The sequence below is a fragment of the Bacteroides sp. AF25-38AC genome (genome assembly GCF_003602995.1).
Taxonomy (GTDB): Bacteria; Bacteroidota; Bacteroidia; order Bacteroidales; family Bacteroidaceae; genus Bacteroides; species Bacteroides uniformis.
This window is the reverse complement of record NZ_QTMD01000024.1, coordinates 1-57,671: the sequence shown is the minus strand read 5'-3', so window position 1 is coordinate 57,671 and position 57,671 is coordinate 1. Positions and strand designations below refer to the sequence as shown.

The 57,671-nt window shown below is 48.7% G+C and carries 43 protein-coding genes and 1 CRISPR repeat array (1 of these 44 running past the window's edge); of the genes, 25 read left to right on the top strand and 18 right to left on the bottom strand.

Annotation, left to right across the window (positions count from 1 at the left end; genetic code table 11):
* The 3 genes from DWY55_RS15655 to DWY55_RS15645 form a co-directional block, all read left to right on the top strand.
* On the top strand, nucleotides 1–233 hold the end of the coding sequence (locus tag DWY55_RS15655; protein WP_243633668.1) for a M23 family metallopeptidase. It extends 1,435 nt beyond the left edge of the window; 233 of the gene's 1,668 nt are visible here — the last part of the coding sequence; its start codon lies off the left edge, out of view; it ends in the stop codon at nucleotides 231–233.
* A 36-nt stretch (nucleotides 234–269) separates the two neighbouring features.
* Complete coding sequence (locus tag DWY55_RS15650; RefSeq protein ID WP_120178143.1) at nucleotides 270–1,913, top strand: C69 family dipeptidase; 1,644 nt, start codon at nucleotides 270–272, stop codon at nucleotides 1,911–1,913.
* Between the two features lie 81 nt (nucleotides 1,914–1,994).
* The gene (locus DWY55_RS15645; RefSeq protein ID WP_008664768.1) at nucleotides 1,995–3,737 is read left to right on the top strand and encodes a phospho-sugar mutase; all 1,743 of its coding nucleotides are present in this window, start codon (nucleotides 1,995–1,997) and stop codon (nucleotides 3,735–3,737) included.
* A gap of 289 nt (nucleotides 3,738–4,026) precedes the next feature.
* On the opposite strand, the gene nudC is transcribed toward DWY55_RS15645, so the two are convergent.
* Complete coding sequence (nudC, locus tag DWY55_RS15640; protein WP_117878510.1) at nucleotides 4,027–4,833, bottom strand: NAD(+) diphosphatase; 807 nt, start codon at nucleotides 4,831–4,833, stop codon at nucleotides 4,027–4,029.
* A 116-nt stretch (nucleotides 4,834–4,949) separates the two neighbouring features.
* Nucleotides 4,950–5,588 (bottom strand): HU family DNA-binding protein, encoded by a 639-nt coding sequence (locus tag DWY55_RS15635; protein ID WP_005832241.1) that lies wholly within the window; start codon nucleotides 5,586–5,588, stop codon nucleotides 4,950–4,952.
* Between the two features lie 473 nt (nucleotides 5,589–6,061).
* Between DWY55_RS15635 and cas9 the strand changes: the two genes are divergently transcribed.
* The 6 genes from cas9 (at nucleotide 6,062) to DWY55_RS15605 (ending at nucleotide 17,577) form a co-directional block, all read left to right on the top strand.
* On the top strand, nucleotides 6,062–10,588 hold the full coding sequence (cas9, locus tag DWY55_RS15630; RefSeq protein ID WP_117878512.1) for a type II CRISPR RNA-guided endonuclease Cas9: 4,527 nt from the start codon (nucleotides 6,062–6,064) through the stop codon (nucleotides 10,586–10,588).
* Nucleotides 10,581–11,438: a BRO family protein gene (locus tag DWY55_RS15625; RefSeq protein ID WP_005832239.1), complete on the top strand. Its 858-nt coding sequence runs from the start codon at nucleotides 10,581–10,583 to the stop codon at nucleotides 11,436–11,438. Before cas9 ends, DWY55_RS15625 begins: the two co-directional genes overlap by 8 nt.
* Nucleotides 11,439–11,461: 23 nt before the next feature.
* Nucleotides 11,462–12,394: a type II CRISPR-associated endonuclease Cas1 gene (gene cas1, locus DWY55_RS15620; RefSeq protein WP_005832238.1), complete on the top strand. Its 933-nt coding sequence runs from the start codon at nucleotides 11,462–11,464 to the stop codon at nucleotides 12,392–12,394.
* Complete coding sequence (gene cas2, locus DWY55_RS15615) at nucleotides 12,394–12,726, top strand: CRISPR-associated endonuclease Cas2 (RefSeq protein ID WP_005832235.1); 333 nt, start codon at nucleotides 12,394–12,396, stop codon at nucleotides 12,724–12,726. Before cas1 ends, cas2 begins: the two co-directional genes overlap by 1 nt.
* A gap of 103 nt (nucleotides 12,727–12,829) precedes the next feature.
* Nucleotides 12,830–14,415: a CRISPR direct-repeat array (repeat unit 47 nt; unit sequence GCTGTTTCCAATGGTTCAAAGATACTAAAATGAAAGCAAATCACAAC).
* A 134-nt stretch (nucleotides 14,416–14,549) separates the two neighbouring features.
* Entirely contained in the window at nucleotides 14,550–16,103 is a 1,554-nt protein-coding gene (locus DWY55_RS15610; protein ID WP_117878514.1) for an AAA family ATPase, read from the top strand.
* A gap of 22 nt (nucleotides 16,104–16,125) precedes the next feature.
* Nucleotides 16,126–17,577, top strand: coding sequence for a hypothetical protein (locus tag DWY55_RS15605; RefSeq protein ID WP_117878539.1), 1,452 nt, complete (start codon nucleotides 16,126–16,128; stop codon nucleotides 17,575–17,577).
* On the opposite strand, the gene DWY55_RS15600 is transcribed toward DWY55_RS15605, so the two are convergent.
* The 6 genes from DWY55_RS15600 to cdd all read right to left on the bottom strand — a co-directional run bounded on the left by DWY55_RS15600 (nucleotide 17,574) and on the right by cdd (nucleotide 25,702).
* Nucleotides 17,574–19,445, bottom strand: a complete 1,872-nt coding sequence (locus DWY55_RS15600) for a TonB-dependent receptor (protein WP_376787462.1) — start codon at nucleotides 19,443–19,445, stop codon at nucleotides 17,574–17,576. The genes DWY55_RS15605 and DWY55_RS15600 overlap by 4 nt on opposite strands.
* A 152-nt stretch (nucleotides 19,446–19,597) precedes the next feature.
* Nucleotides 19,598–21,001 carry an aldo/keto reductase gene (locus DWY55_RS15595; RefSeq protein ID WP_117878518.1) on the bottom strand — a complete coding sequence of 468 codons (1,404 nt, stop codon included), beginning with the start codon at nucleotides 20,999–21,001 and terminating at the stop codon, nucleotides 19,598–19,600.
* 48 nt (nucleotides 21,002–21,049) lie between these two features.
* The gene (locus DWY55_RS15590) at nucleotides 21,050–22,546 is read right to left on the bottom strand and encodes a 4Fe-4S binding protein (protein ID WP_022400807.1); all 1,497 of its coding nucleotides are present in this window, start codon (nucleotides 22,544–22,546) and stop codon (nucleotides 21,050–21,052) included.
* Nucleotides 22,547–22,578: 32 nt separating this feature from the next.
* Nucleotides 22,579–23,118, bottom strand: coding sequence for a flavodoxin family protein (locus DWY55_RS15585; RefSeq protein ID WP_117878520.1), 540 nt, complete (start codon nucleotides 23,116–23,118; stop codon nucleotides 22,579–22,581).
* Between the two features lie 105 nt (nucleotides 23,119–23,223).
* A complete protein-coding gene (locus tag DWY55_RS15580; protein WP_008664754.1) occupies nucleotides 23,224–24,861 on the bottom strand; it encodes an ABC-F family ATP-binding cassette domain-containing protein in 1,638 nt (545 codons plus the stop codon).
* A gap of 358 nt (nucleotides 24,862–25,219) precedes the next feature.
* Nucleotides 25,220–25,702 carry a cytidine deaminase gene (gene cdd / locus DWY55_RS15575; RefSeq protein ID WP_005837423.1) on the bottom strand — a complete coding sequence of 161 codons (483 nt, stop codon included), beginning with the start codon at nucleotides 25,700–25,702 and terminating at the stop codon, nucleotides 25,220–25,222.
* Nucleotides 25,703–25,803: 101 nt separating this feature from the next.
* Here cdd and DWY55_RS15570 point away from each other — a divergent pair, with 101 nt between their 5' ends.
* The 13 genes from DWY55_RS15570 (at nucleotide 25,804) to DWY55_RS15510 (ending at nucleotide 42,681) form a co-directional block, all read left to right on the top strand.
* Nucleotides 25,804–26,727 carry a glucosaminidase domain-containing protein gene (locus DWY55_RS15570; RefSeq protein WP_008664751.1) on the top strand — a complete coding sequence of 308 codons (924 nt, stop codon included), beginning with the start codon at nucleotides 25,804–25,806 and terminating at the stop codon, nucleotides 26,725–26,727.
* A gap of 143 nt (nucleotides 26,728–26,870) precedes the next feature.
* Nucleotides 26,871–28,118, top strand: a complete 1,248-nt coding sequence (locus DWY55_RS15565) for an efflux RND transporter periplasmic adaptor subunit (RefSeq protein ID WP_016274396.1) — start codon at nucleotides 26,871–26,873, stop codon at nucleotides 28,116–28,118.
* Nucleotides 28,115–29,434: an ABC transporter permease gene (locus tag DWY55_RS15560; protein ID WP_120137769.1), complete on the top strand. Its 1,320-nt coding sequence runs from the start codon at nucleotides 28,115–28,117 to the stop codon at nucleotides 29,432–29,434. Before DWY55_RS15565 ends, DWY55_RS15560 begins: the two co-directional genes overlap by 4 nt.
* Nucleotides 29,435–29,450: 16 nt before the next feature.
* Nucleotides 29,451–30,746, top strand: coding sequence for an ABC transporter permease (locus DWY55_RS15555; protein WP_005837417.1), 1,296 nt, complete (start codon nucleotides 29,451–29,453; stop codon nucleotides 30,744–30,746).
* A gap of 159 nt (nucleotides 30,747–30,905) precedes the next feature.
* Nucleotides 30,906–31,571, top strand: a complete 666-nt coding sequence (locus DWY55_RS15550) for an ABC transporter ATP-binding protein (RefSeq protein WP_005831162.1) — start codon at nucleotides 30,906–30,908, stop codon at nucleotides 31,569–31,571.
* Nucleotides 31,572–31,625: 54 nt separating this feature from the next.
* The gene (locus tag DWY55_RS15545) at nucleotides 31,626–32,900 is read left to right on the top strand and encodes an ABC transporter permease (protein ID WP_009038276.1); all 1,275 of its coding nucleotides are present in this window, start codon (nucleotides 31,626–31,628) and stop codon (nucleotides 32,898–32,900) included.
* A gap of 15 nt (nucleotides 32,901–32,915) precedes the next feature.
* Nucleotides 32,916–34,175, top strand: a complete 1,260-nt coding sequence (locus tag DWY55_RS15540) for an FtsX-like permease family protein (protein ID WP_005831158.1) — start codon at nucleotides 32,916–32,918, stop codon at nucleotides 34,173–34,175.
* A gap of 41 nt (nucleotides 34,176–34,216) precedes the next feature.
* Nucleotides 34,217–34,840, top strand: coding sequence for a GIN domain-containing protein (locus tag DWY55_RS15535; protein WP_005831156.1), 624 nt, complete (start codon nucleotides 34,217–34,219; stop codon nucleotides 34,838–34,840).
* 52 nt (nucleotides 34,841–34,892) lie between these two features.
* Nucleotides 34,893–36,191: an ABC transporter permease gene (locus DWY55_RS15530; protein WP_120178141.1), complete on the top strand. Its 1,299-nt coding sequence runs from the start codon at nucleotides 34,893–34,895 to the stop codon at nucleotides 36,189–36,191.
* Between the two features lie 31 nt (nucleotides 36,192–36,222).
* Entirely contained in the window at nucleotides 36,223–37,461 is a 1,239-nt protein-coding gene (locus tag DWY55_RS15525) for an ABC transporter permease (RefSeq protein ID WP_008664742.1), read from the top strand.
* Nucleotides 37,462–37,467: 6 nt separating this feature from the next.
* Nucleotides 37,468–38,700, top strand: coding sequence for an ABC transporter permease (locus tag DWY55_RS15520; protein WP_055288606.1), 1,233 nt, complete (start codon nucleotides 37,468–37,470; stop codon nucleotides 38,698–38,700).
* Between the two features lie 36 nt (nucleotides 38,701–38,736).
* Nucleotides 38,737–39,984, top strand: coding sequence for an ABC transporter permease (locus DWY55_RS15515; RefSeq protein ID WP_005831148.1), 1,248 nt, complete (start codon nucleotides 38,737–38,739; stop codon nucleotides 39,982–39,984).
* 93 nt (nucleotides 39,985–40,077) lie between these two features.
* Entirely contained in the window at nucleotides 40,078–42,681 is a 2,604-nt protein-coding gene (locus DWY55_RS15510) for a PAS domain-containing sensor histidine kinase (RefSeq protein ID WP_008664738.1), read from the top strand.
* Here DWY55_RS15510 and DWY55_RS15505 read toward each other — a convergent pair whose 3' ends face one another.
* Entirely contained in the window at nucleotides 42,682–43,917 is a 1,236-nt protein-coding gene (locus DWY55_RS15505; RefSeq protein ID WP_005831144.1) for a fucose isomerase, read from the bottom strand. It abuts the gene before it with no gap.
* Nucleotides 43,918–44,179: 262 nt separating this feature from the next.
* On the opposite strand from DWY55_RS15505, the gene DWY55_RS15495 reads away from it, so the two are divergent.
* Both DWY55_RS15495 and DWY55_RS15490 read left to right on the top strand, forming a co-directional pair.
* Nucleotides 44,180–45,379: a pyridoxal phosphate-dependent aminotransferase gene (locus tag DWY55_RS15495; protein ID WP_008664735.1), complete on the top strand. Its 1,200-nt coding sequence runs from the start codon at nucleotides 44,180–44,182 to the stop codon at nucleotides 45,377–45,379.
* Nucleotides 45,380–45,487: 108 nt separating this feature from the next.
* A complete protein-coding gene (locus tag DWY55_RS15490) occupies nucleotides 45,488–46,732 on the top strand; it encodes an ABC transporter permease (RefSeq protein ID WP_008664730.1) in 1,245 nt (414 codons plus the stop codon).
* 5 nt (nucleotides 46,733–46,737) lie between these two features.
* Here DWY55_RS15490 and DWY55_RS15485 read toward each other — a convergent pair whose 3' ends face one another.
* The 9 genes from DWY55_RS15485 to DWY55_RS22595 all read right to left on the bottom strand — a co-directional run bounded on the left by DWY55_RS15485 (nucleotide 46,738) and on the right by DWY55_RS22595 (nucleotide 56,979).
* Nucleotides 46,738–47,910, bottom strand: coding sequence for a glycosyltransferase (locus DWY55_RS15485; RefSeq protein WP_120178140.1), 1,173 nt, complete (start codon nucleotides 47,908–47,910; stop codon nucleotides 46,738–46,740).
* 29 nt (nucleotides 47,911–47,939) lie between these two features.
* Nucleotides 47,940–48,587 (bottom strand): dethiobiotin synthase, encoded by a 648-nt coding sequence (gene bioD, locus DWY55_RS15480; protein WP_005831133.1) that lies wholly within the window; start codon nucleotides 48,585–48,587, stop codon nucleotides 47,940–47,942.
* Nucleotides 48,587–49,363, bottom strand: a complete 777-nt coding sequence (gene bioC, locus DWY55_RS15475; RefSeq protein WP_005831129.1) for a malonyl-ACP O-methyltransferase BioC — start codon at nucleotides 49,361–49,363, stop codon at nucleotides 48,587–48,589. The genes bioD and bioC overlap by 1 nt, the downstream gene beginning before the upstream one ends.
* The gene (locus DWY55_RS15470) at nucleotides 49,348–50,037 is read right to left on the bottom strand and encodes a pimeloyl-ACP methyl esterase BioG family protein (RefSeq protein WP_005831127.1); all 690 of its coding nucleotides are present in this window, start codon (nucleotides 50,035–50,037) and stop codon (nucleotides 49,348–49,350) included. Before DWY55_RS15470 ends, bioC begins: the two co-directional genes overlap by 16 nt.
* A gap of 6 nt (nucleotides 50,038–50,043) precedes the next feature.
* Nucleotides 50,044–51,234 (bottom strand): 8-amino-7-oxononanoate synthase, encoded by a 1,191-nt coding sequence (locus tag DWY55_RS15465; RefSeq protein ID WP_120178139.1) that lies wholly within the window; start codon nucleotides 51,232–51,234, stop codon nucleotides 50,044–50,046.
* A 107-nt stretch (nucleotides 51,235–51,341) separates the two neighbouring features.
* Entirely contained in the window at nucleotides 51,342–53,573 is a 2,232-nt protein-coding gene (bioA, locus tag DWY55_RS15460; protein WP_120178138.1) for an adenosylmethionine--8-amino-7-oxononanoate transaminase, read from the bottom strand.
* Nucleotides 53,570–54,049 (bottom strand): hypothetical protein, encoded by a 480-nt coding sequence (locus DWY55_RS15455; RefSeq protein WP_005837403.1) that lies wholly within the window; start codon nucleotides 54,047–54,049, stop codon nucleotides 53,570–53,572. Before DWY55_RS15455 ends, bioA begins: the two co-directional genes overlap by 4 nt.
* A gap of 145 nt (nucleotides 54,050–54,194) precedes the next feature.
* Nucleotides 54,195–56,216 carry an LruC domain-containing protein gene (locus DWY55_RS15445; RefSeq protein ID WP_005837402.1) on the bottom strand — a complete coding sequence of 674 codons (2,022 nt, stop codon included), beginning with the start codon at nucleotides 56,214–56,216 and terminating at the stop codon, nucleotides 54,195–54,197.
* A gap of 550 nt (nucleotides 56,217–56,766) precedes the next feature.
* The gene (locus DWY55_RS22595; RefSeq protein WP_007567577.1) at nucleotides 56,767–56,979 is read right to left on the bottom strand and encodes a hypothetical protein; all 213 of its coding nucleotides are present in this window, start codon (nucleotides 56,977–56,979) and stop codon (nucleotides 56,767–56,769) included.
* Nucleotides 56,980–57,085: 106 nt separating this feature from the next.
* Between DWY55_RS22595 and DWY55_RS22210 the strand changes: the two genes are divergently transcribed.
* Nucleotides 57,086–57,496 carry a hypothetical protein gene (locus tag DWY55_RS22210; RefSeq protein ID WP_004291538.1) on the top strand — a complete coding sequence of 137 codons (411 nt, stop codon included), beginning with the start codon at nucleotides 57,086–57,088 and terminating at the stop codon, nucleotides 57,494–57,496.
* Nucleotides 57,497–57,671 lie beyond the last annotated feature (175 nt).

Genomic DNA, 57,671 nt, shown 5'->3' with positions numbered 1-57,671 from the left:
GTACGGGAAAAATCATCTTCAAGGCCAAGGACAAGGAAACCGGCATCAATACCTATCGGGGTACGATTGACGGGAAGTATGCCTTGTTTGGAAAGCCCAATTCCATCAGTGGTAACCTGGTGTGCGAGCTCGACCCGAAATATGTGGAGAAAGGCGGCAAGCATGTGGTGGAGATGACGGTGACGGATGGCTGTGGCAACCGTACCACCGGACAGTTTGAATTTGTATGGTAAAGACTGAAATATTTAGTAACATTATAATTTAGAAGTATGAAAAGTAAAAGACTGACTCTTTCCGTCTTGTTTGTTGTGGCAGCCGTGGCGAATGCACTGGCCTGCACCAATCTTATCGTGGGCAAGAACGCTTCTGCGGACGGTTCTACCATTGTTTCCTATTCTGCCGATTCTTATGGTTTGTTCGGCGAGTTGTATCATTATCCTGCCGGTATGCACAAGAAAGGTACGCTGATTGACATACACGAGTGGGACACCGGCAAATACCTTGGGCAGATAGAGCAGGCGCGTCAGACGTACAACGTCATCGGCAATATGAATGAGTTCCAGCTCACTATCAGTGAGACGACATTCGGCGGACGTCCCGAGCTGGTGGATACCACCGGCATCATCGACTACGGCAGTTTGATTTACCTCGGTCTGCAACGCTCACGCACCGCCCGCGAGGCCATCAAGGTGATGACCGAACTGGTGCAGGAATACGGCTATTACAGCAGTGGCGAGTCCTTTACCATTGCCGACCCCAACGAGATATGGATTATGGAGATGATTGGCAAGGGACTCGGTGTGCGCGGTGCCGTATGGGTAGCTGTCCGCGTACCTGATGACTGTATCTCCGCTCATGCCAACCAGAGCCGCATTCATCAGTTCAACATGAACGACAAGGAAAACTGTATGTACTCCGCCGACGTCATCTCCTTTGCACGTGAGAAGGGCTATTTTGACGGTGTGAACAAGGATTTCAGCTTTGCCAATGCCTATGCTCCGCTCGATTTCGGTGCCCGTCGCTATTGCGAGGCACGCGTATGGAGCTATTTCAATATGTTTACCGACCGCGGCAACGAGTTCCTGCCTTATATATTGGGTGAGACGGACACTCCGATGCCTCTGTTTGTGAAGCCCAACCGCAAGGTTTCCGTGCAGGATGTGAAGAACGCCATGCGCGACCATTATGAAGGTACTCCTCTCGACATCAGCAAAGATTTCGGCGCAGGCCCGTATCATACCCCGTACCGCCTTTCTCCACTCTCTTTCAAGGTGGGTGACCAGGAATACTTTAATGAACGTCCTATCTCCACCCAGCAGAGCGGTTTCGTATTCGTGGCACAGATGCGCTCCGAGTTGCCCGATCCTATCGGTGGAGTATTGTGGTTCGGCACAGATGATGCCAACATGACGGTATTTACGCCCGTATACTGCTGTACGGACAAGGTTCCCGTATGCTACACCCGTGTGGACGGCGCCGATTACATCACTTTCTCCTGGAACTCCGCTTTCTGGATTTTCAACTGGGTGGCCAATATGGTTTATCCCCGTTATGACTTGATGATGGGCGACGTGCGTGCCACTCAGACAGAGTTGGAGACAACCTTCAACGAAGCGCAGGAAGGCGTTGAGGCTGCTGCTGCCAAACTACTGGAAAAAGACCCTGCCAAAGCAAAGGCATTCCTTACCAACTATACGAACATGACTGCCCAAAGCACTTTCGATACTTGGAAACGTCTTGGCGAGTTTCTTGTCGTAAAGTATAATGACGGCGTTGTCAAACGTATGAAAAACGGTCAATTCGAACGTAATTCCATCGGCCAGCCGGCAGGCGTAATCCGCCCGGGATACCCGAAGGAGTTCCTTGAAGAGTATGTTAAGCAGACGGGAGACAGATATAAAATGCCTGAATAAAATTAGGATATTTGAACTTATTCTTCTACATTTGTGTCTTACAAAAAAGTTTATATTAACCCTTAAAACAATAACAGTCTTATGGAAAATCAGGAACTGATTAAGCAGGTGACTGAGAAAGCCGAAAAATGGCTTACCCCGGCATATGATGCCGAAACTCAGGCAGAAGTGAAACGCATGTTGGAAAATCCAGATAAAACCGAATTGATAGACAGTTTTTACAAAGACCTGGAGTTTGGAACGGGTGGTCTGCGTGGCATCATGGGTGCCGGTACAAACCGCATGAACATCTACACCGTAGGTGCCGCAACACAGGGCTTGTCCAACTATCTGAACAAATGTTTTGCCGGAAAGAAGGATATTTCCGTTGTTGTGGGGCACGACTGCCGCAACAATAGCGACAAGTTCGCAAAGATTTCTGCCGACATCTTCTCTGCAAACGGCATCAAGGTATATCTTTTTGATGACCTTCGTCCTACGCCCGAAGTTTCATTTGCCATTCGCCACTTCGGCTGCCAGAGCGGTATCAACATTACAGCCAGCCACAACCCCAGAGAATACAACGGCTACAAAGCTTATTGGGATGACGGTGCGCAGGTGCTCGCTCCGCACGACACGGCCATCATAGACGAGGTGAACAAGGTGACGGTGGCCGACATCAAGTTCAACGGCAACAAGGACTTGATTCAGATTATCGGCAAGGAAGTGGATAAGGTTTATCTGGAAATGGTTCACTCCATCTCTATCGACCCCGAAGTCATCCGTCGCCAGAAAGACCTCAGCATTGTGTATACTCCGCTTCATGGCGCAGGCCGCGTGCTTATTCCGGACTCATTGAAGGAGTGGGGATTTGAGAATATCAACTGCGTGCCCGAACAGATGGTGAAGGACGGCAATTTCCCGACAGTGGTTTCTCCGAATCCCGAAAATGCCGAAGCCCTTTCCATGGCCATTGCGCTGGCTAAGAAGATTGACGCTGACATCGTAATGGCAAGTGACCCGGATGCCGACCGTGTCGGTATGGCCTGCAAGGACGATAAGGGCGAGTGGGTGCTTATCAATGGTAACCAGACTTGTCTCATCTTCTTGTACTACATCATCAAGAACCGTATTGCAATGGGTAAGATGCAGCCGAACGACTTCATCGTGAAGACCATCGTGACCACCGAACTCATCAAGGCTGTGGCAGACAAGAACAAGATTGAAATGCGCGACTGCTACACCGGCTTCAAGTGGATTGCCCGCGAAATCCGTCTGAGTGAAGGTAAGCAGCAGTATATCGGTGGTGGTGAAGAAAGCTATGGCTTCCTGGCCGAAGACTTTGTCCGTGATAAAGACGCGGTTTCTGCCTGCTCTTTGCTGGCCGAAATCTGTGCTTGGGCCAAAGACCAGGGCAAGACACTCTATGACGTATTGATGGAAATCTATGTAGAATATGGATTCTCTAAGGAAACCACCGTGAACGTGGTGAAACCCGGTAAGAGTGGTGCCGAGGAAATCAAGGCGATGATGGATAACTTCCGTGCCAATCCTCCGAAGGAAATCGGTGGTTCGGCTGTCAGCCTGATTAAGGATTACAAGACGCTGGAACTGACTGATGCCCAGGGCAACGTAAGCAAGCTGGATATGCCCGAGACTTCCAATGTACTTCAATATTTCACTGTAGACGGCACGAAGATTTCTGTCCGTCCTTCCGGTACGGAACCGAAGATTAAGTTCTATATCGAGGTGAAGGGCGAGATGGGTTGTCCGAAATGCTATACCAGCGCCGATGCCGAAGCTGAGAAGAAAGTGGAGGCAGTGCGCAAGTCACTCGGCATTTGATAGGAAAGAGGAAAAAATGTGTATATAGTGTTCGGAGAGGCGTAACCCGTGAGGGCTGCGCCTCTTCCTTTTGCTTCTGTGTTGAAAGAAAACTTAAATAAAGACTTAAACCCGATGGTTGATGAACAAAACGTTTGCAGGGAAGTTTAGTATATGCAGATTGCGGTTACACACCGATTGGTTGATGTGAATGAGAGTCGTTTCATTCGTAGTTGTTCGTTTGTGAGTGTGTGTTTTCCGCAATTTGCTTTTTTAAATTTCTTCCCCCCTCTTTTTAATTCTTTAATTTTTAATTGTTCTCCATCCACCAGTCTATCAGCCTTCTTGCGATACTCAGCTTTCGTGGAATTTCGGGCAGGTTGTCTTTGGAATAGAAGGCGGCAGCGGTCAGCTCATCTTCCTGCAGTTTTATCTCCCCGCTTTCGTAGTCGGCAATGAAACCCACCATCAATCCGCTGGGGTAGGGCCAGGGCTGGTTGCTGAAGTAGGTGATGTTCTTTACCTTCAGCCCCGTTTCCTCAAAAACTTCCCGTTCCACACATTCTTCCAGTGTCTCGCCGGCTTCGAGGAAGCCTGCCACCAGTCCGTAGAAGGTTCCTCGGAAGTTCCGGGCATGCACCAGCAGGATTTCGTTTCCTTTGCGTATCAGTACGATGATGGCGGTGGAAACGGGAGGGTACATCTCATTGCCGCAGTTGGGACACTTCTTCATGATGGGGGTCTGGTGCTCCATGGCGGTGCCACACACGGGGCAGAAGTGGCTGTGCTCGTCCCAATAGAGTATCTGGAAGGCCTTTCCTGCAGAACGGTACTCGTCCGGCGAGATGTAGTCGTACGATGCGCGCAGGCCTATCATGACCCATTCGTCGGTTTCGGTCACGGGCTGTTCCAAGGCAAATGCACGTACTTGCTTGCCGTTGGGGGGGAACACTTCGTGTATATTACTTCCGGCTTCCGGTGTCAGAGGAGGCTCTATACTGACGGGTACGCTGTATTTTATTTCTCCTTTGTCTGTATATCCTTTTTTCAGCAGCAGTTGGTCTTTGAAGAAGACGAACCACTGCGTGCAGGGTTGGGGTTCTGTTGATTTTTCCATTGTTTGTTGTTTTATTATTTTTGGGGGGATGAACACGAAAATACAAAGGCACAGAGATTCTTTTCAAAGAGATAAAGCATTAATTTCTATGTCTCTGTGTCTCTGTGCTTGCCCCCCTAAATTTCGTTTGCTGTGTCTTTTTCTTGTCGCACATAGACCGTTGACCTTCCCATTCCGCGGCGGCGCAGGAACCCTTGCCGGATGAAGTTGTTTAGTTCGTCTATGGCGGCATGTCTGGTTAGTCCGCTTAGCTGGATGTATTCGTTCTTGTTGATACATACATTCTGCTTGAGGAACAGTTCCAGTTCGGCTTTTCTTGTTTCTTCGGTGGTCTCTACTACTTTTTTCGATTTCTTGGTAGTGGAGTGTACACGTTCCAACGTCATTTTCTTCTTGATGTTGTTGCGGAACGTGCTGCTGATGCGCAGGTGTACGTTTTGGAATTGGACGGATTCGGAGCGGATTTTCTTTTTCTCGTCGTCGGTCTCGCGCAAGCATTTCAGTGAAGTGCTGAAGAATCCGAGTTCTCCCAGCTCCACGATGTTTCCGTTGGCCAGCAAATCGCACAACTCGTCAATGCAGGCATCCAATGCTGCCCCTATCACATTCTTGGGCAGATGTTGGAAAGTTGCGATATGTTCCACAAACTCCTTTTGGGTATAAGTCCTTTTCGGGCAGATACGTGCATGGAGTGATTTCTTGTCTTCTTTCCCGTCGGGCGAAGGCGTTTCGTAAAGGTCGTAATACGCGCTCATAAGATATTTATTTTTGTTTATAGCGATAAACAGTTCTCGTCGCTTCGGGGAATTATTTTTGTCGCTAAGCAGATTAATTTTCTTCTTCCTAAAAACTAATCGTCCGACAACTGTTGCATTATCGTCCAACAGTTGTTTAATTATCGTCCGACAGCTGTCGGACGAAACAGAAATGGGTATGGGACGATTAATTCTTAGTGAACAAAGGTATAAAATATAGTGATACGAAGAGTAGTGTTTGGGGAAGAAAGTTTTAGTTTTCGGCAAAAGAGGGATATTGGGAATGATAATTAGTTTTTGGAAATAAAAAATCCCCCGTTAAGGACGAGGGAACCTAATGTTTTCACAACGGAATAATCCTTATTGTGACTTGCTTCATTTTAGTATGACAAATGTATAAAATAAATATGGAAATACAATGCTTATATTGAAAAAAAAAATACCTTTGAAGAAAATATTCAAAATATAATACTATGAGAACGATACTTGGATTGGATTTGGGAACCAATAGTATAGGATGGGCTGTAATAAACTCTGTAATTAAAGAACAGACCGAGAGAATTTGGATAGAAATGGCTGGCAGTAGAATAATTCCGATGGATGCTGCTATCTTGGGAGACTTTGACAAAGGGAATTCTATATCACAGACAGCTGAAAGAACCCGTTTTAGAGGGGTGCGTCGATTGAGAGAGCGACAATTACTACGCCGTGAACGGTTGCATAAAGTTTTGAAGATTCTTGGCTTCCTGCCGGAACACTATTTAAAAGGAATAGATTTTGAAAAGCATACGGGTAAATTCTTGTCAGGCAGCGAACCGAAATTGCCATGGGTAAAGGATAGATGGGGAAAATACTCTTTTTTATTTCAGACAGCGTTTAATGAAATGTTGGCGGATTTTGCAAAACACCAACCTTCATTGGTTTTTGATGGTAAAAAAATCCCTTATGACTGGACAGTTTATTATCTCCGTAAGAAAGCTTTGACAGAAATGATAAGTAAAGAAGAACTGGCATGGATTCTTTTGAACTTTAATCAGAAACGTGGTTATTATCAGCTTAGAGGAGAAGAGGAGGAAGACAATGCAGGAAAATCTGTTGAATTTTATGCATTGAAAGTCTTGTCGGTGGAAGCGACTGATGAAAAGAAAGGCCGGGATATATGGTATAATGTACATCTGGAGAATGGATGGGTATATCGTAGAAGCAGTAATGTCCCATTGGACTGGGAAGGACGGGTAAAAGAGTTTATTGTCACTACTGACTTAAATCCGGACGGTACTCCAAAGCTTGATAAGTATGGTGAGGTGAAGCGTTCTTTCAGAGCGCCTAAAGAGGATGATTGGATGTTAATAAAGAAAAGGACCGAAGCTGACATTACCGGTACTCATAAAACGATTGGGAGTTATATATATGATGCTTTGTTGCAGGAGCCACAACAAAAGATAATAGGAAAATTGGTGAAAACAGTAGAACGAAAGTTTTACAAGGAGGAACTGAACTTTATTTTGCAGAAGCAATGTGCTTTTCATGCAGAATTGCAGGATAGAGATTTATACATGAGGTGTATTGAAGCGTTGTATCCGGGTAATGAAGTGCAACGGAGAAATATAGCTAACCGGGACTTTATCTATTTGTTAATAGATGATGTCTTGTTTTATCAAAGGCCGTTGAAAACCAAAAAGTCATTGATAGCTAATTGCCCTTATGAGGAAAATGAATATGTAAACCGCAAAACAGGTGAAATCAAAACAGCTCCGTTAAAGTGTATAGCCAAGTCACATCCTCTTTTTCAGGAATTCCGTTTATGGTATTTCCTTTCCAATATTCGGGTATATCAAAAGGAAAGGGAAGTAAATGGAACTTTACATTTGGATGTGGATGTGACAACGGAGTTTTTGAAAACAGAAGATGATTATGTGGCTCTATTTGATTGGCTGAACTCTCGAAAGGAAATAGATCAGAAAGCTTTTCTGAGATATCCTGCGTTTGGACTGAAAAAGGAAATAAATAATTATCGTTGGAATTATGTCGAGGATAAGTTCTACCCATGTAATGAGACGAGACATGCGATTCTTTCCCGTTTGGAAAAGGCCGGTATTGGTATTGACTTTTTATCTGATGAAAAAGAAACAGCCTTGTGGCATATCTTATATTCTGTAAGTGACAAGCAGGAAATAGAGAAAGCATTGGCGACTTTTGCGGTTAAGAACGGATTGAATGAATCCTTTGTGGAAGTGTTCAAGAAGTTTCCTCCTTTCAAGTCTGAATATGGCGCTTATTCTGCCAAGGCGATAAAGAAGTTGTTGCCTTTGATGAGGTGCGGAAAGTATTGGGATATGTCGTTGATTGATGGTACAACCAAGGAAAGAATAGAAAGGATAATAGCAGGTGAGTGTGATGAGAGTATAGGTGCCAAGGTTAGAGAAAAGGCGATGAACTTGTCGGATATATCTTGTTTTAAGAGGCTTCCGTTGTGGTTGGCTTGTTATGTAGTGTATAATCGTCATTCCGAAGATAAAGAAATAACCAAATGGGAAACCCCTGCTGATATTGATGCTTATCTGGCTGCTTTTAAGCAACATTCACTACGAAATCCTATCGTAGAACAAGTGATAACCGAGACATTGAGAGTTGTCAGGGATATTTGGAAACAGGTTGGGAAAATTGATGAAATCCATATTGAGTTAGGGCGCGAGATGAAAAATCCTGCGGACAAGCGAAAAAGAATGACTACTCAGATTCTGGAGAATGAAAATGCCAATTTACGTATAAAGGCATTGCTTGCTGAATTTGTGAATCCGGAATATGGGGTAGAGAATGTCCGTCCCTATTCACCAAGTCAACAAGAAATATTGCGGATTTATGAGGATGCAGTTTTAAAGGGGGAAGAACAGATTCCGGAAGATATAGATGTGATATTGAAAAAATTCAATACCAGTAAATTACCGACGAAATCAGAATTCTTGCGTTATAAATTATGGCTGGAACAGAAATATCGTTCACCTTATACCGGTGAGCTGATACCTTTGGCTAAATTATTTACTGCTGCGTATGAGATAGAACATGTTATACCTCAATCCCGCTATTTTGATGATTCATTCTCTAACAAAGTGATATGTGAATCTGCTGTGAACAAGTTGAAAGATAATCAACTGGGATATGAGTTTATCAAGAATCATCATGGACAGAAAGTGGAAGTGGGTTTTGGAAAGACAGTAGAAATCTTTTCTGTGGATAGTTACGAACGTTTTGTAAAAGAACAATATGCAAAATCGGGCATAAAAATGAAGAAATTGTTGATGGATGATATTCCCGAGCAATTTATTGAACGCCAATTAAACGATAGTCGGTATATCAGTAAGGTTGTCAAAGGACTTTTGTCGAATATCGTTCGTGAAAAGAATGATAGCGGTGAATATGAACCGGAGGCTGTTTCAAAAAACATATTAGTTTGTACAGGAAGCGTGACGGACAGGCTGAAAAAGGATTGGGGCATGAATGACGTCTGGAATAGTATTGTAAGTCCTCGTTTTGAACGTTTAAATGCTTTGACCGAAACCCAGTGTTTTGGACATTGGGAGAATAAAGACGGAAAAAAAGTTTTTCAAACAGCAGTGCCCCTTGAATATCAGAAAGGATTCAGTAAGAAGCGTATAGACCATCGGCATCATGCTATGGATGCAATAGTAATAGCTTGTGCTACACGGAATCATGTAAACTATCTGAATAATGAGTCTGCAAGCCGGAATGCGAAAATTTCCCGTTATGATTTGCAGAGACTGTTGTGTGATAAGAGTAGGGGGGATGGTAATGGTAATTATAGATGGATTATAAAGAAACCATGGACTACTTTTACGCAAGATGCAAGGGAAGCGTTGAGTGGGATAATAGTTAGCTTGAAACAGAATTTGCGTATAATAAATAAAACAACCAATATCTATCAACATTTTGATGCAAATGGGACTCGTGTTTATGAGAAACAGAAAATCGGTGATAGTTGGGCTATCCGTAAACCGATGCACAAAGATACGGTTTTTGGAGCGGTAAATTTAAGAAAGGTAAAGGTGGTACGCCTATCTGTCGCTTTGGATACTCCTTCTATGATTGTTGACAAAAGAGTAAAAAATAAGGTTCTTGAATTGTTATCATATAAGTATGATAAGAAGAAAATTGAAAAATATTTCAAAGAGAATGCTTTCTTGTGGAAAGAGCTGGATATAGCCAAAGTCGCTGTTTATTATTTTACGGAAAATACTACTGAACCTTTAGTTGCAGTACGTAAATCATTGGACTCAACTTTCAATGAGAAGAAGATAGCATCGGTGACGGATACTGGCATACAGAAAATACTCCTGAATCATCTGAAATCAAAAGAAGGAAAGGCGGAGTTGGCTTTTTCTGCAGAAGGTATAGAAGAAATGAACCGTAATCTTTTACAACTGAATGATGGTAAAGGACATCAGCCTATATATAAGGTGAGGGTGTATGAACCGCGTGGAAATAAATTTAAAGTCGGTGTACTTGGCAATAAAGGTGCCAAATGGGTGGAAGCTGCTAAAGGTACTAACTTGTTCTTTGCTATTTACATAACAGAAGATGGAAACAGAACGTATGAGACTATTCCTTTAAATTGGGTTATAGAGCGTGAGAAACAAGGGCTTGTTCCTGTACCGGACAGAAATGAAAAGGGAGATAAATTATTGTTTTGGCTGTCTCCTAATGATTTGGTATATCTGCCAACCGAAGAAGAGCGGGATTTTGGTAGGATAAATGAACCGATAGATAGGGGGAGGATTTATAAGATGGTTTCATCTTCTGGTAATCAATGCTTTTTTATACCTCAAAGTATATCAAATGCTATTATTTCCACTAAAGAATTAGGTTCTAATAATAAAGCAGAAAAATCATGGGATGGTGAAATGATAAAGAATATTTGTATTCCAGTAAAAGTTGATAGGTTAGGCCGTATTATAGAAGTTAAGTATAGAGTAAATGAATAATATAAAGTTGTTTCAAGAGAAAAAGATCCGTTCCGTATGGAACGAGGAAGAACAGCAATGGTATTTCTCTGTTGTAGATGTAGTTGGTGTATTGACTGATAGTGTGAATCCTACGGATTATCTGAAGAAGATGCGAAAACGGGATGAAGAACTGGCTACTTACCTGGGGACAACTTGTCCCCAGGTAGAAATGGTGACAGATACAGGAAAAAAACGAAAAACGTTGGCGGCAAATGTGCAGGCTTTATTCCGCATCATTCAATCTATTCCTTCTCCTAAAGCTGAACCTTTCAAGCTTTGGTTAGCACAAGTAGGTTATGAGCGTGTACAGGAAATAGAAAATCCGGAATTGGCTCAAGAGCGCATGAAAGAACTATATGAGCAAAAAGGTTATCCAAAAGATTGGATTGACAAACGTTTGAGAGGAATCGCCATTCGTCAGAATTTGACGGATGAATGGAAAGAAAGGGGAATCACGGAAAAAAGTGATTATGCCATTCTTACGGCAGAAATATCTAGAGCAACGTTTGGATTGACTCCTTCGGATTATAAAATATATAAGGGGCTGACGAAGAAAAATCAGAATCTTCGTGACCACATGTCTGATTTGGAGTTGATATTTACAATGCTTGGAGAACGTGTCACAACGGAAATTTCTCAGAAAGAAAAACCAGATACATTTACTAAAAGTAAGCAAGTAGCACAACGTGGAGGAAATGTAGCCGGAGTAGCACGTGAACAAGCTGAAAAAGAGTTGGGTAGAAGTGTTGTTTCTCCTGAAAATTTTCTGTTGGATTCTGATAAACAGAATGATACTTTAGAGCTTCCTTTTCTTGAAAATGATGAATGAATAACTTGTAAAGTCTATATGCTATGATTAAGAAAACACTTTATTTTGGGAATCCGGTCTATTTGTCTTTAAAAAATGCCCAGTTGGTGATTAAATTGCCGGAGGTGGTGAAGAACAGTGCTTTACCCGAAGGGTTCAAACGAATGTCCGAAGTGACTAAGCCAATAGAAGATATTGGAGTAGTGGTGTTGGACAATAAGCAGATAACCATTACTTCGGGAGTATTGGAAGCTTTGCTTGAGAATAATTGTGCAGTCATAACCTGCGATTCTAAAAGTATGCCGGTTGGTTTAATGCTTCCTTTGTATGGGAATACTACACAAAATGAAAGGTTTCGTCATCAACTTGGTGCGTCTCTACCATTGATGAAACAACTTTGGCAGCAAACAATAAAAGCCAAAATAGAGAATCAGACGGTAGTATTGCATGAATGTGCTGGAGAAGAAATAAAGTGTATGAAGGTGTGGGCTGCAGATGTAAAGAGTGGAGATTCTGATAATTTGGAGGCTCGTGCAGCTGCTTATTATTGGAAGAATTTGTTTAAAATAGAAGGCTTTACAAGGGATAGAGAAGGTATTCCTCCTAATAATTTGTTAAATTATGGGTATGCTATTTTGAGGGCAGTTGTTGCTCGTGCTTTGGTGACAAGTGGGCTTCTACCTACTTTGGGAATACATCATCATAATCGTTATAATGCTTATTGTCTGGCAGATGATATAATGGAACCTTATCGCCCTTATGTGGATAGGTTGGTATATGATATATTCAAGGAAGCAGAACCGAATTGTGTTGAATTGACGAGAGAATTGAAAGCGAGGTTACTGACAATTCCTACATTAGAGACTGTTATTTCGGGAAAACGTAGTCCGTTGATGGTAGCTGTTGGGCAGACTACGGCTTCTCTGTATAAATGTTTCAGTGGTGAGTTGCGTAAAATATCCTATCCAGAGATGTGATGGACCGGTTTAGTGAATATCGCATTATGTGGGTATTAGTGTTGTTTGATTTGCCTACCGAAACCAAGAAGGATAAAAAGGCGTATGCGGAATTTAGAAAAAATCTGCAAAAGGATGGATTTACGATGTTCCAGTTCTCTATATATGTTCGTCATTGTGCGAGTTGTGAGAATGCGGAGGTACATATAAAAAGAGTTAAATCTTTCTTACCGGACTATGGAAGTGTCGGAATTATGTGCATTACGGACAAGCAATTTGGAAATATAGCACTTTTTTATGGGAAAAAGACTGTGGATGTGAATACGCCTGGACAACAATTAGAATTATTCTAAAAAAATCCCGCGCAATGGCGGGATTTTTTTAGAAGCAGCATTCTTTTTTTATATTCTAATACTATGTGTAATCGTTTGAATATTAGATTATTACTTGTAATCAGCTGTTTCCAATGGTTCAAAGATACTAAAATGAAAGCAAATCACAACAGTTACCAGCTTTTTTAATGTCCGTAGTACGCTGTTTCCAATGGTTCAAAGATACTAAAATGAAAGCAAATCACAACAAGAGCGTAGCCGCGTCCATAGCGTTAAGAGCTGTTTCCAATGGTTCAAAGATACTAAAATGAAAGCAAATCACAACCCTATACATGCCATATTATTTTTTCCTTTCGCTGTTTCCAATGGTTCAAAGATACTAAAATGAAAGCAAATCACAACGTAGGTGCACAAGCCCCCTTGGAGTGCTCGGCTGTTTCCAATGGTTCAAAGATACTAAAATGAAAGCAAATCACAACAAGACCCGGCTATTAAGCGCTGGCGCGTTTGCTGTTTCCAATGGTTCAAAGATACTAAAATGAAAGCAAATCACAACACAAGGAAGACATGGAATTAAGCTGCTGGGGCTGTTTCCAATGGTTCAAAGATACTAAAATGAAAGCAAATCACAACTCTTGTGATGCCTCTACAGCTTCACCATTAGCTGTTTCCAATGGTTCAAAGATACTAAAATGAAAGCAAATCACAACGCCCGTGCCCTTCTTCTTATCGTCAAGGTTGCTGTTTCCAATGGTTCAAAGATACTAAAATGAAAGCAAATCACAACGAGGCAGAAGCGCAATAAATATCTGCTTTTGCTGTTTCCAATGGTTCAAAGATACTAAAATGAAAGCAAATCACAACTCAGTCATGTTCGCGCTCTTATACACAACAGCTGTTTCCAATGGTTCAAAGATACTAAAATGAAAGCAAATCACAACTTGCAAAGCTTGTGGGGTAAGATGGTAGCGGCTGTTTCCAATGGTTCAAAGATACTAAAATGAAAGCAAATCACAACGGCATATCGAATAGCGCAAAGATTGACGATGCTGTTTCCAATGGTTCAAAGATACTAAAATGAAAGCAAATCACAACGGCTTGGGCGCTCCATTGGTTTGTACCGAGGCTGTTTCCAATGGTTCAAAGATACTAAAATGAAAGCAAATCACAACGAAGCCGAACAAATCAAAGAAGCCTAAATTGCTGTTTCCAATGGTTCAAAGATACTAAAATGAAAGCAAATCACAACAAATGGATATATCGCATAACAGCGATTAACGCTGTTTCCAATGGTTCAAAGATACTAAAATGAAAGCAAATCACAACTATATAAGGACATTGAACAAACGCTTACCTGCTGTTTCCAATGGTTCAAAGATACTAAAATGAAAGCAAATCACAACTAGGTCTTCCAGCAGCCACCACAAGCTTATGCTGTTTCCAATGGTTCAAAGATACTAAAATGAAAGCAAATCACAACCCTCCGATGGGTAGGCGGCTTGTAAGGCTTGCTGTTTCCAATGGTTCAAAGATACTAAAATGAAAGCAAATCACAACAATTATGTGTTAGATAAGCTTATTGAAGAGCTGTTTCCAATGGTTCAAAGATACTAAAATGAAAGCAAATCACAACGCAATCTTTTCCAATCGCTCAATGAATCTTGCTGTTTCCAATGGTTCAAAGATACTAAAATGAAAGCAAATCACAACGTGTGTGCGTGTCTGTGTGTATTTGTTTTCCAAAGATAGTGAATCTTAATAAGACTCTCTCTGATTTCCCTACTATTTTGTATCTTTACACGCTTTTCTTTATACATGAGTACTGACTATAAATAAATCATATTGTGGAAATAACCCAACGCATTCGTCTCCTCCTTTCCGAAATGAACCGGGGAGTATACGAAAAAGAAACTGAAATAAACCTCTCCCTGCTAGCAGCTCTGGCAGGCGAGAGCATTCTGCTCCTGGGACCTCCGGGAGTAGCCAAGTCAATGGTAGCCAGGCGGTTAAAATCGGCTTTTACAGATGCCCGTGCCTTTGAATACCTGATGTCCCGCTTCTCTACGCCCGACGAGATTTTCGGTCCTGTCAGCATTAGCCGACTGAAAGAATCCGACAAGTATGAACGTGCCATCGACGGCTATCTGCCCACAGCCGATGTCGTGTTTCTGGACGAAATATGGAAAGCAGGCCCTGCCATACAGAACACTCTGCTGACCGTCATCAACGAGAAACTTTTCCGCAACGGCGACAAGGAACTGCATCTCCCCCTCAAACTGCTCGTAGCTGCCAGTAACGAACTGCCCGCTCAAGGCGAGGGACTGGAAGCCCTATGGGACCGCTTCCTTATCCGCATTCTCTGCACCTGCGTCAAGCAGGAAGAATCTTTCTACAAAATGCTGCTGGACGATTCTGCCGACCATCCGGAAACGACTGCTTGCGAATGGCAAATCTCCGACCGCGAGTATGCCGAATGGCAAGCTGAGATACGCCGCGTAACCTTGCCTCTCGATGTTCTTTCCTGCATCACAGCCATTCGCCACGGACTGACAAGCGTAGAGATGCAAGACTCCGACCTGCGCCGCAATGTCTACGTCAGCGACCGCCGCTGGAAGAACATCGTGAAGCTGCTCAAGACCTCCGCCTTCGTCCACGGCCGCACGGAAGTCTCCATGACCGACCTGCTTCCCGTCTACTACTGCCTATGGAGTGAGCCTGATGAGAGCGTTGCCATCCGTGACATCGTTATCCGTGCCTTATTCGTGTCCCACACAAAACAGATTGCCGGTATCGCCTCCTCGCTGAAATCCGATTTGAAAGTCAGCCGTGTGCGCGAAGCCCTCGACAAAGCCCGCCTTGCCGGCGACCGTAGGGACGATGACCTGCTGATAACGGAACACTTCTACTACCAGGTGGAGAAACATGGTACGGGCAACACCTACATCTTTATCGTGGACTACAAAAATCTGAAGGAGTACAGCGCCAAAGATGCCCCCACCTTGGGCGTAATGTATGCCGACCCCATCAATCCCAAGCGTACCATCATCCGCGCCTTTGCCGACACCAGTGCCGTGAAAGAGGAAGGCACCGAACGCGTCACCCTCTACCGTGACGATAAGCATCTCTACATCAACGGTGTGCGCTTCCCCATGCGGCGTCTGCAACGAGGTGAGGAGCAACAACTCTGGCTGGGAAACCTCTCCGTCACCGACCGTGACTACGAGACGGAACTGGACACCGCCGCCACCAGCATAGACCGCCTGGTAAGAGATTTGTCCGACAACCTTTTCGTCTCCGAAGAAGACAAAAAGAGCGTAGCTCAATACGTCTCCATCGTCCGCAAGGAAATAGCCTGGGCGCGTGTGGACATGCGCAAACTGAGATATGGAGACGAATAATCCTCCAGTAACCAAGAAGAAGATGAACACTACCGTCACCCGATATGACACCGCCTTCTATGTGCAGGCACTGGACCGTTTCGTTGCCACCGGAGAGTGCGCAGAGACGGATACCGAGCCCTTGTATGCCTATCTACTCTCTGTGATGAACGACTCCATGGTCAAGGTGCAGGTGCTGGGCGATGAGGTCTGTGCACGTATCTTTTACGACACCATGATTCAGTTCATCCAATTGAACTTGGAGAAGGAGCGGTACAACCTCCGGAAAAGCCAGTCGGAACGGACCGGGATGAAGCTCGTGCTGGAATGGTCCATGGCAAAGCGGAAAGACGGCTGGCAAGCCTTGCTCCAGCAGATTTCCGACAAATACCGGGAGTACGGCTTCGACTCCCGTTTCTACCGCAGCCACTTCGGCACAGAAGGAGGATATGCGGACGATGAAGTCTGGGAGAAAATGGTGGACGACTGGGAAGACGCCTTCCAACTGAAGATGCACGAAGAAAAGGAGAAAGAGATTGCTTTCCGCAAAGATGCCCTCGAGCTCAGGCTCCGTTCCAATCTGAAAGACATCCCCGAGTACATCCGCCAGAACCGGGTGGATAAGGACGAATTCTTCCAGACCTGGGGCATGATGAGCGGCTTGTGGAATACTGTCGACTTTGAGCGTATACGGAAAATCGTGCGCATCCAGCGCTCTTGCCCCGAGATAGTGAAAGTGGCCCGCAAGATGGGGCGTATGGCAGACGACGAAGGACGTGAGCAAATCCGCGTTGCCGAGGGAAACGTCTACAAAATGGAGCACTCCTCCAAATGTGACATCCTGGGTATCAGTACCGGCAACGACCTCAATGCCCTGCTTCCCATTGAGCTTGCCCATTCCGCTGACAGTGAACTGGAAGATTTGTTCGTCTACAAATACCTTACTCGCAAGCTCCAGACCTTCCGTTATAAATCGGAAATCATGCAGCCTGCTCGGCGCATCGAAACCAAGCCCGCCCGTCCCAAAGGTCCGATGATTGTCTGTCTGGACACCTCGGGAAGCATGGCTGGCAAGCCGGAGAAGATTGCCCACTCCCTGCTGATAAAGCTCCTGGAGATAGCCGACCGTCAACGGCGGAACTGCTTTCTGATAGCCTTTTCCGTCTCCATCCATCCGATTGACGTAAGGAAAGAGCGGGCAAGGCTGCTCGAATTCTTCTCAAAGACAGCTTGCGGGGATACAGATGCCACCCGCATGCTGGAAGCCACGTTCCACCTGCTCAAAGAAGGCAAGGAGTATATGAATGCCGATGTGCTTTGGGTCAGCGATTTCAAGATTCCTCACTCTTCACCTGCCTTTATGGAGGAGATTCGCCGTTGTCGGGAAGCTGGTACACACTTCTACGGTCTGCAGATTGGCATCACGGACAATGAGTGGGCACCATTCTTCGACCGCATTTATCGGGTGGAATACACTCCTTCGCAACAGTATTAAAAGTTGATATTTACACCTCCCATCACCGTAGCTTTCGGCATGGGGAAGCCTGCATTGATTTCATAGCGTTGTGCCAGCAGGTTTTCACCCTTGACGAAGACGTCGGCAAAACTGCACAGACGGTAGTTGGCACGCAGGTTCCAGAGTACGAAGCTTTCCTGCTTCTCCTTACCCGGGGTGACCGAGGTATGGAGACCCTTCACGTATTGTATACCGGTAGATAGGCCCCAACGTCCTTGCGTAAAGTCCGCACCGGCATAGAGTTTATGCTCGGGAGCCGCCAGTACCGGATTCTCCATGTGCAGCCAGCTATAATTGGCATTCATCTGCCAGTGGCGGTTGATGCGGTATCCGAGGTTGGTTTCCACACCCCAGTTCTCTATCTCGCCGGAGTTGACGTTCTTGCGCAGGGCAGGGTCCGTCATGATGATGTTGTCCCCGTTGATGTAGTAGAGGTTCACCCCATAGGACATGGCCCCTCCCAAAAGCTGCCCCGTAAAGGAGAGTTCATAGTTCATCAGGCTCTCCGCTTTCAAATCGGGGTTCTGTGGAGGGAACATGTACATCTCCCGGATGGTGGGGTTACGGAATCCTTTGCTCACCATTGCTTTCAGTTCTGCCTGCCGCGGCAGATGGAAAGCCAGTCCCCCTTGGGGAATCCATTCCGTGCCTACGTGCGAATGGTGGTCTATGCGGACACCGGCGTCCAGTGAAAGCCAACTGTTGATGTCCTGCCTGAAATCCACATAGCCTGCAAATTCATCCATCTGCTTGTCCACGCCGGGGATGCGGTCACCAATCTGCTGTCCGGGTTTTGCCTCGTCGATGGCGACAACCTTGTTCCAGGACTCTCCGCCGAAGTGCTGGTAATCGAAACCTACGGTCAGGCGGTTGCCGGTGAAGAGCGTGGCGCTTTGATACCACGATATGCCCAGCATCCGGTCCTTGGAGTTGAAGTGCGACTTCTGGGGCTCTTCTCCGGGGTGGTAGCCGTCGTTAATCCTGTGCCGGCCCCAGTTATAGAAGAAGCTCACGGCGCCGGAAGTACGGTCGTAACGATTTTCCAGTGCGAAGGAGGTCATGCCGCGTGTGATGCGCGAGTCGTTGTCTATATACGGATTGTCGGCTTCGCCGGGATTGGAGGCGTTGAAGCGGGTGATGTTCACGTCGCCCCACAGCTTCCAGGTGTCGCTGAAGTCGTATCCCAGTTTGGCATAGCCGCCATACTGCTCAAACTCCATGTCGTCACGGTGTCCGTCGGTACGGTTGTACGAGCCGGTCACCACGCTGCTGAAACGCCCTTTCTTCACGCGGTTGGAGACTTCCGTCTGCAGGGTATTGTAGGAACCGTATCCTATCTGCGCATTGGTTTTCACCCCGTCCTCCTGCATCTTGCGGGTGACGATGTTGATAACCCCGCCCATTGCATTGGACCCATAGAGGACGGAGGCGGGACCGCGCAGCACTTCCACCCGTTCGGCCATCATGCTCTGGTAGGCGTCGGCGATGGGATGCCCCATCAGGCCCATGTATTGCGGGTGTCCGTCTATCAGCACCAGCAGGCTGGTCGTAGGTCCTCCGGCTGCGTTTACTCCGGCGCCTATCCCGCGCAGGCTCATGCCTCCTGCGGCTCCCGTGGATACGCCGTAGCCCATGATGCCGCGGCTTGTGGTGAAAAGTCCGGGCACCTGCTCGGTCAGTGTAGGCAGGATGGAGGGCTGGTAGGTCTGTTCCAGTTGCTGGCGGCCCACTACGGAGATGGTCATTGGCAGGTGGCGGATGTCTGTTTCATTTCTTGTCCCGGTCACTACGACTTCATCAAGCTTGTAGCTTTTCAGCCGGAGGCTGTCGGCAGGTGCGGACAGCATACTACCCGGAAGGGCGATACTTATTAAAATTGCGGTTAAAATCTTTTTATTCATCGTTTATCTATGGTTCTTTTTGCAAAGTTATACAAAAAGATGAATCTGTATATGATTGGTAATCCTCGAAATGAAAACGGATGTGGAAGATAACTCCGTTAAAGGGTTTCCTGCTTCAGCGCTTCCACAAATCGGTCTATCTCCTGCAGTTTCGCCGGGATGTCGATGCCTTGCGGACAGTGTGGGTTGCATTGGCCACAACCGGTGCAGCGGTTGGCTTGGCGGAGACGGGGAACACTGCGGTCATAGCCTATCAGGAAGGCGCGGCGTGCCTCGCGGTAATTCTCGTCCTGGCTGTTCTGCGGCACGTTGCCCTCGTTGATGCAGCGGTTGTAGTGCAGCAGGATGGCTGGAATATCCAGTCCATAGGGGCACGGCATACAGTATTTGCAGTCGTTGCACGGCACGGTGGGGTATTGCAGCATTCGCTGGGCGGTATCTTCCAGTAGGGTAAACTCCTCTTCCGTACATGGAACAAGCGGGGAGAAGGTACGCAGGTTGTCTTGCAGATGCTCCATGTACGTCATTCCGCTTAGTACGGTCAGTACATCGGGGAAAGTACCTGCGAATCGGAAGGCCCAGGAAGCCACGCTCTCCTGCGGACGGCGTTGTTTCAGACGTGCCATCAAGTGGTCGTTCAGGCGGGATAGGCGTCCGCCCAGCAGCGGCTCCATGATAACGGCGGGAATGTTGCGCTTCACCAGCTCGGCATATAGGTATTCGGCATCCGTGTTGCGGGTATTCACTTCTTTGGCATGTCGCCAGTCCACGTAGTTCAGTTGGATTTGTACGAAGTCCCATTTCAGTTCGTCGTGGCGGGAGAGCAGGTAGTCAAAGACTTCGATGTCTCCATGATAGGAGAATCCGAGGTTGCGGATGCGTCCGGCTTCGCGCTCTTTCAGCAGGAAGTCCAGCATGCCGTTGTCCAGATAGCGGGAACGGAGGGCTTCCATGCCGCCCATGCCGATGCCGTGCAGCAGGAGGTAGTCGATGTAGTCCACTTGCAGGTCGCGGAAGGAGCGGTGATACATGGCAAGGGACTCTTCGTGGCTGTGCGTGCTGGGACTGAAGTTGGACAGCTTTGTGGCAAGGAAGAATTTCTCCCGTGGATGGCGTTTTAAGGCAATGCCTGTGGCGCGCTCCGACAGACCTTGCACATAGGCGGGAGAGGTGTCGAAATAGTTCACTCCGTGAGCAATGGCATAGTCTATCAGGTCGTTCACGGCTTCCTGGTCTATTTCGTCTCCATTCCCATCGGCACGTTTCCGGGTGGGCCATCGCATGCATCCGTATCCCAGCAGAGAAACCCGGTCGCCCGTGTTGGGGTTGGTACGATAGGTCATCTTGCCGGTTGGTATCTCGCCCAGTGCGGCCGATTCGCTTTCCCCGTTGTTCTTGTTGCCCGAACAGCCGTATAGGGCTGCTGCCGAGGCAAGCGTTCCTGCACCGGCGAGTTTGAAGAAATCGCGGCGGTTTATCTTGTTCTTATTGTCTTCTTTCATTGTGATAGGACTGAAATTATAAATGGATATTAGGGTGATAAAGCTGCTTCAGACAGTTCTGTGCATCACATGGCCTTCCACATAAATGGCACTGAACGGACGCGACGGACAAAGGTTCTCGCATGCTCCGCATCCGATACAGCGTTCGGCGTTGACTACCGGTATCTTGATGGAGGCTTCGTCTTCCGGGTCTGAAGGAACCATCTGTATGGCACCGGCCGGACAATGGCGGGCACAGTTCCCACATTCCATTTTGTCTGTGATGCAGATGCAATTCTCCTTAATCCATACGGCATGACCGATTTGGACGGCCGATTTCTCGGCGAGGCTCGTCAGATGGATGGCATCGGTAGGACACACCTCCGCACACTTGGCGCATTCGGGGCGGCAGTAACCGCGTTCGTAGGACATTTCCGGCTGCATCAGTTTTGTCAAGTCCGAAGAAGGACGGAGCACTTGGTTGGGGCATACCGATACGCAGAGCTGGCAGGCTGTGCAGTGTTGTGCAAAGTGGCGGGCGCTCAGTGAGCCCGGAGGAGTGATGGGAGTGGCGCGCTCGGGGATTTTTTTGTCCTCGATGACAGCCAGTCCACCGTCCACTTTCTTCTCCTGCGCCTTGAGGGCTGCCGTAGCAGCAAACACGGCAGTTGTAGAGAGAAATGCGCGGCGGGCGTCGTTTACCTGCTCCGGTGCCACGGAGGTTTCCTGGGAGACTGCAGCGGAGGCCGGCTTGCGGCGTGTGTAAGTGATGGCACCTTTCCTGCACTTGTTGATACAGTCCATACATGCCACGCAACGGCTGTAATCTATTTCGTGTGCCTTGATGTTGATGCACGATGCCTTGCAGTTGCGGGCACAAAGTCCGCAACTGTTGCACTTCTTTGTGTCAATTACCGGTTTCAGCAAGGAATACTTCGAGAGGAAGCCAAGCACTGTACCTACCGGACAGATAGTGTTGCAATAGGTACGTCCGCCCCGCCATGCCAGCACGATGAGGACTACCAGAGTGACCGTGGCAATCAGCAGGGTAGGGAGACTCTTCATCCATACATCCGTTTCATAGAAGGCATAGCTGTCAGCACGTTCGGCCAGGTAGGCCAGTCCGTTGTTTGCCCACTGGTAGAGTGGGGAGAAAAGGCTGGAAACGATGCGCCCGTATGAGCTGTAAGGGGCCAGCAGCACGACAAAAGAGTTCAGTCCGCCGATAATGGCAAGTACGAATACTCCCAGCACACCGTAGCGTAGCCATTTCAGTGCGGACGAGTAGCGGAAACGGTTTTTCTTCCGTTTGGCGGAGAGCCAGGAAACAATGTCCTGGAATACTCCCAACGGGCAGATGACGGAGCAGTAGATGCGTCCGAATACCAAGGTCAGCACTGCAAGAAACAGTACTACACCGATGTTCAGTGCCAGCACGGCCGGCAGGAATTGTATCTTCGCCATCCATCCGAACCAGGCATGCAGTGTTCCCGTGAAGTCGAGGAACAACAGCGTGATGAGTGCGAAGAAGATGACGGCAAGGGTCAGTCTGATGGTACGTAGCATAAATGTATTGTATAGCGATTAGTATTCGTTCTTTATACCTTTTTTCCCATCTCGTAGGCTTCGTGCATGGAAGGCTTGTCGTTTATCTCGCCCACCTTCCAGGCACCCACGCCATAAATGGTGCCGCATTCTTTGGGCTCTTCCAGGCAGTCGAGGAAGCCACGGAAACCATCGATGGTACGTTCCATCATGGGGACACTTTCTTCGGCGGCGGCGATAATGAAGTAGAACTCCTTGTTTTTTATTTCAAGGTAACGGGCACAACAACGGTCAATCAGTGTCTTCATCTGCGCGCTCATGGTGTAGAAGTAGACGGGGGTTGCCATAACGATGACGTCGGCGGCAATCATCTTTTCCACCACTTCGGCGGCATCGTCCTTTTGTGGGCAGGGTTTGCCGTACATGCTGCATACGCTACATCCCGTGCAGTAGTTGATGTGCTTGTCTTTCAGGAAAATCTTTTCTACTTGATGTCCGGCCTCTGCGGCACCGCGCATGAATTCGTTGCACAAGTGGTCGGAGTTTCCATTCCTGCGGGGACTGGAGGAGAGGATTAATACTTTTTTGCTCATATTCGTTGTTCGTTAGTTAGTAAATGATTACGTGCTACAAAAATAGGCAGGTTTTATGAGAACGGCAGTATACAAATTACGGTTGTTGTTACCTAAATTACTGATTCATTCCAAAAGTATCTCCCGTTCGATGCCGGTGTCTTTCAGAAACTCCCGGTCGTGGCTGATGGCAATTACGGTGCCGGCGTAGTCGCGTATCGTTGCCGTTATTATTTCTATACTCTCGATGTCCAGATTGTTGGTGGGTTCGTCCAGAATGAACATATCCGGGGTATTGTCGGCAATCATCAGGCAGCAGAAGGAGAGGCGCATCTTTTCGCCGCCACTCAGTTTGCCGCACGGCTTGTTCCACACGTCGCGGGGAAAGAGGTAACGGTTGAGGATGGTTTTCACTTCATGTTCCGGCAGGTGGCGGTGGTTGAAAGCTTCTGCTTGTTGGAGTACGCTGCGCTCATTACGGACGAGGGAGTATTCCTGGTCCAGATAGACGGAGGTGAAGTCGGCACGCTCCATCACTCCGTCGGTGGGGTGCAATTCGCCCATGATGAGTTTCAGCAGGGTTGTTTTTCCACTGCCGTTTTTTCCTTTCAAGCTGAGGCGGTCGCCGCTTCTTAGCTGGAAGGTGAGAGGAGAAGCCCAGAGGTTCTTTGCAGCCGTCTCCGTATGGGGTGTTTCTGCGGGGGAGGCTGTATGGTTGGGATAATGGAAGTTGACGTCCCTTGCCGTAACCAGAATCTTGCCCGTATGCAGATGGGAGGCGTTGAAGTCTGTTTTCAGCTTGTCCGTCTGCGACAGTGAACTTTTGATGCCTGCCATTTCCGTCTGCAGCTTTTCCGCTTTCTCCGCATGTATGCTGCTGAGTCTGCTACTGCTGTTTTCCGCATTGTTTTTCAGTCCTCCCATTAGGATGCGGGGAATCCCTTTTTTGATGGAGGCTTTTTCTCCCCGCACATTCTGTTTGGCTTTGCGCTCTTCTACTTCGCGTGCCACTTTGCGTGCAAGGCGCAGGGCTTTCTGCTTCTCTTCTAGTTGTTGGGTGAGGGCGTTTTGTTGCAGGGTCTTCTGTTTTTTGTAGAAGTCGTAGTTTCCGCTGTAATACGTCAATCCCTGGGAGGAGAGTTCGCAGATGGCAGGCAACTGATTCAGTAGCGTGCGGTCGTGACTGATGACGAGCACGGTAGCCGATGTCCGTCGTATCAAGTTATACAGACGTTCCCGTCCATCCGCGTCCAGATAGTTGGTCGGTTCGTCCAGCAGGATGGCTGTTGGGTTGTGCAACTCCATGCCTGCCAGGAAGATGCGGGTCTTTTCGCCGCCGCTAAGTCCTTCCATCGGACGGGAGAGTGTGATACCGTCCAGTCCCCAGCTGTCGAGAGAAGCCTGGGCGCGTTCTTCCACGTTCCAGTCATCATTGAGCGTATTGAAGTGCTTTTCGGTAGCGTCACCGCTTAGGATGGCATGCAGGGCAGATAGCTTGTGGCTGATTCCCAAAGCTTGTGCTATTGTCTGCCGGTCGTATTGTCCGAAGTGCTGGGGCACGTAGTACAGATGTTCGGGGCGTAGCACCGTTCCCGAACTTGGTGACAAGTCTCCTGCCAAAATGCGCATGAGGGTAGACTTGCCGCAACCGTTATTTCCGGTCAGGGCTATTTTATCTCCGGAGTTGATACTCAAATGGAGGTGTGAAAACAAGATTTCCTTATCTGTATGGATATAGCTAAGGTCTTTAATGATAAAGCTCATAAGTTTCTACTGTGTTTTTAGAAGTAAGAATGATAGGGGAGATGCAAGCATTCCCCGAAATTGAAATTCTCGAAGGGGAGGGGTACAGACAAACACAGTATTGGCTAAACATCTATATAGGTGATGCTCAGCGTTCAGTCTGAAAAAGCATGTTGATAGTGATGTTTACCGAAATGTGTTGTCTTTAGTCGGATATTCTCATCGGTGGAATTAATTGGTTAGTGGGCGCAAAGGTAATGATTTCCACTGAATAACAAAGGCTTTTTGCGATATTAATATCGTGTCGGCAAGAAGTTAATATCGTGTTTGCAAGAAATTAACTTCCTGCAGACACGATGTTAATACTTTATTGGTTCTGTTACTTCATGGCCGAAGCATCGAACGAGAGTGGCAGTAATTCTCCCACATTCTTCAGCTCGTAGATTCCCTTTTTGCCATACAGCAACACCCGCATTGGCTGCTTGAAGCGCTTCTCCGTTTCGAGCATCACTTGCCGGCAGGCGCCGCAGGGCGGGATGGGAGACTCCAGGAACTCGTCGTGCTCGTTGCGTGCAGCAATGGCGAGGGTGGTTACTGCCTGGTCGGGATGTTGGGAGTTGGCATAGAATAGGGTGGTGCGTTCTGCACACAGCCCGGAAGGATAGGCGGCGTTTTCCTGGTTGGTGCCGGTCACTACAATACCGTTTGCCAGTCTGGCTGCAGCTCCTACCGAGAAGTGGGAGTAAGGGGCATAGCTGCGGTTGGTAGCCTCGCGGGCGGCATCCATCAGTTCGCGGTCGGCGGCATCCAGTTCTTCATAGTCGTATATCTTGACGGCGATTTCGATATTTAATTCTTTCATAAGGCAAAGGGTTATATTGTAATTAATGTTACAAAGATAGAAAAGAGATTGGTTATTTCAATTCTTTTACGGACTTTTGTGCAGAACTCAACATTTTAAGCATGAAACGGATTTTCAGACTGACTGCTATCATAGCATTTCTTTTTATTTCCATTACAACAGTGCAGGCACAACGCCGGAATGCCCGCTACAATGAGTATATCAAACAGTATGCTCCCCTTGCCGTGGAGCAGATGCAACGTCATAAGATACCTGCCAGCATCACGCTGGCCCAAGGGCTGTTGGAGAGTGGTGCCGGATACAGCGAGCTGGCGCGTAAGAGCAACAACCACTTCGGCATCAAGTGTGGAGGCAACTGGCGCGGACGGACGGTGAGGCATGATGACGATGCCCGCAATGAATGTTTCCGCGCTTATCGCAATCCGAAAGACTCTTATGAAGACCATTCCGATTTCCTGAAACGGGGAGCACGTTATGCTTTTCTTTTCAAACTGAAGATTACGGACTATAAGGGTTGGGCGCGCGGCTTGAAGAAGGCCGGCTATGCTACCGACCCGTCGTATGCCAACCGCCTGATAACCATTATTGAGGACTATGAACTGTATAAGTACGACAGCCGTGGCATGAGCAAACACGATGTCCGCAGTTGGGAGAAGGAACTGAAAAAGAAACCTTGGCTGGCCAATCCGCATCAGGTGTACATTGCCAACGATATAGCTTATGTCGTGGCACGCGACGGAGACACCTTCCAGGTATTGGGCAAGGAGTTTGACATCAGCTGGAAGAAACTGGTGAAATACAACGACCTCCATAAAGAATATACACTGGAGGTGGGAGACATCATCTACTTGAAAGAAAAGCGCAAGAAAGCTGCCAAACCCCATACTGTCTACATTGTGAAGGACGGCGATTCCATGCACTCCATTTCCCAAAAGTACGGTATTCGTCTGAAGAACCTTTATAAGATGAATCGTAAGGATGCGGAATACGTGCCCGAGGTGGGAGACCGCTTGAGATTAAGATAAAGAAGCTATCCGAAAATGTACAGGGTGTCCGAAAACGGACACCCTTCTTTTTTGCCTTTTCGCTTACTTTCAGTGGTTTATGATTTTGGCATGGATTTAGTATATATTAAGCGTTATGTTCGCAAACAATAAAATTTAAAGATATGGATAGAGAAATTCCGAAAGAAGTGCGTAATAAAGAACGCAATAAGAAAATCATCCGCTACGGTGCTATCGGCGTGGCAGGTATCGTAGTGGTCAGTGTACTCATTTCATTGATGCGTACGGGAGTGAAGGAGAAAGACCTCGTTTTCTCCCAAGTGGGTAAAGGCACGATTGAAGTCAGCGTCAGCGCCTCCGGAAAAGTGGTTCCTGCATTCGAGGAAATTATAAATTCACCTATTAATACCCGCATTTTGGAAGTGTACAGAAAAGGTGGTGATAGTGTGGATGTCGGTACCCCTATCCTGAAACTGGACTTACAGAGTGCCGAAACCGACTACAAAAAGATGCTGGATGAAGAGCAGATGCGCAGCTACAAGCTGAAACAGCTGAAACTTGACAACCAGACCAAACTGACCGACCTTCAGATGAAAATCAAAGTCTCCGCCATGAAGCTGGACCGCATGAAGGTGGAGCTGCGTAACGAGCAGTACCTTGATAGCCTCGGTTCGGGCACCACCGACAAAGTGCGCCAAGCCGAACTGAGCTACAACGTAGCACAACTGGAATACGAGCAATTACAGCAGCAGTATGCCAACGAGAAGGAAGTGCTGGCTGCAGAATACCAAGTGCAGGAACTGGATTTCAGCATGTTCCAGAAGACACTGGCCGAAACCAAACGTACGCTCGACGATGCGCAGGTGCGTTCGCCCCGGAAGGCCATCCTTACTTATATCAACAATCAGATTGGTGCCCAGGTTCCCGAAGGCTCACAGATTGCCGTCATCTCCGACTTGAGTCACTTCAAGGTGGAAGGCGAGATTGCCGATACTTACGGTGACCGTGTGGCTGCCGGCGGCAAGGCCATTGTGAAGATTGGCAGCGAAAAGCTGGAAGGTTCCGTAAGCAGTGTTACTCCGCTTTCAAAGAATGGCGTCATCTCCTTTACCGTGCAGTTGAATGAGGACAACAACCGCCGACTGCGTTCCGGTCTGAAAACCGACGTCTATGTGATGAATGCAGTGAAGGAAGACGTGATGCGCATAGCCAATGCCAGCTATTATGTGGGACGTGGGGAGTATGAACTTTTTGTACGCAATTCCGACAAGGAAATTGTAAAGCGCAAGGTGCAGCTGGGCGATTCCAACTTTGAGTTTGTAGAAGTGGTCAGTGGTTTGCAACCGGGTGATGAAGTAGTGGTGAGCGATATGAGTAACTATAAGAACAAGAATAAGTTGAAGCTAAAATGATAAAGGTTTACTTGAAACAAGCCTGGGAGCTGTTGAAGCAGAATAAACTGTTCAGCATGCTCTACATTGTGGGTACGGGGCTGGCCATTGCCATGACAATGATTATGGCGGTGGTGTATTATGTGAAGATTGCGCCCGTCTATCCAGAGGCAAACCGCATGAATACGCTTTACCTCAGCAATTCAAAATTCACGCAGGGAAGCGGCAACAATACCAGGACCATGCAATGGGCTGTTTCCTACAAGGCGCTGCAAGACTGGTTCTATCCCGTAGAGAATGCTCTTGTCGTTTCAGCCGAGCTGCATAATGATTTGTCGGAAAACAGTTATATACAGCCTGCCGACCGCAGCGGTGATTTTCCGGTTATGGTAAAGTTGACAGACCCTGCTTTTTTCAAGATATATTCTTTCCAATTCCTGGAAGGTAGTCCATTCACGGCATCCGACCTGGCAAGTGGCATTTCCACTGCTGTCATTACCGATGATTTGGCACGCCGCTTGTTCGGTACGACGGAAGAGGTAGTAGGACGCTCGTTCAGCCTGAACTATATCGACTATCGGGTTTGTGGGGTGGTGCGCAGTGCCAGTTACCTCACCTCTAAATCCTATGCACAGCTTTATATACCTTATACGGTGTCGCCCGATTACAGCACTCCCAAGTACGACCTTCCCTATCTGGGAGCTTTCAGTGCTACCTTTCTGGTGCAGGACAGTAAGCAGGGAGATGCTCTGCGGGCTGAGATAAAGGAAATCTGCCGCAAGGAGAATCTTATGCATCCCGATGAATGGAAAGTAGATTTCTGGGAGCAGCCCACCTCCCATCTGTTGAGTGTCTTCAAGACTTATGCAAGTATGGAGTTTGACCTTTGGGCCACAGTGCGCCACTTTCTGCTTGTCCTGCTCGTATTGCTGTTGGTGCCTGCCCTGAATCTGAGCGGCATGATATCGAGCCGTATGGAGGGACGTCTGGCAGAGATGGGCGTGCGGAAATCGTTTGGAGCCGGACGTAAGATACTGCTTTCACAAGTGATGTGGGAAAACCTGCTGCTGACCGCACTGGGCGGAGCATTGGGCTTGCTGCTGGCATGGCTGGCACTTTACGTGGGACGCGAGTGGATATTTACGGTACTCGACAGCTGGCCGAATATGGTACCCGAAGGAGTGGAGGTCCGCGTATCGGGTGAGATGCTGTTTGCTCCGTTGGTTTTTCTCGCAGCATTGGTGCTGTGTGTCGTGCTGAATCTGTTGTCGGCCCTTATACCGGCGTGGTATTCCTTGCGGAAACCGATTGTGAACTCACTGAATGAAAAACGATAAGACACGGGAGGTTGGTATGTTTAAGTTAATATGGAAGAATCTTTGGGCGCGCCGCCGCAAGAACGGATGGTTGTTGGCCGAATTGATATTGGTGAGTATCATCAGTTGGGTTGTATTGGACCCGGTGATTGTGGTCACGCACGACCGTAATATCCCGTTGGGCTATGATGCGGAGCGGCTTTGTCTCATTTCATTGGGCGCATTGCAGCCCCAGGCACCGGGATACGACGCCGAAGCGCAGGACTCTGCTACGTTGGTGGACAACTATTATAATCTGGTGCGTTATGTCAAGGACTTTGACGGTGTGGAATCGGCCACTCCCGTGCTGGGATTCTGTTATCCCAATTCTTCGGGAAGTTCGAATAGTCAATTGTTTGCCGAAGGGGATACGATTCCCTTATCTATTATGATGATACAATTTCTGCCTCATACGAACTTTTTCGATACGTATGGTTTCCGTTCCGGTAAGGGGCGGACACCCGGACAGCTGTCCGACTACGCCTATGCCCCGAATGACATTGTACTGACAGAGAATGCTGCCGAACAGTTGTTCCATACCAAAGACGCGCATGGCAAACGCTGTGTAAGCAGAGACCATGGAGATACCTTGTACATGCCGGTTGTCGGTACGATAGGAGCCATGAAGATGTATAGCGAGTGGCGTCCCGTCCCCGTTGCATTTATGCCGATGCTTACCATCGATACAAGTTATATCCCTGAAAGTGCCCATATCTTGGTACGCCTCAAAGAAGGTGTCAGCATGGAGCGTTTTCTGCACGATTTCCGTCCCTGGATGGTGAAGGAGATGAGGCGGGGCAATCTGTTTGCCCGCAGTGTCCGTTCCTATGAGCAGATTATAACGGAGAGCGAAGCCAGCAATTCCACACCGATTTACCGCCGTAATCTGGCGATGGCGGCTTTCTTCCTGGTGAATCTTTGCCTGGGTGTCATCGGTACCTTCTGGTTGCAGACACGTACGAGGCGCGAGGAAGTGGGAGTGATGCTGTCGTTCGGAGCTACACGCAGCGACATTGTCCGCCTGCTGATGGGCGAAGGCACGGTATTGACCGTGGTCGCTTCACTGACTGGTTTTCTGCTCTATTTGCAATATGCACTGAAAGAAGGGCTGGCCAAAGGACAGAATTGGGTGGAGAGTACAGAGAGCTATTGGGTATCGGATTTTACCTTGCATTATTTGCTCGTGTCGCTCGTCATCTTTCTGATACTGCTGGTGGTAGTGTTGGTGGGAATCTATATCCCGGCGCGCAACATCAGCTGCATTCCACCTACGGAAGCCCTGCGTGACGAATAGATGAAAACGGACAAAGTGTTCATTTTCGGACACCTTACTGCATGTATAAATAGCAGATAATCAATAATAAACGGTTTTGGCACAACTTTTGACCTCTTGAAACAGAAATTGTGCGGAATAGAAACGGAACAGAATAATAACAATTAAATACTTACCATTATGATTAAGTTAACTGGCATCAACAAGATTTATCGTACAAACGAGATTGAAACCGTGGCATTGGAAAATGTAAACCTCGAAGTGAACAAGGGAGAATTTCTCAGTATCATGGGACCCTCCGGTTGTGGAAAATCTACGTTGCTGAACATTATGGGTTTACTGGATGCACCTACCAGCGGCACCATCGAAATAGCCGGTACAAAAGTGGACGGCATGAAGGACAAGGAGCTGGCTGCTTTCCGTAACCAGAAGCTGGGTTTTGTGTTCCAGTCTTTCCATCTGATTAATTCGCTGAATGTGCTGGATAATGTGGAGCTGCCTTTGCTGTATAGAAAGGTGTCTGCCAAGGAACGCCGTCATCTGGCGGAAGAGGTATTGAAGAAGGTCGGTTTGAGCCACCGCATGCGTCACATGCCTACACAGCTTTCCGGCGGTCAGTGCCAGCGTGTAGCCATTGCCCGTGCCATTATCGGCAACCCGGAGATAATCCTCGCCGATGAGCCCACCGGTAACCTGGACTCCAAGATGGGTGCCGAAGTCATGGAACTGTTGCATCAACTGAACAAGGAAGACGGACGTACCATCGTGATGGTGACCCACAATGAAGAGCAGGCCAAACAGACCTCACGTACCGTCCGCTTCTTCGACGGACGTCAGGTGGAATAATTACTGCTTAACAGCCAACTGTCAACTATTAATTATCAACTATCAATAAATGAAATGCAAACCGTAAGACAAGCTTTTACAATCTTGAAGCAGAATCCGCTGCTAAGTACGATTTCCATATTGGGTACGGCCTTTGCTATCACCATGATTATGGCTATTGTGATTACTTGGCAGACAAAATATGCTGACTTGGAACCGGAAGTGAACCGCAGTCGGTGTCTTTACTTTTCCGCTATGCACGTATACGACAAGGAAAAGGACGGCAATAATAATTGGAGTAATCCTTCGGCGGCATTTATGAAAGAATGCGTGCAGCCGGTGCCCGAAGTGGAATACTGTACGGCATTTTCCCCAGCCGGTTTGTCGTTGGCTTCGTTGACTGACGGTAACAATCGGGTGAAAGTGGATGCTATGCGGACAGATCCCGACTTCTGGAAAGTGTTCAGCATGCAGTTTCTTGCCGGACGCGGCTTCAGCGAAGCCGACCGTGCTGGAGAAAGCAAGGCTGTAGTAGTCTGTGCGTCTGTAGCGCGGAAACTGTATGGAAGTACAGATGTAGTGGGACAGGAATTCCTGCTGAACCGGGAACTTGCACGTATCGTGGGAGTGGTGAAAGATGTTTCCGTCACTGCTAAGGATGCATACGCACAAGTGTGGGGTATGTACAGTGCCGACGAACTGAAAATTACCGGAGTCCACAGTTATTTGGGAGGCATGCAGATTGCTGTATTGGCACGTACATCTGATGACTTTCCTGCCATCCGGGAGGGCATTGCCAAGCAGGTGGAACGTGTTAATGCCGGATTGGGCAACAAACAGATAGACATCATGGAACAGCCGGACAATATCGTGGCGCACGTCAACCACGTATGGGCTAATGTAGGGCCAGACTTGACAATGCTTTATCTTCAATATGCCGTAGCTTTATTTATCATTTTGTTGGTACCGTCACTCAATTTGTGTGGCTTGAGTAACAGCCGCATGCAGCAACGTATTACCGAATTAGGTGTACGTAAGGCTTTTGGAGGAACGAAAAGCGTGCTTGTGCGGCAGATACTGAACGAAAATCTGATGTTGACATTACTGGGTGGAGTAGTGGGACTGCTTTTCAGTTATTTGGCAGTATATGCCATGCGTATGTGGCTGTTCACCAATAATCAGAATGTGGGTACGTCGGGCGAGCTCAGCTTGAACATGGAGGCGCTGTTTAGTCCGTGGGTATTCCTGCTGGCATTTGTTTTCTGTGTGGTCATCAATCTGTTGAGTGCGGCACTGCCTGCATGGATAGCGGCACGGCACACTATTGTAGATTCTTTGAATGATAAATAGAAGGAGGTACTTGATATGAAATTTACGATACATAACTTACGTATGATAAAGGCACGCTTCAGCAGTAACGGCTGGGTATTGGCTGAATTGTTCTTGGTATTCATCGTGATGTGGTTCCTCTGTGACTCACTGGGATGCATGAAATATACTTTCTACCGTCCGCTGGGTTATAATATTGAACATGTCTATAAATTATCCACCGTTGTAGGTGGAGAAAGTCGGGATACGAGTCTGACTGATGCCGATAAATATCTGGGTATATTGGCGAAATTGGAACAAGAGCCTTCCGTAGAGGCAGCTGCCCTTTGTTATTGGAGCCTTCCGATGAGTGGCAGTAATAGTTACAATGCGTTGGTTGTGCAAGATACTTCCTGGGTGCAAGGACGCTGTATTTATACGACTGGAGGATATATGGATGTTTTCCGGATAAGTGAGGACCCGCGTCACCCGTTCCGGGACACTCCCGCAGGATGGAACAATGTGACACTGAGTAATGCCGCTTTTGAACGTTTTCGTAAGAAAATGCCGGAGTTTTCGCAGACTACGCCGTTAGGTAATGGTGATTCTGTTACAATCATCAAGCAGATGGGGAAGACCGGTGCTTTCCGTTCCTATCGTTATGGAGTTGAGGAACCTTGGTTCTTTTATCATTTGGGAGAGAATATGATTAAGGCAGAGTTTGCCGACAATTGGTCGCAGATTGTTTTCCGCGTGAAGCCTGCTGCCGACGGACCGGATTATCGGGAGAAGTTTCTGCGCGAAATAGCGCCTAAACTGGACACGGACAATGCGTTTGTGGCAGATGCCGCTCCCTATACTGAACAACAGTTGCAGTTCGAGGTGATGAATGGCGATACGGATAAGGTGAACAGTCAGGCTGTGGTGGTGCTCTTCCTGCTGGTGAATGTATTTTTGGGGTTAATAGGCACCTTTTGGTTCCGTACTCGCCGCCGCCGTTCGGAGATAGCTCTACGGATGGCGATGGGCAGTACGCGTGGCGGTGTGTTTCGTTTACTGATAGGTGAGGGGTTACTGTTATTGGCGTTAGTGACATTGCCTGCCATGGTTGTATGCTACAATGTGGGGATGGCGGAATTTACTATAGGACGTACCTCTCTCATATCCACTTGGCCGATAGAGTGGAGTGTGATACGCTTCCTTGCAGGTTCTCTAGGGGCTTGGTTACTGATAGCTCTGATGGTAGTGATTGGAATATGGTTTCCGGCACGGCAGGCTATGAAGATTGAGCCGGCAGAGGCGTTGCATGAAGAGTAGTATGAAAAACAATAGAGGATTAACAATAAAAAAGAAGAAAAATGAAAACTAATATAGTAGGTATTATCATTGCATTGATATTGACATTTGTAGGTATGCTGAGTGTTTATGCACAAGATACCAAAGTGAGTGAAGTGCGCAAAGTGGATGCCTTTTCGTCCATTGAGATAACGTCTGTGGGAACAATTTATTTTACACAGAGTGACACTTATTCTTTCAAGATTGAAGGTAAGGAGAAGCACGTGAAGAATACAGAAACCACAGTGAAGGACGGCTGTCTGCTGATAGGCTTCAAGGATAGGAAAAACAAGAGCATGAGAAATCAGAAAGATGGCGTGACCATTTGGATTTCGGCTCCTGATTTGAAGAAGGTGGAGTTTACCGGTGTAGGGGAATTCAATTGTGAGAAGCCCTTGAAACTGGATGAAGTGTCATTTGAGGTAAAGGGAGTGGGTGAAGTGAATGTATCCGATTTGACGTGTGACGAGCTGAAAGTTACTTTACGCGGAGTAGGTAGCGCCGATATTCATGTAGTCTGCGATTATTTGACTGCCAGAATGAGTGGTGTGGGTGACGTCACTTTGAGCGGAACTGCCGGGCATGCTGACATTTCTAAAGGAGGCATAGGCGGAGTGAATACATGTAACCTGAAGGTGGGCCGTTGAGTAGCGGTAACACCAATCGTAAATAGTAAATCGTCTAATCGTAAATATCAATATGATAAAGCAATACTTCACACAAGCCTGGGCACAGTTGCGGCAGCAACCGATGATTAGTGCCGTCAGCATAGCCGGTACGGCACTTGCCATCTTCCTCATCATGCTGGTGGTGATGATGCAGCAGGTGAAGGTAGCTCCGTTTGCTCCGGAGAGCAACCGCGACCGCTTTCTACATGTGCATTATATGAGCATCACCAACAAAAGCTGGGGAGAGGGAAACAGTTCCAACGGACCGATGGGGATAAAGACTGCGCTTGAGTGCTTCAAATTGCTGAAGACCCCCGAAGCAGTAACGATTTATACCTGTATGGTCATTTCTACCCCCGTGAATCTGCCGGGACAACCTGCAACGGGTATCGACCTGTTGCAGACAGATGATACTTTCTGGCGTGTGTTTGATTTCTCTTTTGTTGCCGGGAAACCTTATGACCAGGCTACATTCGATGCCGGACTACCCGTAGCGGTAATTACGGAAAGTGTAGCGCGCAGGTTATTCCAGACAACGGAGGCTGTTGGTCGCGAATTCCTTTTGAACCATGCTCCTTATACAGTGTCCGGTGTAGTGAAGGATGTTTCTACTTTGGCCAACACTGCCTATGCGCAGGTATGGGTGCCCTATACTTCTACTGAGATAACGAAAAGCACATGGAGTGATGAGCATATGGGGATGATGAGCGTTACCATTCTGGCGAAAAGCCGTGATGATTTTCCCGCTATTCGTGAGGAGACGGAACGCCGCCGTCAGGAGTACGACACTGTAATTGGCGAGAATGGTTATTCGTTGATTTACCGTAACCGTCCTTATGACCAGGAGAAAAATGCCGCAGGAATGGCTGCCAACATCGAACCGGACGTGGACCAGGCACGCAGGCAGCGTCTCATTATCTTCATTATTCTACTGATTGTTCCTGCCATCAACCTCAGCTCGATGACGCAGAGCCGTCTGCGCCAGCGTGTGGCAGAGATTGGTGTGCGCCGGGCATTCGGTTCAACGAGACTGGAACTGATGGGGCAAATCATTGCAGAAAATCTGGTGGTGACATTGCTGGCAGGGGTGATGGGATTGTTGCTGAGTGTAGCATTCGCTTATTTGGGAAATACACTGCTGTTTGCGCAGGAATTCAGCCAGACGCTGAGTCCTCCGGCAGTGGATGCAAGCATATTGCTGCATGGCTCCACCTTTGGCTGGGCGTTGTTGTTCTGCTTTGTGCTGAACTTACTAAGTTCCGGTATTCCCGCATGGCGTGCATCAAGAATAGGGATTGTAAATGCATTGGGCGGACGTTTGCATAAATAACTCCATCACAAAACATTAATCATTGAAGAAAATGACTAAGAAACTTCTTACACAGATAAAGAATGAATGGCTCTCAAACCTATGGTTGGTGTTGGAGTTATTGGTAGTGAGTGTAGTGATGTGGTACGTGGTAGACTATCTCTACACGCGCGCCGCCACCTATCTGGAGCCGAGAGGCTTTAATATAGAGCACTGCTACCTTATAGAGTTGGGGGAACTGACACCCAAAAGTCCCGACTACATAGCCGGGCATACCTCTCAGCAGACCCACGATGACATAGCCGAGTTGTTGGAGCGTCTGCGTCGTCGGCCGGAGATAGAAGCGGTCAGCCTTTCGCAGAATTCGTATCCTTACAACGGAAGCAATTCAGGCGCTGAAGTAAGCTATGACACTTTGCGTTCTCCCGGTTGGACCATCCGCAGGTTAGTGACACCGGACTTTCCCCGTGTATTCCGCTATCGGGGCACGCGTGGCGAGACACCCGAACAATTGGCTGAAATGTTGGAGCGCGGGGAGTTTATGGCTTCGGATAACCTCTACCGGAAATACGACTGCCGGATGACAGATCTCGTAGGCCAGCGGTTCTATCTTTTTGGTGATACTACGAAGACCTACCGGCTGGGTGCTGCACTGCAAAATGTACGCTATCACGATTATGACCAGGCGCGAAGCTCATATTCCATGATGGTGAAGCAGAGTTTCTACTATATCGGTCTCGAACTTTGTGTCCGCGTCCGTGAAGGGCAGGACAATGACTTCATTGAGAGGCTGAAGGCAGACAGTGAGAGCCAGTTCCGCATAGGCAATATCTTCATTTCGGAGATACGTTCTTTCAAGGATATTCGTCGCAACTACCAGCAGGCATGGACCAATGACATCCGTAACTATGTGATGGGTATGGGATTCCTGCTGCTGAACATTTTCCTCGGCTTGCTCGGAACATTCTGGTTCCGTACGCAGCAACGCCGTTCGGAGATAGCACTGCACAAAGCGCATGGAGCGACAGACCGTGCCATCTTCAGCCGGCTGCTTAGTGAAGGGATATTGTTGTTGGCAATTGTCACCCCCGTTGCATTGCTCATCGATTATAATCTTGCACACCTGGAGTTGAACTCCTGGAGGAACGGTACGACGTTGGAGTGGGACCGCCTGCTGCTATGTGCCGCCATCAGCTTTGTGCTGATTGCCCTAATGATTGTCATCGGTATAGGTATTCCCGCCCGCAAGGCGATGAAGGTGCAGCCTGCCGAAGCATTGCACGATGAATAGAAAGCTATGAAACAAATTTTAGCTCTTATCCGCCAGAATCCCTTTTTCAGTGCTGTTTCCGTCATCGGTACGGCAGTGAGCATCACCTTTGTCATGGTCATTTACATGGTGTATGACATCCAGACGGCTGACTTAGCTCCCGAGTCGCGCCGCAGTAGTATGGTATATTCCTCTTATGGATACTCTTACCGCAAGTCCGACCACAGCAATTCCAATACGGGCATGTCTTATCGGGCTGTCAACGCTATTTTCGCAGAACTTCCGGGTGCGGAACTTGTCACCTATCTGGGACCTACCTATCTTAGATACTGTGGGGATTCGCCCGTGCGGGGAATGCGCCGTACGGTTCGTCAGGTGGATTTGAACTATTGGCGTGTCTACGATATCCCTCTTGTGGCGGGCCGTCTTTTCAGTACCGAAGAGTTCGATGCTTGCCGGGATGTCGTGGTTATAGGCGAACAGCTTGCTCGCGAAGCTTTCGGGTCTGCCGAAGCAGCCATTGGCAAAAATTATTTTGTCAACTTTCGCCCTAAGCGCATTGTCGGGGTCACCAAGGATGTGAGCTCTCTGTTCACATTTGCCTATGGAGAGTTGTGGATGCCTTATTCCACCCGGGATTCCGGTCTGGGCAGTGAAGGGCTACGGGGAGATTTCGAGGCTGTGGCCCTTGTCAAGCCCGGTGTCGGCAGAGAGGAACTCAAGCGGCAGATAGAACAGTCGCTTGCCCGCTTCAACGAGATACTGGTCGAATATGAACTGGAGCTTCCCGACCTCAGCACCTATACGGAACGGCAGTTCTTCCGTAATGACACGATGAGTCCTGCCGTAACCTGCATCATCCTGGGTTTGATATTGCTTATTGTGCCCGCTATCAATGTCAGCGGACTTATATCTTCGCAAATGTCCCGTCGCATGGCTGAGCTTGCGGTAAGGAAAGCATACGGCGCCAGCCGTTCTACCTTGATGGTGCAGTTGCTCCGCGAGAACCTGGCCTTGGCATTTGCCGGCGCATTGCTCGGTTTTCTCTTTTCGTGCATATTCCTATGGCTGGGTAAGGACTGGATGCTTGGCGATGGTGCTCCCGGAACGAATTTTGATGTAAGCGTCTGGCTCTTCCTCCGTCCTGCGGTTTTCGTGGCTGTATTGGTGGTGTGTCTGTTGTTCAACCTGCTTTCTGTGTTTATTCCTGCCTGGCATGCCACCCGTCGCCCTATAGCCGAGGTTCTTGGCGGAGAATGAGCGGATAAACGAATCCCAATTAAAACAGTAACGAGTATGATACATTCTATTTTACACCAGATATGGAACCAGCGCCGCAGTAACGGCTGGCTGTTTGCCGAGCTGTTGATTGTATTTACATTGATGTGGTATTGTGTGGATGTACTCTATGGCTTTGCCCATGCAGAACGGCAGCCTAAGGGGTATGATTTGGAGCATGTCTATAAGATAAGGATTTCCTGCAATCCCACACAGATAGTGCCGTGCACGTCGGAAGACAGCCTGCAGACCTTCTGGTTCAAGCCGATGGAGGAAGTGCTCCGGCGTATCAGGCAATATCCTGCAGTGGAAAGTGCTGCCACGTGGCTGGGTACCGATACTTATACCCGCGGGCGTGTTTACCAGGGGTATACGACGGACAGCGTGCATGTTGTCGAGACTACAGTGCGCTATGTGTCTCCCGAATATTTCGACGTCATGCGCATTCCGCTGTTGCAGGGGAATGTCTCGGATTGGAATTCCACTGCCAGTCCTCTGCCTGCCGTGGTGACCCGTGATTTGGCAGACAGTCTTTTTCAGACAAGTGCCGGGGCGGTGGGCCGCGAGTTTCTGGATTATTACAGCGGAGGTCTCCGTTACCGTGTCTCTGCAGTCTGTGCCTTGCAGAAGACGGATGACTATGCCCGTTACGGACCTTTTGTCCTGACTCCTTTCCCCGGTTGGTTCTATGAGGACCAGTACCTCCCGTTCATCTCCCTACGGATACGTCCGGAGGCGGATACGGATAATTTTGCAGCTCGTTTTTATCAGGATATGATGTCGCAGCTGCAGGTCGCTCCATTCTATCTTTTCGACATACAGAGCTATAAGGACCAGAAGATAGAGCGGGATGCTGCCGAAGGAATCACCCCGTATATCCGCAGCGCAAGGCTCATTGTGATATTCTTTGTTTTCAATGTATTCATCGGGCTGATGGGAACTTTTTGGTTCCGTACCCGCCATCGCCGCAGCGAGATTGCTTTGCGCATGGCCATGGGCAGCAGCCGCGGAAGAATACGCTGGCAATTGCTGGGTGAAGGGTTGCTGCTGTTGGCACTTGCTTCCATCCCCGCTTTGATGATATGTATCAATATGGTTATGGCAGATGTCACTTTTACGGAAGCCACGGATGCCACTTGGGGGAGATTTGTCATATGCGTTTCTATTGTCTGGATATTGATGGCATTGATGGTGATTGCAGGAATCTGGTATCCGGCTTCACGGGCCATGAAGGTACAGCCTGCCGAAGCATTGCACGATGAGTGAGTTTTTTTTGAATAATCTGTGCTCATTCTCAATATAACTTGTATATTTGCGTGACGAATAAGAGTTTTGCGTTGAGTATACAAAATCTATATTATGATGAAACGCCTTTTCTTTCCATTGTTTGCAGGCTTGTTGTGGTTGATGTCGGGAACACTTTCGGCTACGGAACGTACGTACAATGTACTTTTCATACAGTCCTATACAAAAAATACTCCTTGGCACAGCCTTCTGACAGAAAATTTGGAGAACGGACTGGACAAGGGGGGAGTTAAAGCCAATATCACTACTGAATATCTGAATGCCGATTACTGGTCTTTCGCTTCCGAGTGCTTCATCATGCGCCGCATCTGCGAGCGTGCCAGGCAACGGAAAACGGACTTGATTGTGACCTCCAGCGATGAGGCTTTCTTCACATTGACCCATTGCGGTGATTCCCTGCCTTATCAGATACCGGTAGTGGTTTCGGGTATCAAATACCCGGATGAGAGAGTCTTTGAAAGAATGCCCAACGTCTCCGGCTATGTTTCGAAAACGGATTTCGATGTCTTGCTGGATGCGGCTGTCCGCATGTTTCCTTCCCGCAGGGAGTTGGTCTGTCTGTCCGACAGCAGTTTCCTGAGCCTTAAAGGGGTTAAGGCTGTGGAGGAATCCTGGGAACGCATAAAGAGCAACTATCCGGAGCATGAGTTGAAAGTGCTGAATGTGCAGGCCAAGTCCTTGAACTCTATCATCACTTCCATTTGCTATGACTACAATGCCTACAAGCATATTGTCATTGCTCCCAAATGGATTCCCTTTCTTTCCTTGAAGTTGAAGGCCCCCGTGTTTACCAGCCAGAACCTGGCTATGACGAACGGTGTTCTGTGTGTGTATGATGCCGTTCCCGGAGAGGATGCTTTTGCTGCCGGCCGGCAGGCTGCAAGTATTTTGAAGGGCAAGTCACCCGCCTCATTGGAAGTAAAGGACTTTGGGGGCAAGTTGCTGTTCGATTACAAACAGTTGCAGTTTTTCCGTGTGGACACGAACCGTGCGGAGAGCAAGGGCATCATTTTGAATATACCGTTGATGGAGCGTTACCGTGTCTGGTTCATTCTGTTCTATTCGCTGATTGTCGGGGCATTGGTGCTGCTGGTTGCCTGGCTTTTCCGTGCCAACCGCAGGGAGTCGCGTAAGCGCATACATGCCCAGACCCGCTTGTTGATACAGCACCGCCTGGTGGAGCAGCGCGACGAGTTCGACAATATCTTCTGTTCCATTCGCGACGGCTTGATTACGTATGATACCGACCTGCGCATCCATTTTGTCAACCGTCCGTTGTTACAGATGTTGGGACTTTCTTCCGAAACCTATACGTCCCGTTTCTATGAAGGGCAGATGGCCGGCTCCATTTTCAGGATTTACATGAATGGAGAAAACATCCTGCAGGACTTGTTGAAGAAAGTACGTACCGGAAAGAGACCTATTTCTATTCCGGAGAAAGCCTTCATGCAGGAAAACCATCAGGGAACGTATTTCCCCGTTTCCGGCGAGGTAGTACCTATCTTTGCCAATGAAAAGATGACGGGAATGGCGATTGTATGCCGCAATATCTCCGAAGAAGAGATGCAGAGACGCTTCTTCAATATGGCGGTGGAGGAAAGCTCCATTTATCCGTGGCAGTACAACATGCATATGAACCGTTTCCATTTCCCGGGTGGATTGCTGCGCCGTTTCGGGTATACCGATGATACGGACTTGCTGGCACGTGATGAGATGGACACCCTTATACATCCGGAAGACTTGCTGCATACGCGCAGGAATTTTGATGCCATTCTGTTGGGCAATGAAATCAATTCACGGATGAGTTTCCGGTTGAAGAGTGCGGATGGGAGCTATGAATGGTGGGAGTTCCGCAGTACCGCTTATGACGGACTGACGGTTGATACCCCATACATGGTATTGGGAGTATGCCAGAGCATCCAGCGTTACAAGGATACGGAAGAGGCCTTGATTGCCGCACGTGACCGTGCCTTGCAGGCCGACAAGCTCAAATCTGCGTTTCTTGCCAATATGAGCCATGAGATACGCACCCCTTTGAATGCCATTGTCGGCTTCTCGGATTTGTTGAAGGATTTGGACGCTTTTTCTCCGGAAGAGGTAAAGCAGTTCGTCGAAACAATCAACATCAACTGTACATTGCTGCTGGCGTTGATAAACGATATTCTGGACCTCTCGCGCATAGAATCGGGCACGATGGACTTTAAGTTCGGAGCATTCAACCTGGCGTTTATCATGCAGGAGGTCCATGAATCCCAGCGTCTGAGTATGCCTCGGGATGTAGAGCTGCGTATAGAGATTCCGGAAGGGGAAGACAAATTGGTCATCACCGATTCCGTCCGCTTGAAGCAGGTCGTGAACAACTTGATAAACAATGCCAAGAAATTCACGGTAACGGGCAGCATCACCTTCGGCTATGTCACGAACCGGGAAGGATATACCACCATCTTTGTCGAAGACACGGGAAGCGGTATCTCTGAAGACGCCCAGAAACATATCTTCGAACGCTTTTACAAAGAAGACAGCTTTACGCAGGGCGCCGGTTTGGGGCTGAGCATTTGCCAGACCATCGTAGACCGCCTGCATGGTTCTATCTCGGTCTCCTCAGAGTTGGGAAAAGGAACGCGTTTCGAGGTGGTGATACCGGATGCGAACGAGTAATCATTCAATCCGTTTGCAGGCATTGGCTTGCAGGAACTCTTCCAATATATCCTCGTAATTGCCATACAGCATGATGTGGTGGTTGCCCAGCGGTGTCTTGAGGAAATAGTCGGCAGGGGAGTTCATTTTTATCCGCACTTGGGTGCGGCACATATTGATGTAGTTTGTATTCTCAACAAGCGTGCCGGTGCTCAAGTAATATTCGTCCAGGCTTTCGCTTCCGCATTTTACGATGGTTACATCTCCCGTCGGCAGGATTCCCTGAATACCGATGCCGCTTTCCGTCTCAAAATGGTTGCGTATGATGAACTGCTCCGTTTGTGCGATGCCGATGGTGCAGTGTGCCAATATGATTTCATTGGTACGGGCATTTATCATGGAAGGATTGGCCATGAAGGAGTTTTTCCCCGTCAGCACTTTTACGGCCAGCATGGTGAAGACGGATTGCAAATCGCCTTCACATCCGGCAATGATTCCTTCGTCGTTCAGCAAGGCAAGGGCAAGGCAGCCGGTGGTTCCCGTTTGGTCTATCAGGCGGAAGCAGCTGAGGGTAATGGCGCTCAGTCGCTCTTCCTCTACAATCCTCTTGATGGCTCGATACAGCCGCATGGCTTTTATCATGTCTTCGGGGCTTGCCTCTCGGCAGGCAAGCGCTTTTCCTGCCAGTCCGGCGCATGCTTCGCCCACCTCGTCGTCCGTTATCTGTCCGTAGTATTCATAAATGCGGTCCAATGAGACGTCTGTGTACTCGATACCCCAGCGGCGTTTGGCAAGCAGATAATCCACATTGCTGGCAACGAGCCAGCTGGACGGAGTGCCCATTACGCCGATGCGCATGCCGAAAAGGCTGCGTTGTGCCACGAAATTGCTGTGCAGGACAAAAATACGCTTGATGGTCTCGGGGAGCTCTCCGTGAAGAATCTCGCTTTTCATTCCCCGGCCGCGCAGCCAGGAAGATATTTCGAGAGCGGCGGCCAGTGAGTTCTGCATGCCGTCTGCCAAGAGGATGGCGGGGCGGGGAAGGGATTCGAAATGCTGGATTACCAGCCGTTCCACACCTCCGGTGGCAATGAATATAATACTGAAGTCATCGGGTGATAACTTGTCTATGTCTTTGTAATCAATGAAGTTGACGGTAAAGTATTTTTCCAATTCAGTCAATATCACTTCGTGGGAGCTACGGACTGATGCTTGTTTATGCAGTATGGAAGCAAAAGTTATAAGGTTGATGACCATGGTGTTATTTACTATTTGACTATTTACTATTTACAATTGATTCTACTTGGCTCGTTTGCTTTTTCAAAGATACAAGTTTCTGTTTACATATCATAGAGTTTTTACGATAGATAAGTTTTTTAAAGTTTTTATGGTCTTGCCTTCCTTTTGGTTTCAAATAATTCGCTACATTTGCAACTTTAATGATAAAGTGATAGCAATATCACCTATAAATACTCTATTAAATAGTAAATCATAAATCGTCAAATAGTAAATAAACCTCATGCCAACAATATCTATTCGCGGAATGGAGATGCCCGCATCTCCTATCAGAAAACTGGCTCCTCTGGCAGATGCTGCCAAGCAGAGGGGTATACATGTATTTCACCTGAACATCGGTCAACCCGACCTGCCTACTCCGGAAGTCGCGATTGAAGCGATACGGAACATCGACCGGAAAGTTCTGGAATACAGTCCCAGTGCGGGATATCGCAGTTACCGAGAGAAGTTGGTGGGTTACTATGCAAAGTACAATATCAATCTGACTGCAGACGACATCATCATCACTTCCGGCGGCTCGGAGGCGGTGTTGTTCTCTTTCCTGGCTTGCCTCAATCCGGGGGATGAAATCATTGTTCCCGAGCCGGCCTATGCCAATTATATGGCGTTTGCCATCTCTGCCGGAGCCAAGATACGCACCATTGCCACGACCATCGAAGAGGGTTTCTCGTTGCCCAAGGTAGAGAAGTTCGAGGAGTTGATTAACGAGCGCACGCGTGCTATTTTGATTTGCAATCCCAACAATCCTACGGGTTACCTCTATACACGCCGTGAAATGAACCAGATTCGCGACCTTGTGAAGAAGTACGATTTGTTCCTCTTCTCGGACGAGGTGTACCGTGAATTTATTTATACGGGTTCTCCCTATATCTCTGCCTGCCATCTGGAGGGCATTGAGAACAATGTGGTGCTGATTGATTCCGTGTCCAAGCGCTATTCGGAGTGCGGCATCCGCATCGGTGCCCTGATAACGAAGAACAAGGAAATCCGGGATGCTGTCATGAAGTTCTGCCAGGCGCGTCTCAGTCCTCCGTTGATTGGCCAGATTGCCGCAGAAGCATCGCTGGATGCCGATGAGGATTATCTGCGCGACACATACGATGAATATGTAGAACGCCGTAAATGCTTGATTGACGGATTGAACCGTATACCGGGCGTATATTCGCCCATCCCGATGGGAGCCTTCTATACGGTGGCAAAGCTTCCGGTAGATGATTCGGACAAGTTCTGTGCCTGGTGTCTGTCGGAGTTCGAGTACGAGGGACAGACGGTGTTCATGGCGCCTGCCTCCGGATTCTATACTACGCCGGGTTCCGGTCGCAACGAAGTGCGTATCGCATACGTACTGAAGAAAGATGACTTGAACCGCGCCTTGTTTGTATTGCAAAAAGCATTGGAAGCCTATCCGGGACGAACCGAATAAAATGAAATAATTCATTAGGCGCGGATTACGCGGATTACACGGAAAACTTAAGATAAAGACGTTTGTTTCAAATCTTCCGTGTAATCTGCGCCTAAAAAATAATGGCCCATGAACTTATCTCGCTTTATAGCGTTGCGCATTTATCGCAACTCGGAGCCGGGCAAGCAAGTTTCCCGTCCGGCTGTCCTTATTGCCATGGTGGGTATTGCTCTCGGACTGGCGGTGATGATTATTGCCGTGTCCGTCATTGTCGGCTTCAAGAGCGAGGTGAGGGATAAAATCGTGGGTTTCGGTGCCCATATCCAGATAGGCAACTTGGATGCTGCACGCTCTTATGAGACGCGCCCGGTGGTGGTGGGCGACAGTATGATGGCTGCGCTTTCCGATTATCCCGAAGTGAAGCATGTACAACGCTACTCCACCAAGCCGGGGATGATAAAGACCGCCGATGCCTTTCAGGGAATGGTGCTGAAAGGTGTGGGGCAGGAGTATGACAGCACCTTTTTCCACCGCCATCTGCTGGAGGGGGAGTTTCCGCAATTCAGCGATTCCGCTTCGTCCAACCGCGTAGTCATCTCAAAGTCTCTTGCCAACAAGCTGCAATTGAAACTTGGTGACAAGATAGACACCTACTTCATCCAGGACGATGTGCGTGCTCGCCGCCTGAAGATTGTAGGTATCTACCAAACCAACTTCTCCGAATACGACAACCTATTCCTGCTTACCGACCTCTATCTGGTGAATCGCCTGAACAACTGGGAGCCGGACCAGGTGAGCGGTGTGGAGCTGGAAATACGCGATTATGACAAGCTGGAAGAAACCACCTATGAGATAGCTGCCGATACGGATGAGAATCCCGACCGCTATGGTGCCGAGTATTGCGTCCGTAATGTAGAGCAGCTCAATCCCCAAATCTTTGCCTGGCTGGGCATCTTGGATGTCAACATCTGGGTCATTCTCATTCTGATGATTGGGGTGGCGGGTTTCACCATGGTATCCGGCCTGCTGATTATCATCATAGAGCGTACCTCCATGATAGGCGTGCTGAAGTCTTTGGGAGCCAATAACTTTACCATCCGTAAAGTCTTCCTTTGGTTTTCGGTCTTCCTCATTGGGAAAGGCATGCTTTGGGGGAACATAATCGGCCTTGCGTTCTATTTCGTGCAGCGCTGGTCCGGCTTGTTCAAGCTCGACCCTGAAACCTATTACATGGCTACTGTTCCGGTATCTTTCAATATCTGGCTGTTCCTGCTGCTGAATGCCGGCACATTGCTGGCTTCGGTCCTGATGTTGCTGGGCCCATCATTCCTGATTACACGCATCCATCCGGCAACTTCCATCCGTTACGAATAAGAGAATCACTTTCTCAGAAAATCGCTTTTCTTGCGGAACAGACAGTACCATTTCCAACGTAAAGACTGTATCGGCTGCAATAGGTCGAAAGCCGGTAGTGTGAAGTAATATCTGCGCTGTTCTTCCAGGTCGTGGGCAGTCTTGTTGACAATGACTGCCTGCATGGTGAAACGGAACAGGAACAAAAGAAAAGCGACGCCTGCTGCCAGCCAGTGGAAGTGCAGAATGCCGATGACCATCGCGGCTATCCAGGATGCGTGGAATGCCAGGCGGGTCAGGGTCTCAAAACCGGCCAGCCAGCGTTGCATTCCATGATACAGCCGTGCTGTGGAGGCGTAGCCTATTTTCTCTTCTTTCCAGTCCTTGGTACGCAGAAGCGGCTGCATGCGCACAATGGCATTGGCATCCGTTTCTACCCGCGTGTTCTCCGGGGTAGCCACGTGGTTGATGAACAAATCGTCGTCTCCCCGTTGCAGGTTGAGGTGTGCGGAGAATCCTTTCTGTTGGTAGAAGAGTTCCTTCCGGTAGGCCAGGTTACGCCCGATGCCCATGTAGGGGCTGCCTGCCAGGGCAAATCCCAGATAGCGCATGGAAGTGAACAGATTGTCGAATGCCGTCCGTTTGTGCAGCCAGCCTTTGCCGCGTTCGTAGCCGCTGTATCCCAGCACCACTTGGGTACGTGATGTGAAGTTGCGTGCCATCAGTCGCAGCCATTGGTTGCTTTGGGGCATGCAGTTGGCATTGGTAAACACCAGCCATTCATATTTGCTGGCCTTGATTCCAAGCGTCACGGCCAGCTTCTTGCGGCTGATGTAACGGGAGGAATCGGGTACGAAGCTGTGGTAGAGATGGGGATATTTCTCCTCGAGGATGGTCAGGTAATCCTCGCTCTCATCGGTGTTGCCGTCGTTAATGACGATGACTTCAAATTGGGGATAGTCCTGCTCCAGCACGGCGCCCAGGTTGCGGCGCAGATTCTCGGATTCCTCGCGGGCGCAGATGATGACGGATATGGGGGGCAGTTCCTGGGTGAAGTGCGTGTCTCCCTGCTTCACGGCACGGCTGCGCGCATGAATACGGTTGTAGAGACAGAGGTAGTAGATAATTTGAATAAGGAACAGACCACCCGCCGTAGCGAGTACGATAATTTCAGTTGAATCTAATGTAAATGCTTCCATGTGCAGTAGGACGTTTATGTGCTGCAAATTTACACAATTTCCGGCACTACCTCAAACTTTGTTCCGGGAAAGTGCTTGGACAAATACTGCTTGATGTATTTCATCGTGTCTTCCTGGATAGTCTTGTCCTCTACCGTGGGATAGAGGTTGTAGAGTACCGTATCGAGCGCGATGTCCCGGTTCTTGATGGCTTCGAAGCTCAGCAGGGTGTGGTTGATGCTGCCCAGCTTTCCGGAGGTGACAAAGATAAGCGGGTACTGCTTCTCCGCAATGTAGTCTATCGTCAGGAAATCTTCGGTAAGGGGAACCATCAGACCGCCGGCGCCTTCTACGAGCACGGTATCATAGCGATGGGAAAGTTCCCTGGTGGCACGCTCTATTTTTCCGAAGTCTATCGGGCGCTTGTCTATGCGGGCGGCGAGGTGGGGAGAGCAGGGATAGGAGAATATCTCGGGCATGGTCAGCCCCTCTTTGTCTTCCGGCAGGTAGCCGGTTCCGGTGAGGCGGCGGTGCAGGTCGATGTCCTCGGAATGACCGGTGTTGCCGGTCTGGATGAATTTTTGGGTGATGACGCGCAGGCCGCGTTGCATAAGCTCACGGGCGTACCAGGCGGTGCAATAGCTTTTTCCGGCATCTGTATCAATGCCGCTGATGAAGTAGATGTTTTTTGTTTCCATTATTTTGTTTTTTTTCGTGCGATGATATAAATAGGGTGATAGGTCAGGCTTACGTTGCCTGCGGCATCACTGAACCGGGTTGTGTATTCTTTGCAGAAGGATTGCAGGCGACTACGCGTCCACATCCTTTTTTCCGTACCCGTGACTCCGGTTTGCTTCAGATGCTTCAGCACTGCCTGGGGAGTGGGGAAGGGCAAGGATATCACCTCTTCTTCGGCATGAAGAATATCGAAACCGGGAGACAGCAGGGCTTGCAGCTCCTCAACGGAGAGATAGTCCAGCCCGTGCCCAGTCAGTTGGCGTATTTCGTGCATGTTTGTGGCGCCGAAGGTGCTGAAGGCAAGCAGGCCGTCTGCCACCAGTGCTTGGTGGCAGCGGGTGAAGAAAGCACCTGGGTCGTTGAACCATTGCAGGGTGGAGCACGAGGTTATCAGGTCGGTTTCTCCGGGGAAGTCGATGGCTTCGGCATCACCGGGGACGAACTGCACGGTAGTGCCGTCGCAAAGTTCCTTGACGCACTCCTCCATTTCCCGGCACAAGTCGTTCAGCAGCAGAGCTTCCGGTTGCAAGGTGTGGAGGAGGATACGTGAGTAGCTTCCCGTTCCGCAGCCAAACTCTACGACACGGCGGAAACGTGTGTATGGTTCCTTTATGAGCTGCATCATCTTCTCGGCGACTTGTTGCTGCACGCGGGCCTCCCGGGTATAGGTATTCCGGGCTTTGGCAAAGCGGGCGGCTATCAGTTGTTTGTCCATCGGGTTCAGTGGCTTGTCCATAGGTCTTGCAGGTAATGTCTGAATAACTCTTCCTGGTAGTGGGCATCCTCCGTTTGCAGTACGGGGGTGCCGAGTATTTCCCAGGCTTGCAGCTGGTTGGCTGGTGGAATGATGCGGTCGTTGCCTCCCGTTACTGCCTGCTGCCAATGGAAGGTGGCAGCAGGCAGTGTGTGGTACATCTTCTCAATCTCCGTCAACTCATCTCTCAACTCTTCCAGCGGACGGCGGGGGGTGATTTCCAGGAAAGCTTTGAAGGCTGCTCCGTTGGCGCACATGCGGCGGAGGAATTTGTGCAGTGAAGCCCCAGTCAGTCCGTCCAATGTCCCGTGGTAGATGGCGGGTGGAATGCCCATATGCTGGTCTATGGGGTAGGGCGTTCCGTTGATGGCGATGCTGTTTGCCATATGGATACCTTCGCCGGACGTACCTGGCGATGAGAGCTGTGGCACGGTCTGCGAAGCCGCCCATACCCCCATAGACCAGCCGATGAGGTTGATTTCGCGGTATTCTTCCAGTCCGGAGGCGTCAAAATCCAGTGTGCGGTAGTCATAGCACACCATGAAGTCGCTGGCTGCCGGACGATACATTTTGAAAGGCGTCTCATCGGCTCCCCAGCCGGCAAAGAACAGCAATAGCCGGGGATGATGCTCGTGTATAATGTAACTTTGTTTCATCTGTTTTTAGAATCGTATAGCGTTAGTATTCCTCTCTTCCTTTAGGGGAATAAGGGGTATCAGTTCTCCAATCTCATCTTCCCGTATGTCTGCCGTCAGCGAAAAGCGGATGCGTGATGTCCTTTCGGGCACTGTGGGCGGGCGTACCGGCAGTGCATAGAACCCATGCCTCTGCAGCAACTCTGCGCACAGCACAGTGTCGGCACTGGGGCCGATAATCAGGGGGACGATATGGCTTGCGCTGGGGCATCCGTACCCCTTGGCTTGTAATGCTTCGCGCAGCGTCCGGCTGATTCTTGCCAGATGCTCGCGGCGGTCCTGCATTCCGGCAAGTTTCCGTACGATAAACAGTGTCCAGGCAATACTTGTCGGAGGCAATGCCGTGGTGAAGATGAGGGTTCGCATCCGGTTGACGAGATACTCGCGTATCGTCCGGCAGCAGGCGATGTATGCGCCGGCAGACGCCGCTGCCTTGCCGAAGGTGCCCACGAGGAAATCTATATCCCGGATGCATCCGGTTTCTTCGGCGCAGCCCAGACCGCGCGGTCCCCTTACGCCGAATGCATGGGCTTCGTCCACATAGAGCAGTACGTTGGAGTATCTTTTTTTCAAACGCACCAATGCCGTGAGGTCGGCTTGGTCACCGTCCATGCTGAAGATGCTTTCTGTGACGATAATCAATTGCCGGAATGTTGCATGGTGTTGTTCCAGCAGGCGTTCCAGTTGTACCAGGTCGTTGTGGCGGAAGCGGATGCAGCGTGCGGTGGATAGGCGGATGCCGTCGATGATGCTGGCATGCACCAGCTTGTCTGCCAATATCAGGGTTTGTGCATCGCTCACGGCGGGTAGAATCCCCATATTGGCATGATAGCCGCTATTGAGCACCAGTGCTGTCTCTGTGCCGAAAAGTGTGGCGAGTTCCGTCTCCAGTTCTTCGTAAATCCCGAAGTTCCCCGTCAGCAGGCGGGAGGAGGAGGAAGTCGGCAGGAAGGTGTCCGGTGTCAGTGTCTGCAGGAATTCTTCCTTTAGCTGGCGGTCGGCAGCCAGGCCCAGGTAGTCGTTGGACGAAAGGTTCAGCATATGCCGGCCATCGGCTATAACCGTGCGTCCCTCGTGTGTCAGTTGCGGCAGGCGGCGCAGGTTGCTGTGTTCTTTCAATGTTTGCAGCTCTTGCTGCATATATTCTATTGCATTCATAATTCTTTTAAAATGTGCCAATGTGGTTTTAATGTGCTAATATGCCAATGACCTGCGGCGTGATAGCGCAGCGTAAACATTGCGCAGCCAATTGGCACATTAGCATATTAGCACATTCTTATAATTTTCATCAACCCTCCCGTCAGCTTCCTCAACTGTTCCGGCTCTATAATGAACGGAGGCATCAGGTATACCAATCTTCCGAACGGGCGTACCCAGATTCCCTCCTCAACGAAGCGTTTTTGCATCCACGCCATGTCTACGGGCTTTTTTGTCTCAATCACCCCGATGGCTCCCAGCACACGTACATCCGTCACTTGCGGTAATCGGCGTGCCGGTTCAAGCTCTTCTTGCAGTTGCCGGCTGATGCGAGTCACCTTGCCTTGCCAGTCGTATTCGGGCGAGGTCAGCAGCTTCACCGAAGCGCACGCTACGGCGCATGCCAGTGGATTCCCCATAAAGGTGGGTCCGTGCATAAACACCTCCGGTGTATGGTTGGAGATGGTATCCGCCACTTCATTCGTCGTCAGTACGGCAGACAGCGTCATGTATCCGCCCGTTATGGCCTTTCCTATGCACATGATGTCCGGTTCTACACCCGCGTGCTCCCAGGCAAAGAGTTTTCCCGTCCGTCCGAAGCCCGTGGCTATCTCATCGAATATCAGCAGCAGGCCATGTTCCTTGCATATCTGTGCCGCTTCGCGCAGGTACTGGGGGTGGTAGAACCACATGCCGCCAGCGCCCTGCACCACAGGTTCGAGGATAAGCGCTGCCAGTTCCTCGTGATGCTCCTCTACCAGTTTCCGCAGTTCCACCGTATCCCGTTCATCCCATTCGCCGTGGAAGCGCGAGCGCGGCTGCGGCACGAAATAGCGCACCGGCAATGATGCCCCGAACAGCGAATGCATGCCCGTCACCGGGTCGCAGACAGACATGGCATTCCATGTATCCCCGTGATAGCCCGAACGGATAGTCACAAAATTGTTCTTCTTCGCCTTTCCCTTGCCATACCAGTACTGCACGGCCATTTTCAAGGCCACCTCTACTGCCACCGAGCCCGAGTCGGCATAGAATATCTTCTGCATGGACGGCGGGACAAGCGGTAGCAGCAACTGGCCCAGTTCAATGGCAGGGTCGTGTGTCAGCCCTCCGAACATCACATGCGACATCTTGCCCAGCTGTTTCTCTGCCGCCCGGTTCAGTGTAGGGTGGTTGTACCCGTGGACGGCGCACCACCACGACGACATTCCCTCTACGAGTGTTTCTCCGCTTTCCAGGGTGATGGTGGCGCCTTCGGCATGCTTCACCTTATACACCGGTAGCGGGTTGGTGGTGGAGGTATAGGGGTGCCATAGGTGCTCTCTGTCGAACTGCGAGCCGCAGAACCGGTATCCGGCATCTTCTATCAGTACCTTGTCTTCTGACACTTTCGAGCCGAGCGTTGTCAGCAGGTCGCCCACGATGGCGGAGTTGATGCCGATGTGTAGCGCTTGCTTTACGGCCTCCTTGCTCAGTTGCGAGCGTCCTCCGGCAAAGCGGAGGAAAGCTGTCGGGTTGATGAAGCGGAAGAGGGCGATGGTGGTCAGTATTTCCTCCTCGCTGAGTGGTGCCTGCCGTTCCAGCGGTGTGCCGGGGATGGGGCTCAGGAGGTTGATGGGGATGGACTGTACTTCCAGCTCGCGCAGTGTGAAGGCGAATTCGATGCGTTGCTCCATGCTCTCGCCCATGCCGATGATGCCGCCGCTGCAGATGTCCATGCCTACATTGCGGGCGGCTTGCAGGGTGCGCAGCTTCTCTTCCTGCGTGTGCGTGCTGCACAGTTGGGGAAAGTAGGAGGGGGCTGTCTCCAGGTTGCAGTGATAGCGGGTGATGCCTGCGTCGTGCAGTGCCCGTATTTCGTCTTCGTTGAGCAGTCCCAGTGATGCGCACAACTGGATGGACGAGTGCCGGCGCATGTGCCGGGCGGCTTCGCACAGTTTCTCCATGTTTCTGGAGGAGGGCTTCCGTCCACTGGTCACCAGCGAGAAGCGTGCCACGCCCTGGGCTTCATTATGCCGGGCATGCCGCAGGCATTCTTCTTTGTCCACCAGGTCGTACACGTCTGCCTGGGTTTTGTAGTGCGACGACTGTGCACACCACTTGCAGTTTTCCGGGCATCGTCCGGACTTGGCATTAATGATGGAGCACATGTCGAACTCCTCCGAGGCTCGGGCCCGGGTTATCTCGTGGGCAGCTTCGTATAGCGCTTCCTTGTCGGGTTGCACAGCCAGCCATTCGGCTTCTTCCTTACTGATGTGGCTGCCGCGCAGCACTTGTTCCTTTAATTTCTGTAGGGTCATATCTTTCTTGGGTTATGTTCATGGATAAAGACAGAGGTACGGATTGCCGGGGCGGTGCAGCTCGTCATTCTGCTGCATGGCTTCCGGTAATCCGTACCTCTTGTTCTCTTTTGTTTCAGGCTATATGTGTCTTGTCCGCCCGTATTCCCGCAGGGGCGGATGAATTGTGTTTCAAAAAGAATGTGCCGGTTCGTTCCCGGCTCCGTGAGGATACTTGTCAGGACGCTGCTGCTACCCAGCGGAATGCCGGTGTCGGTTTCCCTTCCTTCCGTTTCTCCTTTCCAGGTACTCTCTTCCCCGCATCCGGCATGTCCGGCGGTTCCCGCAGTCTTCTGTTTGGACAGAGAGCTGTCTGCCACGCTTTTGCGCAGGCAACCGATGGTGACACACCGTCCTATGCTGGCAAATGCAGCGTAGGCTTTTCTGCTCCAGCGGCGGAAGCGGATGGTAGGTGCGGCGGGTGATGTATTCCTCATGTTTTTTTCAGCCTGATGCGGTTTTGTTTCCTTTTAGCGGATGCAAATGTAGAAAAAATAATTTCATAACGGTAATGGTCATGCATGAAAAAGCCGCGCAAATGCAACTATTGCGCGGCTCTTCTTTAAGCAATGTCGTAGGATTTCACTCTTTGGACGACTGGTAGTAGAGATACCAGTCATTATTGGTGGCACCATTGGACTCTACCCATTTGGCGAAATCGGGATACTCCAGGTCGATGCGTACGGTTTCCTTTGCCGGAGTGAACCGGATGGGGCCTTCCGTGCCGGTTGTGGCCGGCAGCATGATGGCGAATGGATATTTGCCGTCCTTGTTGATGTAGTAGGCATCGTCTTCGGCTCCGATTTGCTCTGCGTTGGCTTTACCGGTCGCTTTCTTCTTGGGCAGATGCACTTCTGTCCGGTTGTCGGCTCCGGCTGTATACTGGGCAATGATGAACGGGTTCAAGTCGCTCTCCAGATTCTTCTTAGGCAATGTGTTGTCTGCAAATGTACGGGTTACGGTAAATTCGTTGCCCTGCACAGACTTTGCATCGGGGAATAGGATGACAGAAGAGGTCTCTGTTTCATCGACTGCTCCGGCAGGCAGTTCTATGCTGCCTCGCTGGCTGGCCACATATTGCACGGCAAATGCGTTGGAGTATGTGGCGGCACCACTTTGCTGTACGGGTACAAAGGTGTCTTCCACCTTCAGCACATAATTGTTGCTGTTGAATGAAATGGCCCGTTTGTGTTCGATAATCACGTCGTTCAAGTCATAGTCACCGCCATTGGGCCAGATGTCTTCGTAGGCATACGTGCGGTAGGTTGTTTCGGAGCTCGTCACCGTAGGCTCTTCCGGGTCTATGACCGGACGGTCCGGGTCTTGAATGGCTTCATTGGGGTTGGCATCGATACAGAACAGTATGTCTTCGTAGCTGGTATCATCGCCATCTTCTACTCCGTAGACTACCGTGCCGTTGCTGGTGGAGAGGGAGATAAAGCGAGCTTGTTGGCCTGCATATATCTTGTTCCATTCTTTATTGGAATATATATAATTTATAGAGTAGTCGATACCTTTATTGGGGGTATATCCATTGGGGATGATGAAATATCCTATGGTATATCCTGCCGGGAATTTGGTGGAGACATTACCGTTTTCGTCCTGATACAGAAGTTGTATTTTTGTATTCTTCTGTATGGGAGCGTCATATCGGGAATATTTGTTACCACTTCCAGACCATCCGGTATACGGGTCGTCTCCTGCAATGGATGCATTGGGAATGATAATGAATTTGTCTACCTTGTCAGGGCTGTTGGGAATTTCATTGGTCTTGTAGTAATAATAGCCGATGGAAGTCAGGTAACCGGCACGTTCGGTCAGGAAGGTCAGATACAGTTCTGCATCGGTAATCGTTACGTGTTGTCCCTGGTTGTTGATATATGCTTGGGCAATGGTGGTGTTCACATGCTTTGTATCGCTCACCAAAGCTCTGTTGTCCAGATTGCTGGGTTTGCTGTCATAACCTTTCCACAGTGTGTGTTGTAACTGCTTTAAAGTTCCGTCATTGAAATTTCCCGTAGTTACAATGTCATTATTATCAATAATCTCACCGTGAGATTGTCCCCATCCAACGATGGAGTATACCCGTTCCTTCCTATCCTTTAGGTCGATAGTCAGGTTGGATTTTGCACGTGTCATGGCAGTTGAGCGGGTGTTGGCATTATTTTCGGTCATATCTACCACCACTTTGCCATTTTCCACATCTGCTTCCACATACATGGGGGCTCCCCAACTTTGTGAGATGATATATACCTTTTCTGTCGCTTTGGGCAGTTCTACGTTGCCGGTGAAGCGTCCGTCTGCATCTGCAAAGATTTTAAAAACCGCTTCGCCGTTGATGGAGTAGAGGTTGTTTGTCTGATAGGTGATGGGGTCTTCTGTAAACACCTCTATTAATGCGCCTCCTGCGATTTTTCCATAATTCACGTCAAAAGCTACCTGGGCTGTTGTTGCAAAGTCAAAGTATTCGCTCTCCGGCTTTAGTTCTGTTTTTCCACGTTCGGGATTGTATAGGTCTTTTTCGGTACATCCCGTGAATATGCTGCAGGCAATTGCTGAAATGAGGGTTGCAGCACTAACTTTCGTCATAAGTCTAACTTTCATATTTTTATTGTTGTAGATTGCTTGCTTGTTTGTCTTATGAACGCTGTCTATATCACAACCGCCACCTACTTCACAGACGAGTTGTAGATACTACATTTTCTCGAGCGCTTTTTTCATGTTGCAAATATAAACATAGTATTTATAATCTACAACTTTTGGGGTTTAAAAACACTTTTGGTGGGTTAAAAAGTTGTATAAAGTGAATTGATACTAATTGGATGAATCGAATGGTGCGGGCATAAAAAAAAGGCTATCTATCCCAGACAGCCAATCTTTTGTTAACCTTAAATCTAATACTATGAAAAACACATTGCAAAGGTACGTGTTTTCTTATAATCTCCAAATTTGCAGTAGATAATATCATGTTTTATAACAAGACTTAATGGTCATTAAGAACTTTATCTGCAATATTCATCGTACATTTGCTCCTGGAAGTTACGAAAAGAGTGTAATTTATTGGAAATGAGCGTAGGTTAATTGCTCTTGATAGTAATAGGTTACGATTTAGTTAGTTATCTACTGCATTATCCTTCTGCGCGTTGCGTAACCTTCAAAGAACTCTTCGTATGCAAAAGTAGCTATTTAATTCGAGATTTTGATATAAACTCCCGTTTTTTATCCCCTCATTCATAAGAATTTTCCGTAAAAGCGGTATTGTCCGTCGGCACACCATTGCCCAAAACGAGTTTGGAACAAACGTGTGCCGACTACCGCATAGCTGGAGAAAAGGGCATTGCCTCACGCCTAAACGATGTTTAGACAGATGAAGCAATGCCCCTTTCTTTTGCGCCTATGCCAAGAGGTGCTTTTACGGGTTTTCAAATGATTTTTCTTTTTTCGCTGTCTCTTTTGCCGGAAGCGGAAAGTGAATGCAGAGTGTGTCAGCCTGCCCCATGAATGAAACAGGCGCCCACACACAGCCGGACAAACCGGGAAGAATGATTGTTGCCACCCGGCTGAACAAGTTCCGTCGGATCGGAAACAATCATACTTCCTTTGTTGTGGTTTGCCCTTTTCACGCTTCCGGTGATGTCTTTTTCCTTTTGGTGATTCTTTTTTTTACGGATTTTCCCCTGAAGTTTTTTTCTACACAATCTGCCTCTGTTTTCGTTTACCTCCATTTTGCGCCTTTCAGTAAGCCGCATCAGTCAGTCATTTTCGTTCTGGGCGCAAAGGTAATTCCGGGATTGGACGGGAAAGCAAGGTCAAGCCTCCTGTTTTCGGTAAAAATCTCCAGCCCTGCGGGTAGTATTTTGACCGAAAAACCTTGCATTCCCTAATCCCTACCTTTTCAAGCACCCGAAACGAAAACGACCGATGCGACAGAAAGACGCATAAAAAAAATGTCGGATAAACGAGAGGCAGATAAGATAGTTTGAAACTCAACTCCCTCAGCTTGGAAAATCCAGTGTAAGCTGCCCCCTAAAACCAAGCGATTCTGCCCCCTTGTGCTAA

What these genes read in the sequence shown, in the direction of transcription:
- cas1 (WP_005832238.1), top strand. Translation starts at nt 11,462, where the DNA reads ATGATTAAGAAAACACTTTATTTTGGGAATCCGGTCTATTTGTCTTTA.
- DWY55_RS15560 (WP_120137769.1), top strand. Translation starts at nt 28,115, where the DNA reads ATGATAAAGGTTTACTTGAAACAAGCCTGGGAGCTGTTGAAGCAGAAT.
- DWY55_RS15650 (WP_120178143.1), top strand. Translation starts at nt 270, where the DNA reads ATGAAAAGTAAAAGACTGACTCTTTCCGTCTTGTTTGTTGTGGCAGCC.
- DWY55_RS15600 (WP_376787462.1), bottom strand. Translation starts at nt 19,445, where the DNA reads ATGCTGTCCGCACCTGCCGACAGCCTCCGGCTGAAAAGCTACAAGCTT.
- DWY55_RS15465 (WP_120178139.1), bottom strand. Translation starts at nt 51,234, where the DNA reads ATGAATGCAATAGAATATATGCAGCAAGAGCTGCAAACATTGAAAGAA.
- nudC (WP_117878510.1), bottom strand. Translation starts at nt 4,833, where the DNA reads ATGGAAAAATCAACAGAACCCCAACCCTGCACGCAGTGGTTCGTCTTC.
- DWY55_RS22210 (WP_004291538.1), top strand. Translation starts at nt 57,086, where the DNA reads ATGCAGAGTGTGTCAGCCTGCCCCATGAATGAAACAGGCGCCCACACA.
- bioA (WP_120178138.1), bottom strand. Translation starts at nt 53,573, where the DNA reads ATGACCCTACAGAAATTAAAGGAACAAGTGCTGCGCGGCAGCCACATC.
- DWY55_RS15585 (WP_117878520.1), bottom strand. Translation starts at nt 23,118, where the DNA reads ATGAGCAAAAAAGTATTAATCCTCTCCTCCAGTCCCCGCAGGAATGGA.
- DWY55_RS15505 (WP_005831144.1), bottom strand. Translation starts at nt 43,917, where the DNA reads ATGGTCATCAACCTTATAACTTTTGCTTCCATACTGCATAAACAAGCA.
- DWY55_RS15490 (WP_008664730.1), top strand. Translation starts at nt 45,488, where the DNA reads ATGAACTTATCTCGCTTTATAGCGTTGCGCATTTATCGCAACTCGGAG.
- DWY55_RS15580 (WP_008664754.1), bottom strand. Translation starts at nt 24,861, where the DNA reads ATGAGCTTTATCATTAAAGACCTTAGCTATATCCATACAGATAAGGAA.
- cas9 (WP_117878512.1), top strand. Translation starts at nt 6,062, where the DNA reads ATGAGAACGATACTTGGATTGGATTTGGGAACCAATAGTATAGGATGG.
- DWY55_RS15605 (WP_117878539.1), top strand. Translation starts at nt 16,126, where the DNA reads ATGAACACTACCGTCACCCGATATGACACCGCCTTCTATGTGCAGGCA.
- DWY55_RS15625 (WP_005832239.1), top strand. Translation starts at nt 10,581, where the DNA reads ATGAATAATATAAAGTTGTTTCAAGAGAAAAAGATCCGTTCCGTATGG.
- DWY55_RS15495 (WP_008664735.1), top strand. Translation starts at nt 44,180, where the DNA reads ATGCCAACAATATCTATTCGCGGAATGGAGATGCCCGCATCTCCTATC.
- DWY55_RS15525 (WP_008664742.1), top strand. Translation starts at nt 36,223, where the DNA reads ATGACTAAGAAACTTCTTACACAGATAAAGAATGAATGGCTCTCAAAC.
- DWY55_RS15445 (WP_005837402.1), bottom strand. Translation starts at nt 56,216, where the DNA reads ATGAAAGTTAGACTTATGACGAAAGTTAGTGCTGCAACCCTCATTTCA.
- DWY55_RS15535 (WP_005831156.1), top strand. Translation starts at nt 34,217, where the DNA reads ATGAAAACTAATATAGTAGGTATTATCATTGCATTGATATTGACATTT.
- DWY55_RS15530 (WP_120178141.1), top strand. Translation starts at nt 34,893, where the DNA reads ATGATAAAGCAATACTTCACACAAGCCTGGGCACAGTTGCGGCAGCAA.
- DWY55_RS15545 (WP_009038276.1), top strand. Translation starts at nt 31,626, where the DNA reads ATGCAAACCGTAAGACAAGCTTTTACAATCTTGAAGCAGAATCCGCTG.
- DWY55_RS15645 (WP_008664768.1), top strand. Translation starts at nt 1,995, where the DNA reads ATGGAAAATCAGGAACTGATTAAGCAGGTGACTGAGAAAGCCGAAAAA.
- cas2 (WP_005832235.1), top strand. Translation starts at nt 12,394, where the DNA reads ATGGACCGGTTTAGTGAATATCGCATTATGTGGGTATTAGTGTTGTTT.
- bioC (WP_005831129.1), bottom strand. Translation starts at nt 49,363, where the DNA reads ATGGACAAGCCACTGAACCCGATGGACAAACAACTGATAGCCGCCCGC.
- cdd (WP_005837423.1), bottom strand. Translation starts at nt 25,702, where the DNA reads ATGAAAGAATTAAATATCGAAATCGCCGTCAAGATATACGACTATGAA.
- DWY55_RS15570 (WP_008664751.1), top strand. Translation starts at nt 25,804, where the DNA reads ATGAAACGGATTTTCAGACTGACTGCTATCATAGCATTTCTTTTTATT.
- bioD (WP_005831133.1), bottom strand. Translation starts at nt 48,587, where the DNA reads ATGGAAACAAAAAACATCTACTTCATCAGCGGCATTGATACAGATGCC.
- DWY55_RS15470 (WP_005831127.1), bottom strand. Translation starts at nt 50,037, where the DNA reads ATGAAACAAAGTTACATTATACACGAGCATCATCCCCGGCTATTGCTG.
- DWY55_RS15510 (WP_008664738.1), top strand. Translation starts at nt 40,078, where the DNA reads ATGATGAAACGCCTTTTCTTTCCATTGTTTGCAGGCTTGTTGTGGTTG.
- DWY55_RS15565 (WP_016274396.1), top strand. Translation starts at nt 26,871, where the DNA reads ATGGATAGAGAAATTCCGAAAGAAGTGCGTAATAAAGAACGCAATAAG.
- DWY55_RS15455 (WP_005837403.1), bottom strand. Translation starts at nt 54,049, where the DNA reads ATGAGGAATACATCACCCGCCGCACCTACCATCCGCTTCCGCCGCTGG.
- DWY55_RS15555 (WP_005837417.1), top strand. Translation starts at nt 29,451, where the DNA reads ATGTTTAAGTTAATATGGAAGAATCTTTGGGCGCGCCGCCGCAAGAAC.
- DWY55_RS15520 (WP_055288606.1), top strand. Translation starts at nt 37,468, where the DNA reads ATGAAACAAATTTTAGCTCTTATCCGCCAGAATCCCTTTTTCAGTGCT.
- DWY55_RS15595 (WP_117878518.1), bottom strand. Translation starts at nt 21,001, where the DNA reads ATGAAAGAAGACAATAAGAACAAGATAAACCGCCGCGATTTCTTCAAA.
- DWY55_RS15515 (WP_005831148.1), top strand. Translation starts at nt 38,737, where the DNA reads ATGATACATTCTATTTTACACCAGATATGGAACCAGCGCCGCAGTAAC.
- DWY55_RS15540 (WP_005831158.1), top strand. Translation starts at nt 32,916, where the DNA reads ATGAAATTTACGATACATAACTTACGTATGATAAAGGCACGCTTCAGC.
- DWY55_RS15590 (WP_022400807.1), bottom strand. Translation starts at nt 22,546, where the DNA reads ATGCTACGTACCATCAGACTGACCCTTGCCGTCATCTTCTTCGCACTC.
- DWY55_RS15550 (WP_005831162.1), top strand. Translation starts at nt 30,906, where the DNA reads ATGATTAAGTTAACTGGCATCAACAAGATTTATCGTACAAACGAGATT.
- DWY55_RS15485 (WP_120178140.1), bottom strand. Translation starts at nt 47,910, where the DNA reads ATGGAAGCATTTACATTAGATTCAACTGAAATTATCGTACTCGCTACG.
- DWY55_RS15635 (WP_005832241.1), bottom strand. Translation starts at nt 5,588, where the DNA reads ATGAGCGCGTATTACGACCTTTACGAAACGCCTTCGCCCGACGGGAAA.